The organism is Arthrobacter sp. B055-34 (assembly GCF_059090425.1).
The window spans coordinates 115344-172045 of record NZ_JBNHFQ010000005.1; the positions used below are offsets into that span (position 1 = coordinate 115344).

55 protein-coding genes (2 of these 55 cut by a window edge) are annotated in these 56702 nt (G+C 64.6%); 22 read left to right on the plus strand and 33 right to left on the minus strand.

The window, feature by feature from the left end; translation table 11 throughout:
* The 5 genes from AC5RWO_RS11400 to AC5RWO_RS11420 form a co-directional block, all read right to left on the minus strand.
* Positions 1-1324, minus strand: the 5' portion of a protein-coding gene (locus AC5RWO_RS11400; RefSeq protein WP_498731486.1) for a DUF4389 domain-containing protein. It extends 254 nt beyond the left edge of the window; 1324 of the gene's 1578 nt are visible here — the first part of the coding sequence; it begins with the start codon at positions 1322-1324; the stop codon falls past the left edge of the window.
* A 57-nt stretch (positions 1325-1381) separates the two neighbouring features.
* Positions 1382-1921 (minus strand): flavodoxin domain-containing protein, encoded by a 540-nt coding sequence (locus tag AC5RWO_RS11405; RefSeq protein WP_498731487.1) that lies wholly within the window; start codon positions 1919-1921, stop codon positions 1382-1384.
* Positions 1922-2069: 148 nt separating this feature from the next.
* Positions 2070-3047, minus strand: coding sequence for a magnesium transporter (locus tag AC5RWO_RS11410; protein WP_498731488.1), 978 nt, complete (start codon positions 3045-3047; stop codon positions 2070-2072).
* An 11-nt stretch (positions 3048-3058) separates the two neighbouring features.
* On the minus strand, positions 3059-3514 hold the full coding sequence (locus AC5RWO_RS11415; RefSeq protein ID WP_498731489.1) for a hypothetical protein: 456 nt from the start codon (positions 3512-3514) through the stop codon (positions 3059-3061).
* Positions 3511-3954 carry a hypothetical protein gene (locus AC5RWO_RS11420; RefSeq protein WP_498731490.1) on the minus strand — a complete coding sequence of 148 codons (444 nt, stop codon included), beginning with the start codon at positions 3952-3954 and terminating at the stop codon, positions 3511-3513. Before AC5RWO_RS11420 ends, AC5RWO_RS11415 begins: the two co-directional genes overlap by 4 nt.
* 213 nt (positions 3955-4167) lie before the next feature.
* On the opposite strand from AC5RWO_RS11420, the gene AC5RWO_RS11425 reads away from it, so the two are divergent.
* From AC5RWO_RS11425 to AC5RWO_RS11445, 5 genes are all read left to right on the plus strand, one after another.
* Positions 4168-4704 carry a flavodoxin family protein gene (locus tag AC5RWO_RS11425; RefSeq protein ID WP_498731491.1) on the plus strand — a complete coding sequence of 179 codons (537 nt, stop codon included), beginning with the start codon at positions 4168-4170 and terminating at the stop codon, positions 4702-4704.
* A gap of 120 nt (positions 4705-4824) precedes the next feature.
* On the plus strand, positions 4825-5310 hold the full coding sequence (locus tag AC5RWO_RS11430; RefSeq protein ID WP_498731492.1) for a hypothetical protein: 486 nt from the start codon (positions 4825-4827) through the stop codon (positions 5308-5310).
* A gap of 132 nt (positions 5311-5442) precedes the next feature.
* Positions 5443-6996 (plus strand): alpha/beta fold hydrolase, encoded by a 1554-nt coding sequence (locus AC5RWO_RS11435; protein WP_498731493.1) that lies wholly within the window; start codon positions 5443-5445, stop codon positions 6994-6996.
* Positions 6997-7031: 35 nt separating this feature from the next.
* The gene (locus tag AC5RWO_RS11440) at positions 7032-7316 is read left to right on the plus strand and encodes a hypothetical protein (protein ID WP_498731494.1); all 285 of its coding nucleotides are present in this window, start codon (positions 7032-7034) and stop codon (positions 7314-7316) included.
* 180 nt (positions 7317-7496) lie between these two features.
* On the plus strand, positions 7497-8105 hold the full coding sequence (locus AC5RWO_RS11445) for a hypothetical protein (RefSeq protein ID WP_498731678.1): 609 nt from the start codon (positions 7497-7499) through the stop codon (positions 8103-8105).
* Positions 8106-8188: 83 nt separating this feature from the next.
* Here AC5RWO_RS11445 and AC5RWO_RS11450 read toward each other — a convergent pair whose 3' ends face one another.
* Entirely contained in the window at positions 8189-8491 is a 303-nt protein-coding gene (locus AC5RWO_RS11450; RefSeq protein WP_498731495.1) for a CPBP family glutamic-type intramembrane protease, read from the minus strand.
* A 20-nt stretch (positions 8492-8511) separates the two neighbouring features.
* Positions 8512-8949 carry a CPBP family glutamic-type intramembrane protease gene (locus AC5RWO_RS11455; RefSeq protein ID WP_498731496.1) on the minus strand — a complete coding sequence of 146 codons (438 nt, stop codon included), beginning with the start codon at positions 8947-8949 and terminating at the stop codon, positions 8512-8514.
* A gap of 370 nt (positions 8950-9319) precedes the next feature.
* Here AC5RWO_RS11455 and AC5RWO_RS11460 point away from each other — a divergent pair, with 370 nt between their 5' ends.
* Together AC5RWO_RS11460 and AC5RWO_RS11465 are read left to right on the plus strand one after the other, a co-directional pair.
* Positions 9320-9568 (plus strand): SHOCT domain-containing protein, encoded by a 249-nt coding sequence (locus tag AC5RWO_RS11460; protein WP_498731497.1) that lies wholly within the window; start codon positions 9320-9322, stop codon positions 9566-9568.
* Positions 9565-11016 (plus strand): multicopper oxidase family protein, encoded by a 1452-nt coding sequence (locus AC5RWO_RS11465; protein ID WP_498731498.1) that lies wholly within the window; start codon positions 9565-9567, stop codon positions 11014-11016. The genes AC5RWO_RS11460 and AC5RWO_RS11465 overlap by 4 nt, the downstream gene beginning before the upstream one ends.
* A 608-nt stretch (positions 11017-11624) precedes the next feature.
* Here AC5RWO_RS11465 and AC5RWO_RS11470 read toward each other — a convergent pair.
* The 5 genes from AC5RWO_RS11470 to AC5RWO_RS11490 all read right to left on the minus strand — a co-directional run bounded on the left by AC5RWO_RS11470 (position 11625) and on the right by AC5RWO_RS11490 (position 17551).
* Entirely contained in the window at positions 11625-12149 is a 525-nt protein-coding gene (locus AC5RWO_RS11470) for a pyridoxamine 5'-phosphate oxidase family protein (protein WP_498731499.1), read from the minus strand.
* Positions 12150-12468: 319 nt separating this feature from the next.
* Positions 12469-13824, minus strand: a complete 1356-nt coding sequence (locus AC5RWO_RS11475) for a wax ester/triacylglycerol synthase domain-containing protein (RefSeq protein WP_498731500.1) — start codon at positions 13822-13824, stop codon at positions 12469-12471.
* Between the two features lie 352 nt (positions 13825-14176).
* Positions 14177-14635 carry a universal stress protein gene (locus tag AC5RWO_RS11480; protein ID WP_498731501.1) on the minus strand — a complete coding sequence of 153 codons (459 nt, stop codon included), beginning with the start codon at positions 14633-14635 and terminating at the stop codon, positions 14177-14179.
* Positions 14632-17022 carry a phosphoenolpyruvate synthase gene (ppsA, locus tag AC5RWO_RS11485; protein ID WP_498731502.1) on the minus strand — a complete coding sequence of 797 codons (2391 nt, stop codon included), beginning with the start codon at positions 17020-17022 and terminating at the stop codon, positions 14632-14634. Before ppsA ends, AC5RWO_RS11480 begins: the two co-directional genes overlap by 4 nt.
* Before the next feature lie 94 nt (positions 17023-17116).
* Positions 17117-17551 (minus strand): four-helix bundle copper-binding protein, encoded by a 435-nt coding sequence (locus tag AC5RWO_RS11490; RefSeq protein WP_498731503.1) that lies wholly within the window; start codon positions 17549-17551, stop codon positions 17117-17119.
* 215 nt (positions 17552-17766) lie between these two features.
* On the opposite strand from AC5RWO_RS11490, the gene AC5RWO_RS11495 reads away from it, so the two are divergent.
* Both AC5RWO_RS11495 and AC5RWO_RS11500 read left to right on the plus strand, forming a co-directional pair.
* Entirely contained in the window at positions 17767-18801 is a 1035-nt protein-coding gene (locus tag AC5RWO_RS11495) for a zinc-dependent alcohol dehydrogenase family protein (RefSeq protein ID WP_498731504.1), read from the plus strand.
* A 46-nt stretch (positions 18802-18847) separates the two neighbouring features.
* Complete coding sequence (locus tag AC5RWO_RS11500) at positions 18848-22042, plus strand: HAD-IA family hydrolase (RefSeq protein ID WP_498731505.1); 3195 nt, start codon at positions 18848-18850, stop codon at positions 22040-22042.
* Here the strand turns inward: AC5RWO_RS11500 and AC5RWO_RS11505 are convergent.
* Together AC5RWO_RS11505 and AC5RWO_RS11510 are read right to left on the minus strand one after the other, a co-directional pair.
* Positions 22039-24630 carry a cation-translocating P-type ATPase gene (locus AC5RWO_RS11505; RefSeq protein WP_498731506.1) on the minus strand — a complete coding sequence of 864 codons (2592 nt, stop codon included), beginning with the start codon at positions 24628-24630 and terminating at the stop codon, positions 22039-22041. The two genes, AC5RWO_RS11500 and AC5RWO_RS11505, sit on opposite strands and share 4 nt — an antisense overlap.
* Before the next feature lie 4 nt (positions 24631-24634).
* Positions 24635-26491: a heavy metal translocating P-type ATPase gene (locus tag AC5RWO_RS11510; RefSeq protein WP_498731680.1), complete on the minus strand. Its 1857-nt coding sequence runs from the start codon at positions 26489-26491 to the stop codon at positions 24635-24637.
* A 517-nt stretch (positions 26492-27008) separates the two neighbouring features.
* Here AC5RWO_RS11510 and AC5RWO_RS11515 point away from each other — a divergent pair.
* Positions 27009-27461, plus strand: a complete 453-nt coding sequence (locus tag AC5RWO_RS11515) for a universal stress protein (RefSeq protein ID WP_498731507.1) — start codon at positions 27009-27011, stop codon at positions 27459-27461.
* 391 nt (positions 27462-27852) lie between these two features.
* Positions 27853-28494 carry an NADPH-dependent F420 reductase gene (locus AC5RWO_RS11520; protein ID WP_498731508.1) on the plus strand — a complete coding sequence of 214 codons (642 nt, stop codon included), beginning with the start codon at positions 27853-27855 and terminating at the stop codon, positions 28492-28494.
* Positions 28495-28773: 279 nt separating this feature from the next.
* On the opposite strand, the gene AC5RWO_RS11525 is transcribed toward AC5RWO_RS11520, so the two are convergent.
* Together AC5RWO_RS11525 and AC5RWO_RS11530 are read right to left on the minus strand one after the other, a co-directional pair.
* The gene (locus AC5RWO_RS11525; protein WP_498731509.1) at positions 28774-29058 is read right to left on the minus strand and encodes a metallothionein; all 285 of its coding nucleotides are present in this window, start codon (positions 29056-29058) and stop codon (positions 28774-28776) included.
* A gap of 753 nt (positions 29059-29811) precedes the next feature.
* On the minus strand, positions 29812-29988 hold the full coding sequence (locus AC5RWO_RS11530) for a DUF8730 family Cys-rich protein (RefSeq protein ID WP_498731682.1): 177 nt from the start codon (positions 29986-29988) through the stop codon (positions 29812-29814).
* 185 nt (positions 29989-30173) lie between these two features.
* On the opposite strand from AC5RWO_RS11530, the gene AC5RWO_RS11535 reads away from it, so the two are divergent.
* A complete protein-coding gene (locus AC5RWO_RS11535) occupies positions 30174-31583 on the plus strand; it encodes an MBL fold metallo-hydrolase (protein ID WP_498731510.1) in 1410 nt (469 codons plus the stop codon).
* Between the two features lie 83 nt (positions 31584-31666).
* Positions 31667-32941: an MFS transporter gene (locus AC5RWO_RS11540; protein ID WP_498731511.1), complete on the plus strand. Its 1275-nt coding sequence runs from the start codon at positions 31667-31669 to the stop codon at positions 32939-32941.
* A 99-nt stretch (positions 32942-33040) separates the two neighbouring features.
* Here AC5RWO_RS11540 and AC5RWO_RS11545 read toward each other — a convergent pair whose 3' ends face one another.
* Entirely contained in the window at positions 33041-33298 is a 258-nt protein-coding gene (locus tag AC5RWO_RS11545; RefSeq protein ID WP_498731512.1) for a metal-sensitive transcriptional regulator, read from the minus strand.
* Between the two features lie 184 nt (positions 33299-33482).
* Here AC5RWO_RS11545 and AC5RWO_RS11550 point away from each other — a divergent pair, with 184 nt between their 5' ends.
* The 5 genes from AC5RWO_RS11550 to AC5RWO_RS11570 all read left to right on the plus strand — a co-directional run bounded on the left by AC5RWO_RS11550 (position 33483) and on the right by AC5RWO_RS11570 (position 37332).
* Complete coding sequence (locus AC5RWO_RS11550) at positions 33483-34019, plus strand: rhodanese-like domain-containing protein (RefSeq protein ID WP_498731684.1); 537 nt, start codon at positions 33483-33485, stop codon at positions 34017-34019.
* Between the two features lie 84 nt (positions 34020-34103).
* Positions 34104-34400: a rhodanese-like domain-containing protein gene (locus AC5RWO_RS11555; RefSeq protein WP_498731513.1), complete on the plus strand. Its 297-nt coding sequence runs from the start codon at positions 34104-34106 to the stop codon at positions 34398-34400.
* Between the two features lie 31 nt (positions 34401-34431).
* Positions 34432-35304, plus strand: coding sequence for a sulfite exporter TauE/SafE family protein (locus AC5RWO_RS11560; protein WP_498731514.1), 873 nt, complete (start codon positions 34432-34434; stop codon positions 35302-35304).
* A gap of 240 nt (positions 35305-35544) precedes the next feature.
* Entirely contained in the window at positions 35545-36903 is a 1359-nt protein-coding gene (locus AC5RWO_RS11565; protein WP_498731515.1) for an MBL fold metallo-hydrolase, read from the plus strand.
* A 21-nt stretch (positions 36904-36924) separates the two neighbouring features.
* Positions 36925-37332, plus strand: a complete 408-nt coding sequence (locus AC5RWO_RS11570; protein WP_498731516.1) for a DUF302 domain-containing protein — start codon at positions 36925-36927, stop codon at positions 37330-37332.
* 48 nt (positions 37333-37380) lie between these two features.
* On the opposite strand, the gene AC5RWO_RS11575 is transcribed toward AC5RWO_RS11570, so the two are convergent.
* From AC5RWO_RS11575 to AC5RWO_RS11590, 4 genes are all read right to left on the minus strand, one after another.
* Positions 37381-37980, minus strand: coding sequence for a DUF305 domain-containing protein (locus tag AC5RWO_RS11575; protein WP_498731517.1), 600 nt, complete (start codon positions 37978-37980; stop codon positions 37381-37383).
* A gap of 140 nt (positions 37981-38120) precedes the next feature.
* Positions 38121-38528 carry a four-helix bundle copper-binding protein gene (locus tag AC5RWO_RS11580; RefSeq protein WP_498731518.1) on the minus strand — a complete coding sequence of 136 codons (408 nt, stop codon included), beginning with the start codon at positions 38526-38528 and terminating at the stop codon, positions 38121-38123.
* A 245-nt stretch (positions 38529-38773) separates the two neighbouring features.
* Positions 38774-39232, minus strand: coding sequence for a hypothetical protein (locus tag AC5RWO_RS11585; protein WP_498731519.1), 459 nt, complete (start codon positions 39230-39232; stop codon positions 38774-38776).
* Between the two features lie 817 nt (positions 39233-40049).
* The gene (locus AC5RWO_RS11590) at positions 40050-41447 is read right to left on the minus strand and encodes an MGDG synthase family glycosyltransferase (RefSeq protein WP_498731520.1); all 1398 of its coding nucleotides are present in this window, start codon (positions 41445-41447) and stop codon (positions 40050-40052) included.
* Between the two features lie 152 nt (positions 41448-41599).
* On the opposite strand from AC5RWO_RS11590, the gene AC5RWO_RS11595 reads away from it, so the two are divergent.
* Positions 41600-41770, plus strand: coding sequence for an Hsp20/alpha crystallin family protein (locus AC5RWO_RS11595; RefSeq protein ID WP_498731521.1), 171 nt, complete (start codon positions 41600-41602; stop codon positions 41768-41770).
* On the opposite strand, the gene AC5RWO_RS11600 is transcribed toward AC5RWO_RS11595, so the two are convergent.
* From AC5RWO_RS11600 to AC5RWO_RS11625, 6 genes are all read right to left on the minus strand, one after another.
* Positions 41761-42420, minus strand: a complete 660-nt coding sequence (locus AC5RWO_RS11600) for a hypothetical protein (RefSeq protein ID WP_498731522.1) — start codon at positions 42418-42420, stop codon at positions 41761-41763. The genes AC5RWO_RS11595 and AC5RWO_RS11600 overlap by 10 nt on opposite strands.
* A 598-nt stretch (positions 42421-43018) precedes the next feature.
* Entirely contained in the window at positions 43019-43141 is a 123-nt protein-coding gene (locus AC5RWO_RS11605; protein ID WP_498731523.1) for a hypothetical protein, read from the minus strand.
* 200 nt (positions 43142-43341) lie between these two features.
* Positions 43342-45081 carry a zinc-ribbon domain-containing protein gene (locus AC5RWO_RS11610; RefSeq protein ID WP_498731685.1) on the minus strand — a complete coding sequence of 580 codons (1740 nt, stop codon included), beginning with the start codon at positions 45079-45081 and terminating at the stop codon, positions 43342-43344.
* A 250-nt stretch (positions 45082-45331) separates the two neighbouring features.
* Positions 45332-46318, minus strand: a complete 987-nt coding sequence (locus AC5RWO_RS11615) for an ATP-binding protein (RefSeq protein WP_498731524.1) — start codon at positions 46316-46318, stop codon at positions 45332-45334.
* 124 nt (positions 46319-46442) lie between these two features.
* A complete protein-coding gene (locus AC5RWO_RS11620; protein WP_498731525.1) occupies positions 46443-48494 on the minus strand; it encodes a transposase in 2052 nt (683 codons plus the stop codon).
* Positions 48491-49240 carry a TnsA-like heteromeric transposase endonuclease subunit gene (locus AC5RWO_RS11625; protein WP_498731526.1) on the minus strand — a complete coding sequence of 250 codons (750 nt, stop codon included), beginning with the start codon at positions 49238-49240 and terminating at the stop codon, positions 48491-48493. The genes AC5RWO_RS11620 and AC5RWO_RS11625 overlap by 4 nt, the downstream gene beginning before the upstream one ends.
* Positions 49241-49408: 168 nt before the next feature.
* On the opposite strand from AC5RWO_RS11625, the gene AC5RWO_RS11630 reads away from it, so the two are divergent.
* Complete coding sequence (locus AC5RWO_RS11630; RefSeq protein ID WP_498731527.1) at positions 49409-49759, plus strand: helix-turn-helix domain-containing protein; 351 nt, start codon at positions 49409-49411, stop codon at positions 49757-49759.
* Positions 49760-50406: 647 nt separating this feature from the next.
* On the plus strand, positions 50407-52089 hold the full coding sequence (locus AC5RWO_RS11635) for a hypothetical protein (RefSeq protein WP_498731528.1): 1683 nt from the start codon (positions 50407-50409) through the stop codon (positions 52087-52089).
* A 340-nt stretch (positions 52090-52429) separates the two neighbouring features.
* On the opposite strand, the gene AC5RWO_RS11640 is transcribed toward AC5RWO_RS11635, so the two are convergent.
* From AC5RWO_RS11640 to AC5RWO_RS11655, 4 genes are read right to left on the minus strand one after another with little or no spacing between them, the layout of a single operon-like run.
* Positions 52430-53230, minus strand: coding sequence for a metallophosphoesterase family protein (locus AC5RWO_RS11640; RefSeq protein WP_498731529.1), 801 nt, complete (start codon positions 53228-53230; stop codon positions 52430-52432).
* Between the two features lie 45 nt (positions 53231-53275).
* Complete coding sequence (locus tag AC5RWO_RS11645; protein ID WP_498731530.1) at positions 53276-53728, minus strand: hypothetical protein; 453 nt, start codon at positions 53726-53728, stop codon at positions 53276-53278.
* On the minus strand, positions 53725-54045 hold the full coding sequence (locus AC5RWO_RS11650) for a hypothetical protein (protein ID WP_498731531.1): 321 nt from the start codon (positions 54043-54045) through the stop codon (positions 53725-53727). Before AC5RWO_RS11650 ends, AC5RWO_RS11645 begins: the two co-directional genes overlap by 4 nt.
* A 7-nt stretch (positions 54046-54052) precedes the next feature.
* The gene (locus tag AC5RWO_RS11655; RefSeq protein ID WP_498731532.1) at positions 54053-54667 is read right to left on the minus strand and encodes a hypothetical protein; all 615 of its coding nucleotides are present in this window, start codon (positions 54665-54667) and stop codon (positions 54053-54055) included.
* A 300-nt stretch (positions 54668-54967) separates the two neighbouring features.
* Here AC5RWO_RS11655 and AC5RWO_RS11660 point away from each other — a divergent pair, with 300 nt between their 5' ends.
* Entirely contained in the window at positions 54968-55279 is a 312-nt protein-coding gene (locus AC5RWO_RS11660) for a helix-turn-helix domain-containing protein (RefSeq protein ID WP_498731533.1), read from the plus strand.
* A gap of 87 nt (positions 55280-55366) precedes the next feature.
* Here the strand turns inward: AC5RWO_RS11660 and AC5RWO_RS11665 are convergent, their stop codons facing one another.
* Positions 55367-55498: a hypothetical protein gene (locus AC5RWO_RS11665; protein ID WP_498731534.1), complete on the minus strand. Its 132-nt coding sequence runs from the start codon at positions 55496-55498 to the stop codon at positions 55367-55369.
* Between the two features lie 448 nt (positions 55499-55946).
* A protein-coding gene (locus tag AC5RWO_RS11670; RefSeq protein WP_498731535.1) for a ThiF family adenylyltransferase crosses the window boundary here: on the minus strand, positions 55947-56702 show its final stretch. The gene runs 993 nt beyond the window's last position; only the last 756 of its 1749 coding nucleotides appear in the window; the start codon falls outside the window, past its right edge; the stop codon is at positions 55947-55949.

The following is a 56702-nucleotide window of genomic DNA, read 5'->3' on the forward strand; positions in this document are numbered from 1 at the left end:
GCCCCCAGCCGGCGTCCGTGCTGCCGGTGCCCGTGGCGTCGTTGCCGTTCCACAGCGTTCCTGCACCTCCGGTCAGGATTCCGATGACGATCAGGTGGGGTATCGCCAGCAGCCACCATTTGACCAGTACCAGTCCCCGGGAGACCCGCTGGGGGTAGGCGATGTCCAGGTCCGCCGGGTAACCGGCCGCCGGTGCCAGAGAGAAGGGCGGGTACCGGTCCGTCCCGAGCGCCGAGTAGGAGTAGAAACCGACCCGCCAGTTCCAGCGCAGCACTCCGACACAGAAGGCGAACCAGGAACGGGGGTAACGGCCGGTGAACAGGATTATGATGCCAGCCGCGACCGTAGTGACCAGGAGGGCGAACCACAGCAACGCCAGGATAATGAAATGCGGGATGGCCAGCAGCCATTTCACCAGCCACAGGCCCCGGGACAGTCGTGGATCCAGGAATCCGCTGAACCGGACCGGGTAGCCGGAATACCCGCGCACGGTCGGCTCGGCTGCCGGTCCAGTGGCGGGTTCAGGGGCTGCACCGCGTCGGCGGGCGGTGGGGTCGATGTCCCGGCCCAGCCGGGCCGCGCCGAACAGCAGCAGCGGCACTCCGAGAACGATGCCGATGATCCCGGCGGTCAATATTGTCTGGCCGGCCGGGCCGAGCAGCTGGGATCGGGCGCCGGCCTGGATGTCTGCCCATACCGGGCGGCTGGCATCGGCGTTCATTACCACCAGGGACCAGCGGCCCGGCTGCAGGTTCCAAGTGATTTCCTCCGCTCCGGTGCCCGATGCGGAGGCGGCCCAGAAATCCTGGGCTTCCGGAGCTGCCGGTGCCCGGTCCCCTGCCGGGGGCTCCGTTTCGCCTGGTGTCCATGAAAAAGTGCGGGGCCGTTCCCCGTCTGTGGACCAGGAAAAGCCGCCCAGCGAAGTGTGGGGCACCCCGTCAAGGTATGTCGAGACCGCGGAGGCCTCTCCGATGCCAACGAAGATGTCCTGGCCGGGGACCGCTGAGGAGACCTGCACCCGGATGCTGGCGAGCTCGCTGAGTGGCGGTGCCCCGGGCAGCCCCGCCTGTCCGGGGTCGATCACCAGCGATGGGGCGGTCAACGCGTAGCCGGTGCTCTGGTAGCGTTCCGCCGGTCCGCTCAGGTACCGCCCGTCCCGCTGTGCCGCGTCCGCGCCTGACAGGGCGGCCCCGCCGATGGTCAGCCCGATCCCCAGCATGGCCAGCAGCACGCCGATGACCAGCAGGATCCAGTTGACGGGTTTGGTCCGCGGCTGTGGCGCTCCGGGGGCCGGTTGCGGGTTTGCCGGAAAAACCTGGCTCATGGCGGTTCCCTTCGATGTGCCGGACCCCCTTTGCTCGGCGGGCACCGGGGCTGCGGTTTAGTGTCCGGGCGTGTTCACTGGTCCGGTGCTGTGTTTGATGTCCTGTGCGATGTCACGGGCCCAGGATTCGATGGCCGGCCAGTCCCGGTAATCGCCGAAGCGGCCTCCCGCGACACGGAACAGGATGCTGCCCGCGCGGGGCAGCTGACCGGACCGGCAAACCCCGGAGAAGAGGCGGTGGCCCCGGGGCTGGACATCGGCGCGCAGGGACTGCGCGATGCGTTTTTCCTGACCGGAACGGGCCATCGCGCGGATCGGCTTGGGCAGGCCATCCGACATGCCCACGCTGAACAGCCACACCGGTCTGCCGGCGAGCACCTGGGCGTGGGCGTGCAGGAACCCGGCGGCTTCCGGCAGCCACGCCTGGTTGTGGAGGGCACTGCCCAACACGGCAGCATCGTAGTCCCCGGGACGGTCGATCTCCCGCACCGGGCGTACGTCCACGGTGTTTCCCGAGCCCCGCAGGATTTCCGCTATCCGCTCCGCGATCTGCGCGGTGGATCCCTGGCTGCTGGCATAACCGACAACGACACGCATCCGGTACCTCCTTGAGGTTTCCAGACTAAGAGGTTCACGGCGCCGGGGAAAGGACCGTTGTTACCCCATTTTGCATACCCGTGTTCAGGCCGGCCCGCCTGCCCGGCACCGGTGCTCGTCTCGCACACGGGTGCCGGATGGGTGGACCTTACGCCACGAGGGCGGAGGCGGTAGCGAGGTAGATCGTCACAGTCAACAGGTCCTGTATCACCGTGGCGAGAGGCCCGGAGCCGAAGGCCGGGTCCCTGCCCAGCTTGCTGATCACCCAGGGCAGGACCAGGGCAATGACGGTAGCGATCGATGCGGCGGCCAGCAGTGAGAGAGCGACGGCCAACGCGACATTCCAGTCCCGCCAGATCGTTCCCACAATAAGCAGTGAGACTCCTCCGAGGAGCAGTCCCAGAAGCACGCCGGTCGCGATCTCGCGGCCGACGATCCGCCGCACGCCGACACCGAGCGAAAGGCCTCGGATGACGAGCGCTTCCGTCTGGGTTCCGATCGCGTCGGCGAGATAGACCACGCCCGGGACGAAGAAAGCGATGAGGACATTCGCCGCCAGGTCGGCCTCGAAGTTTCCCACGATCCCGGCAGCCAACAGCGCACCAATGAGTCCGACACCGAGCCAGGGAAGGCGGTGCCAAAGACGCCGGTGCACCGGCTCAACGGTTGTCGTCTGTGCAGGGGATGCAGAGCGCAGGAACCCGCCCAGACGCACCATGTCCTCGTCATGCTCGGCCAGCAACACCTCGAGCAGGGCGGTGGCGGGCACCAGACCCGTAAACCGTCCGTCATCAACGACGGCAAGGGTGGGCTCGTTGTGATGGACGGCTTTCCAGGCCGCCTGCTCCTGAACGGTTGAGGACGCGACAACCGGGGGCCGGGCATCCATCAGCTCGCCAACCGGTGCGGCGGGCGGGGCCGCGAGCAACCGTTCAATGGTGGCCAGGCCGAGCAGCCGGTCACCGTCGAGGACCGCGACCGCTGCCGCGCTGTCGTAGTCCCGGCCGCGCATCGAGTCCAGGATGTGGCCTGCCTGCTCGTCGGGGTGCGCGGTGGGAACGCGGCGCGAAGCATGCTGCGCCGCCGTGCGCAGCTGGCCGGTCATGGCAGGGTCGAGAACCGTCATCGGGACTTCCTTCAACTGGGATCCGGCTGTCTCTCTGCACGCTGGCGGTGCCTCCACCATCTGGCTGCGGAGGGGTAGGCGGCGATGCCTGCAACGTCGAGCCCCCAGAGCTGGCCCTCGGTTAGGTTGTAGGCCTTGACCATTTTTTGCCAGGAATCCCCGTTATAGCGGCCGAGCCCGAATTCGAAGACGACCGTTGCCGCTGCCCACATGAGCCCGATCTTCACGGCCCCGCGCGCCGTGGACACCGGATGGCGGCTTTCCGTCCACCGCACCCACGGGGCCAGAAGAACCAGCAGCACGAAGCAGGAGAGCTGTTGGGCGCGCTTTTCCCCGATCAGCGGCCCGTAGGCCCGGCGGAGGCCGGCGTTGAGGAACGCGATGGCAAGGGCTCCCGTCCACGCCCGTGCCCACGCACCGTGCGGTTCTTGGGCGCGGGTTCCGGTTTCCCTCCGGTGCCGGCTCACCGGTGGGCCCCCGGTTTCGTGCCGGTGCTCTTCGGGGAGCCGACAAGCGGGGCCGCTATGCCCAGCAGGGCATAGACGAGAACCAGTTCCAGGATGCCGAGGCTGAAGTAGAGGGACTGCAGCCAGGAGTACTCGGCCATCAGCACCAGTTCGACGAAGATCCAGATGACCATCCCGAAACCGGCGACGGCCGCCAGTAGCAGTGCGCTTGCCTTTTTCGCGATCAACAACACTGCTGCCGCCAGCTGGGTTCCGCCGACCACGAGGATGAGGATGAGCCCCGGGATCAGAAGCGACGGGAACGGTGTCCTGGCCAGGTATTCGGCGCCGACCCCGAAACCGGCAATGCCGATACCGCCGGCCAGGGCCGAGACCGCGCCGAAGAGCAGCAGCGTGACCAGTGCCCGCACCGGAACTGTTCCGGATGCCGTTCCGTTCATGTGTCCTCCCGGATGCGCGTATGAGGTCCCGGCCCGTGGTGCGCCCATTGTTTCAGGCGGCCGCGGCCACGCGCTAGGGCACATGGTTTCCAGGGGGCACGGAACCAGGGACGTTATCTGCCGGGAAAGCCGGCGCCCTGTTCAGGGCCTCGGGCCCTGTTCCTGAACGGGGAAAGGCCGCACAATGTAACCCATACGACGGGGAGGACCAGGATGAAGGCAGCGGTAATCTACGAATCGATGTACGGCAATACGCATGCCATCGCCCGGGCCATTGCGCAGGGGATGGAACCGGCCGCTGTGCCCGAGGTGCTCTCGGTCGAAGAAGCCGGTCAGAAAGACCTCCGGAACATCGACCTGCTGGTCGTTGGCGGCCCGACCCATATCCATGGCCTGAGCCGGAAAGCGATGCGTGAAGCGGCAGTTCAGGACGCTGCCGAGCACCCCGGGAAGGGTCTGGTCCCTGATCCTTCGGCCCCCGGTCCGGGACTGCGCGAGTGGTTCGATGCCCTGGAAAAAGGCTCGGGAAAAGCTGCGGCCTTCGATACCCGGGCGGAAGGCCCGGAACTGCTGACCGGCCGCGCGTCCAAGACCATCGCCCGGAAGCTCAGCCAGCACGGCTTCGAACTGCTTGCCGAGCCGGCGAGCTTCCTGGTCAGCAAGGACAACCGCCTGCTGCCCGGCGAACAGGAACGCGCCGTCGAGTGGGGCCGGGAACTGGCCGCGGCACTCTCACCACGACCGCACTAACCATGTCCGCCCGGACGGCAGTGACACCCAGCGGCCGGTGCCGGCTTTCAGCGCTTCCAGCGGATCAAACACGGCCGTGCGCCGGCAGGCCGGCGCACCCGGGATCAGGAGCCGAATCGAATGGAACAACTTATCCCGTGGCTGGTCTTCTGCCTTGCCGTCCTGGCCTTCTGCCTTCTTCGGCCCAACGCTGCGCGGATCTTTATCGGTATCTTCTTCATCATCATGGCCGTAGCCGTCAACGCGCTGCTGAGCGTTCTCGCCCCGGAACAGTTTGTCAGGCTCGGCGCGGACGCCCCGTTGATCCCCTTCTACGCCTGGTTCTTCGAACACGTTGTTGCCCTGGCACCTCAGGTCGTCGGGATCCTCGCCGCGGCCGGGGAAACCGCCGTCGGACTGTTGATTCTCGCCGGCGGCCGATACGTGAAACTGGGTCTGGGCGCCGCCATCATCTTCCTGATCGTCATCACCCCGTTAGGGGTCTGGACCCTGCCGAATCCAATCTTCGCCGCCGGCCTGGCCTGGCTGCTGAGGAAGGACTACCCGCGCAGCCTGTGGCAGCTGCTCCGTGCGCGGCGGCACCCGGCGGGCCCCGGCATGGCCTAGGAGGCGCAAGCCCGCCATGCCCCGTTCCCGTGGCCGCGGCGCCTGGATGCTTGCCAGCCATCGGGACACATCCCATCATGGGCAGGAAGAGAGAGCGGCTGCTCCCGGCCTTCCCTGTTGCGAGGTCAAGCCATGGTCAGGATTGACGGAAACGAGCAAACCTGTGGCACCGGCCGCCGGACCCCCGGCTTGCTCCGCCGGGTCTGGGCGGAGAAGCGGATCGCGGTGGCTCTTGTCGTCGCCGCTGCAACCGCATGCGGACTCGCGGCCGCCTGGTGGACGCCCCGGGGCCCGCTCACGACCACCCAATCACTGGCGACGATGGCCGTTGGCCTCATCGCGGGCACGGTTGCGGGCCTGCTGCTTCGTTCGCGGTGGGCGATGCTGGCCGCTCCCGCAATATCCGTCGTTGTGTTTGAAACCGCCCGGCTCGGAACGGACGGCCCGACCGTGGACGGCATCCACACCAGCACCTACGGGATCCTCGCTTTCCTTGTCGGCCGCGGCTTCCACGCGCTCATCGGCCTGGCCCCGATGGTCCTGGGTGCCGCCATCGGCGCCGGCACGGCACGGCGGCTCTCACCACCGTCCTTCCGTCCCCGCCGTGCCACAGCGGGGACCTACATCCGCCGCGGGGTGGCTGCGGTGACCGCCATGGCGCTCATCGCGCTGGCCGCGCTCATCGCCCGCCCGGCGGCCACCGCCCCGATCCCCGGCGCCGACGGCAGCACGGTCCCGGGCAGCATCGCGGAACTGACCACGGTGGAGACCGGAGGCAAGGACCTGGGGCTGATGCTGCGCGGCGTGAGCACCAGGAACCCGGTCATATTGTTCCTGGCCGGAGGACCCGGCGGATCCGAACTCGGCGCCATGCGCAACCATCTCTCCGGCCTGGAGGAAACGTTTGTCGTGGCCACCCTGGACCAGCGCGGCACCGGCACCTCTTACCCCGAGCTGGACCCCGCTAACACGCTGACCCTCGAAAGTTACGTCGCCGATACCATCGCGGTCACCAACTACCTGCGCGACCGCTTCGGCCAGGACCGGATCTACCTGCTCGCACAGTCCGGGGGCACCCTCCACGGAATCCTCGCCGTGCAGCAAGCACCCGGCCTCTACGAGGCGTTCATCGGCACCGGGCAAATGGTCAACCCGCGCGAAACAGACCGGATCTTCTACCACGACACCCTGGCCTGGGCCGGCAGAACCGGTAACAGGGAACTGGCGGACAGGCTCGAACGCATCGGCCCGCCGCCGTACGCGAACATGCTCGATTACGAAACAGCGCTCTCCCATGAACACCAGGTCTACCCGTACGACCGCACCGGCAACTCGGAGGGCGAAGGCGGGTTCTCCGAGAACTTCCTCGTCCCCGAATACACCTTCACCGACCAGGTCCACCTGCTGGGCGCGTTCATGGACACCTTCGCGGTCCTCTACCCCCAACTGCAGGACATCGATTTCCGCGACACCGCCACCAGCCTTGACGTGCCCGTCTACTTTGTCCAGGGCGCGCACGAAGCACGCGGCCGGGCCGAACCCTTCCGGGAATGGTTCCGGATGCTGGAGGCACCCGGCAAGCACCTGACCGAACTTCCCACCTCGGGACACCGGCCGCTGTTCGAACAACCCGATGAATTCATCGAGTACATGAACCACACCGTACTGCCCCGGACCGGATCATGACGGCCCCGGAACAGTCCCCAAGGAGGAGGAAAACCGTGGCGGAAACAGTATTCAACGTGACAATATTCTTCGTCGCGGCCATCCTCTGGGCGGCCTTCGGGGCACTCCTGCTCTGGCGCCAGGGCGATCTGAGCGACCTGTGGAACGCTTTCCGCGGACAGCACTGGCTGCTGCAGGGAATCGAGTTCGTCCTCCTGTTGCCCTGGGTCATCGCACTGTGGATATGGAACACAAGCTGGTGGTTCTGGGTGCGCGTCGTACTCGTCCTGGGACTTGCCTGGGTCAACCTGAACATGTTCTGGCCCTGGCGCGGGCGATGACCACCAGACCCCGTTGCCCTCGCTGCCGCATGCGGCGCCCCCGGCCGATCCCCTCTGCCTCGGACCTCCCTGCGCAACGGGGTTGTGGGACGGTGCGGGCCCGGGCGACTATGGGATCCAACGATAGGCGGGCCGGTGTTGCCCGGCCATGGCGGAAACGGCCGAAGGGATGGCGCGGTGATGACGAGGCAGCGGATCTTCGTGGGTTCGCTCGGCGTCGCCGCCGCGGCCGTGTATGGGGCGGTCTGGCGTCCCTGGCAACTGACATGGGGAGCCACCCCCGATGAGGTGGCACGGTCACTGCCCGGCGATGACCTCGTTCCGTTCCCGACCTTCAATGCCACGCGGGCCATCTCGATCGGGGCGCCGCCCGAGCAGGTCTGGCCCTGGCTGGTTCAAGTCGGAGTCGGGCGGGCCGGATGGTACAGCTACGACCTGCTCGACAACCTCGGACGCAACAGTGCACGGCGCATCCTTCCCGAATGGCAACGGCTGTCCCCCGGCGACGTGGTGCCGATGAGCCCCGACGGCAAGCACGGCATCGAGGTCCACGCAATGAACCGCCCCCATACGATGATCTGGGGCACCCCCGGTGACACCACCTGGGTCTGGCAGCTCGATGAACAAAGCGACAGCACGACGAGGGTCCTCACCCGGATACGGTCCCGGATCCGATGGACGCCCATGTCCATCGCGTTCGCCGGGCTGCTGGAACTCGCAGATTTCTGGATGATCCGCAAAATGCTGCTCGGCTTGCGCGAGCGGGCCCAAAACGCCCGAAACCCCTAGCCAACGGGCACACCTGTACCCAAGGACATGGCAGGAAGAGCGCACGCGCTCTCCGCTTCACTGTTCCAGCCGGTTGCGCTTTGCTACCGGATGGCCGGCTCTTGCTGGAGGGCGTTCAGCCCGCCCGCCCGTTGCCGGCGGAGAGCTCCCATCAGATATACGCCATACCCGATGCAGATGATCGTGGTGGCGCCGAGCATCACGGCCTCGGCCCCGGAGTCAGTAGGCGTGAGGTTCCCGCTGATATTGAGCAGGAAATGGAAAATGATCAGCGGCCAGATGGTGCCGGTAACGGCGAACAGCAGGGCCAGGACGATGCCCAGCACGATACCGAAGCCGATCTGGATAACCTGCTCAACGGCCGTGAAGCCCCGGGCCAGGTTCACGGCGTGACCAATCCCGAAGGTCACCCGGAAACGAGCACCGCCCGGATCAGTGTCCCCCTCTTCAGGATTCCCCTGAACAGGAAACCGCGGAACAGAAGTTCTTCCAGGAAACCGACGCACGCCATCAATGCGATGATCAGCACCACCGTCGTGACGTCCAGGTCGTTCCGCAAACCCTTGGCATACTGCATCAAGGCGATGAGCAGCAGCGGAAGATAGAGCAGCGTACCCTTGAAGCCCGTGCCCCGCAGCCGGCGAAGGCCGTAATAGCCGGTCCAGCCGTTCCGCTTCACATACAGGAACAGCCCGACGGACAGTACAACGAAGAGCAGCGTGGTCACCAGGTTGGGCACACCGGCCAGGGCCGACAGCCAGTCCCCGACACCGGCTAACACTACGTACACAGCGATCCAGACTATTGCGTGCCAGATCGGGCTCGTCTCATGGAGTCTCTTCATCACGACCTCAGTTCCAGGAATTTTGCATCGCTTGCACCGCCTCCAGTGTGGAGGAGATTCACAGACTCTCCATGCCTACTCCCATTTCCAGTGCCGGCTTCGCCCTCCGCAAGGGAAATCAGGGAGGGCAGAAGCCTCTCCCGGCCGCCGTTGCCCCTTGCCGTCCCAGCCCTGCGTCCGGAATCCGGTCATGCTTCGGCCCGGATGCGGCCGGGCTCTTCGTCCCTGCCGATCACGGTCGGTTCAGATCCGGCAGCCGTTCTTCACCCGGTGCTTGCTGTTGGGAAAGTTGGCTTCACCGGAGGGGTGTCCCAGGACGGATTCGGGCCTATCATCAAAGCAGATGTGCCGGTGGAAGGAATTGAGACCGATGATGAATTTCAACGGCGGATTCGGAATGGGTTTGATGTGGATCTTCTGGGTCCTGCTGATTGTTGGCTTGGTCCTGCTCATCATCCTGCTGGTCAGGTTTTTGGTCGGCGGCATGGAAAGCCAGGGCCGCCGCTCTCCCGGACGCGGCGAGGCACGGAATATTCTCGCCGAGCGCTTGGCGCGCGGAGAGCTGACTCCCGACGAGTACCGTGAACGGCTCCGGGCCCTCGATGAGGGCGGGACGTGAAACCCCTCAGCCGCCGCAATGCCCTTGCCCTCGGCGTCACCGGCACGGCCGCCGTGGCTGCCGGCGCCGCAGGGCTCCAGTGGTCGCGCACCGCCGGTCTTAGCACCGGGGGCGGTGCGGCCTTGAAAGAACCGGTGACACTGGGCAGCCGGCAAGGCCGCCTGGCGGTCCGTTTGAAGGCGGCACCGGCCCGTATCGGTATCGGAGGCAGAACGGCGTCCGTGGCCGCCTTTAACGGCTCCTTGCCCGGGCCCACCCTTCGTCTTGACCCGGGTGACCGGCTCAACATCACGCTGGTGAACGCGCTGACTGAACCGACGAATCTCCACGTGCACGGCCTGCATGTTTCCCCGGCCGGCAACGGTGATAATCCGTTCATCAGCGTGGCACCCGGGCAGTCGTACGAGTATGAGTTCGTCCTTCCGCCCGACCACCCGCCGGGAACGTTCTGGTACCACCCGCACCATCACGGGATGGCGGCCGACCAGGTCGCCGCGGGCTTGTACGGGGCCATCATTGTGCAGGATCCGGCGCCGATACCCGTCTCCCGGGAACGGGTGCTGATCGTCTCCGATATCAGCCTGGACGGCGACGGGCAGATCGAACCGGTTTCTTTTCCCGAGCGGATGATGGGCCGTGAAGGCAGGACTGTACTCGTTAACGGGCAGGTCCGGCCGGCACTTCAGGCCGCGCCGGGAGAGCGCGAGCGTTGGCGTCTCATCAACGCCTGCCCCGCGCGTTACCTGAACCTGCAGCTGGAAGGGCCCCGGTATCAATTGCTCGCCCTCGATGGCCGCCTGCTTGCCGCGGTCTCCGATACCGGACAGCTCCTGCTGGCCCCGGGAAACCGTGCCGATGTTCTCGTCACACCGGGCGAGGGGCGGTGGACGCTGCGCGCTGATCGGTACGATCGCGGCGGCATGGCAGGGATGATGATGGGCGGAGGAACGTCCGCAGGCACTCCCTCCGGTCTCCTGTCGTTTGATGCCCGCGGTGATCCGGTTCCGGAACCGGGTCCGGTTCCCCGGCTGCCGGTACTGCGGGACCTTCGGGAAGAACCTGTCACCGGCCGCCGCCGGCTCGACTTCTCGATGGGCACGGGCCAGGGAATGGGCCCTGCAGCCATGGGATTCACGATCAACGGAAAGGAATTCGACGCCGGCCGCGTTGATGAAACAGTCAGCGTGGGAAGCGTGGAAGAGTGGACGCTGTCCAACAGCAGCCCCATGGATCATCCCGTACATCTGCATGTCTGGCCCATGCAGATCATTCAGGACGGCGCCCGTGGCCCCGCCGCGCCACAATGGCAGGATGTAGTGAATATCCCGGCAAACAGTGAAGTGAAAGTACTCGTCGCTTTCGACAGCTTTCCCGGCCGCACCGTCTTCCACTGCCACATTCTGGACCATGAAGATCTGGGCATGATGGGTGTTGTTGAAGCCCGTTAGCGGTGAAAGTGAAAGCAGTAGCCTCGGCGGTCCGGGGCGTGGAACTATGTCTTGGAGACTCCGTGGAGCCGGAGCATCATACTGGCGGTCACACGCGGCCGGCGAATCTTCTCTAGCCATAACCGGTGAGAAGGAGCCTCCGACCGGTGAGCGTCGCCCAAACGTCTAGAGCCGGATCGCCAGCTCTTACGGGACCAGGTCAGGGTTCCCCGGAACAGGAACCCACGGAACAATGGTTCCTCGAGGAAACCGATGCATATCATCAGCGCGATGATGAGTGCCACCGACGTGACCTCCAGGCCGCTCCTCAGACCCTGAGCGTACTGCATCAGTGAGATGAGCAGCGGCAGGTAGAGAAGTGTTCCCTTGAAGGTGCGCCAGACCCCGCCGGTCCAGCCGTTGCGCTTCACGTACAGGAATAACCGACCGAGAGTGCAAAGAAGAACAGTGCGAGTACCACGTAATCTTTTCCATGGCCACTCCTCCCGCAGAGCGATGACGGGCGTTGGTCCTTCGTCACGGATCTGCCAAGCAGTCAACCCTCTGCAGTAGAAAGCGTTCATCCTTCCAGCCCGGTAACGGGAGAAGCCGCGTGGCCGGACCGGGTGTTATTCGATGTCCAACCTCCGCCGTCCGTCGCTGAGGCCCGGCCCCCGGCGCGTTGCCGGGGTAATCCGGAACCGTCTGCCGCTTATCTCGACGGGAATGACCCGGATGAAGTTATCCTTTTCCCCACCCTGCCAGGGAAACAACGGCAGCATCGCCGAGGAAATGACATCGTCGATGCTGACCAGACGCTCAACCGGCCCCTTGGCCACCACACTCCAAGCCACCTTGGTCGAGGGATTGTAACCATCGGTCTCCATAGCGACACTCCCGCTGGCCAGGGCCGCATCGAGCTTGGTACCTGGCGCTGTCCGGAACACGAGGCACCCATGGTCCACGACATAGTTGATCGGGAAGATTTCGGGATGGCCGGCGGCTATCACGGCCAGTCTGCCTAGGTCAGTGCTGCGGAACCGTTCCCAGCACTGGTTGGCGGAAAGATTTTCAATACCTTCTGGCATCTCGGAGGCTGTCATGGTCACAGTGTATGGATCGCGGCGGCGGGCCGATAGGGCCAGGCGCCGCATCGACCGACCCTATCGGCCAGGGTTGGAGGTCCTAACGGAGTGAGGGGGCAGGACAAGGTTTATTCAGGTTCCATACCCGATGCTTGCACTGGCGGAGCGCTTTTCGCGTGGCCCGCCGTCCGCGGCTGTAGTCGAATTCCAAAGTCACAACTCGGGATGGTTTCCGGTCCTGGGTCTGATGCATCCGACCTGGCTTGTAATCGATACTCGGAACGCGGATAGGCACGGATCCGGACAGGATGGCAGGAGGTTTCCGTCCCAAGGACGAAAGACAGCTGAATCCCTGGATGGTCGCCGGCTGCATGGGTGGCGTATCCGTTCACGATTCCGCGGCCTGTCCGCCCGGGTCCGGGCGATGCCCGGTCATGGCCTGGAGCTCGTTCTCCAACCCGTCCCGAAGTTCCCCCAGATCAGGGCAGGTGTCCGGGTCTGCGATGAGGGAAACCACCAGGGTGCCCGCATAGGAAAGCACGGCGAAGGCAACGGTTATGTTTCCGGTGACTGCGCCTAGGGGAATCATCCCGGTGACCGGCCAGCCGCAGAGTGTCAGTGGACGTTCGGGGCCGCGGACGTTCGTGACGAATGTGTGAACCATCCGTTGGTGGTCGATGAACGTCCGGTACGCTCCGACGCGTGCGAGCAGGCGGAACAAGGGGCCAAGGAGTGCAGTCGAGGCACCGGGTGGGTTTTTCTTGGCCGCGGTGGTTGTCGTGGCCACCGCCGCCAGACGACTGACGCGGTCACCGACCGCAGGAACCGCCACCGGGATTACTCCGCTCCGGTTTCCCAGCTCGCCGGCGTTCGCGTGCCGCCGGGAGGAAAAGGGCATGGAGATCACAAACTGTTCTACGGTTTCGCCGCGTCCTTGCAGCAGCCGGTGCAGGGACGCGGCGGCTGCGGTGAGGACGGCATCGTTGACCGTCGCCCCCTGCACGCGGGCGGCGTCCCTGATGCCTTCGAGATCAGCCCGTACCACGGCAACCTGTCGTCGTGGTCCCGTCGGGCGGTTAAGCGAGGACGGGGCCAGCCGGACCCCGCCGGAGGGCCGCAGTTCCGAACGGGCCGCTGCGAGCCGGCGCACCGCTGCCGGCAAACGTTTCAGACCCCTGAGGCGCTCCCCCGCCGCATCGAGGGCCAGCGGCAATGGGGATGGCAGAGGGTGGGCCTCTCCCCTCCCGTCCTGCTGAGAGGCTTTTGCGGCCGCCAAGGCGGCAAGGATCGCCAGGCCGCCCATCCCGTCGGTCAGGACATGATGAAAAACGAACACGAGCGCTGCCCGGTTCGGGGCTGTGTTCGTGACCAGTTTGGCCGTCCAGAGAGGCCTGTCATAGGGAAGGGGCGTGGTGAGCATCTCAGCCGCTATCTGCAGCACTGCTTCCTGCCCGCCGGGGGCCGGGCAAGGTGCGGCGGACAGATGGCGGGCCGGATCGAAACCGGAATCATTGACCCAGACGGGGCGGCCGCAACCGAGTGGAACCTTCAGGAGCCGCTGGCGAAGCCGGGGGACAGCGTGCAGCCGACGCGCGAGGGCATCGAGCAACGCGCGCGCATCAGGATCAGACCCCGTTCGGAGCGTCAGGACGGCTCCGACCTGCATAGGTGCCGAACCGGTATCCCCGACCAGTGACATCAAGTCTTCACTACTGATCCGGTCAAACGGTGCCCTTCGCGTCATCTCAAGGCGCCTTCCGGATAGTTCCCTGGCAGAACGGCGGCGGAACCGGCCCGGCCACTGGCTGTAAGGGTAGGCTGCAGCGCCCCGCCCACCGGGTCTCCTGCACACTTCAGCAGGACCATCACAATGATGACCGTGCTGATCCGCAGGTTCATACTTGGCCATGTGAAAGAACAACATCGTTAGCAGCAGCCAGGCACCGGCATCGGCACCGGCCAATGAGGCAACCGCAGCCCGGCTGCTTCAAGGATCGCACCTGTGCCGGCAATGTGGAAGAGTACGGCTGCCGCCGCTGTAAAGGGGCGACAGTGTCAGGCTATTCGTGACGAGGTCACAGCACAGCGGAAATGCGTTACCCGCTGTGCTCCTCGTGCCGATGCTCGTCCATGTGGGTGACGAGGACGGAGCAGTGTGCGTGTGCGGTGACGGCGGAGCTGACTGAGCCCAGGAGCAGTCCGGCGAATCCTCCTTTGCCGCGGCAGCCGACCACGAGCAGTTCGGCCCCGCGGCTGGCTTCCAGAAGGGCATGGGCGGGCTGGCCCCGGGTCACGGTTTTCTCGATGTCGGCGTGGGTGTCCTGCCCGAAGGCCGTGGCCAGGGCGTTGTCGAGGATTTCGGCGGCGTCCCGGCCGGGGTTCCATTCCATGACGGGATAGGCGCTGAGCATCAGCGGATATTGCCAGGCCGTGAGAGCGTGGATCCGGGCGCCGAGCAGCTCCGCGTAGCGCTGTGCTTGCTGTAGGGCGTGGATGGAATGTTCGGATCCGTCGACGCCCACCACAATCCGGCCTCCCTGGTCCGTGTGGTTCATGGTGTTGCCTTTCGGTGTTCTGCGGCTGCGATGACGGGGATGGTCTTCAGGACGGTGTCGGGGTTCAGCGAGATGGAGTCGATTCCTTCGCGGACCAGGAAGGCGGCGAAGTCCGGGTGGTTGCTGGGGCCCTGGCCGCAGATGCCGATCTTGATGCCGCCGGTGTGGGCTTTGGTGATGACTTCGCTGATCATCCGTGTCACGGCTGCGTCGCGTTCGTCGAACAGTGGCGCCAGCAGGGCGGAGTCCCGGTCGACCCCGAGCACCAGCTGGGTCAGGTCGTTGGAGCCGATGGAGAACCCGTCGAAGCGGGCAGCGAACTCTTCGGCGAGGACCACGTTGGACGGGATCTCGCACATCATGTAGACCTGCAGTCCGTTCTCCCCGCGCACCAGGCCGTTCCCGGCCATGGCTTCGAGTACCCGGTCGGCCTCGGCGGGTGTGCGGCAGAAGGGGACCATGATGATGACGTTGGTGAAGCCGATGTGCTCACGCACCCGTTTGAGCGCGCGGCATTCGAGTGCGAAGCCTTCGCGGTAGCGGTCGTGGTAGTACCGTGAGGCTCCCCGGAACCCGAGCATGGGATTCTCTTCCGGTTCTTCGAAGGCCTCACCGCCGATCAGGTGGGCGTATTCGTTGGTTTTGAAGTCACTGAGCCGGACGATCACCGGATGCGGAAAGTAGGGGGCGCTGAGTTTGGCCAGCCCCGCCGCGAGCGTGTGCACGAAGTACTCGCCCGGGTCGCGGAAGCCCTGGGTGAGTTCGCGGATCTGTTGGGCTTGCTTCCGGTCGGTGACCCGCTCGGGATGGACGAGCGCCATCGGGTGGACCCGGATCAGGTCGTTGATGATGAACTCCATGCGGGCCAGGCCCACGCCGCTGACCGGCAGCCGCCACCACTTGAACGCGGCGGCGGGGCTCGCCACGTTGACCAGGATACTGGTCCCGGTCGCGGGCAGGGACTGAAGGTCGATGTCCTCGGTCTCGTATTCCAAGGCCCCTTCGTAGACGTGGCCTTCATCGCCTTCGGCGCAGGAGAGCGTGAGCATTTGTCCGTCGGTGATGGTTTCCGTGGCGTTGCCCGTGCCGACGATGGCCGGGACGCCCAGTTCGCGGCTGATGATGGCCGCGTGGCTGGTGGTTCCGCCGTGTTCGGTGATGATCCCGGCGGCCCGCTGCATCACAGGAACCCAGTCCGGGTCGGTCATCTCGGTCACGAGGATGGACCCGTCCCGGAACCGGTCGATGTCCGAGACATGGCGGATCACGCAGGCGGCCCCGACAGCGATCGAGTCGCTGATCGCGGCCCCCGCGGCCAGGACAGGTCCCGGGCGCAGGAGGCGGTGCGTGGTGAACCGGGTAGCGCTTCTGCCGGCCTGGACGGTTTCGGGGCGGGCCTGGACGATGAACAGTTCACCGCTGCGCCCGTCCTTCGCCCATTCCATGTCCATCGGGCAGCCGTAGTGCTGCTCGATGGCTGCGGCCCACCGGGCCAGCTGCAGGATTTCGCCCTCCTGCAGTACCAGCGCGCGCCGTTCGCGCCTGGTGGTTTCGACCAGCCTGGTGCGGGCCGTGCCGCCTTGCCCGTAGACCAGTTTGCGTTCCTTGGCCCCCCTGGCCGCTTCGATGACCGGGAAGCATCCCGGAGTTTGCAGGAGAGGTTTGAAGACCAGATACTTATCCGGATTCACGGTTCCCTGGACGACGGTTTCACCCAGGCCCCATGCCGCACTGATGACGGCGGCGTCGGGAAATCCTGTCTCTGTGTCGAGGGAAAACATCACTCCGGAGGCACCTAGGTCGGCCCTGACCATACGCTGGACGCCGATGGACAGGGCAACGTCGAGGTCATCGAACCCCTTCACGGCCCGGTAGCTGATCGCCCTGTCCGTGAACAGCGAGGCGAAGCAGCGCCGGCAGGCGTCCAGCAATGACTGGTCGCCGGCGACGTTGAGAAAGGTTTCCTGCTGGCCGGCGAAGCTGGCATCCGGAAGATCTTCCGCCGTCGCGCTGCTGCGCACGGCCACCGGAAGATCCCGTACTCCCGTCCGGGCGCAGAGGGAATGGTAGAACCCGATAATGGTTCCGGCTACTTCTTCCGGGAATTCCCCGGCCAGAAACGCTTCGCGCACCGCATGTCCGGCCTCGCTCAGCGACATCCTGCCGGCACGGTAGCGGCCGAGCCGGTCACGGATCGTACCGGCGATGGCGTTGGCTTCGACGTAGTCGCGGTAGGCCCGGGATGTGGTGGCGAATCCCTCCGGGACCCGTATGCCCTGACCAGCCAGGGCGCCCACCATTTCCCCGAGGGAGGCGTTCTTACCGCCGACGAGCGGAACATCGCCGAGCCCGGTTTCTTCGAACCACACTGCATACTGGCGTTCCATACTGCCTCCCGCTTCGTCCGGTGGCCTGTGATGCTATGTGCCCCTGCCGGTCCCGGCCACGGCCGAAGGTCCCGGCCACGGGTCGGGGCTGAGATCAGGGCCGGGTGAGTTCCATCGTTGCCAGCAGGGCGGTACAGGCCTGCCCGCAACGGGCGCAGGCTTCGTGGCTCAGACGGCTGTGGGGGTATGAGAGGTGGGGCGCGGACTGTTCCAGACAGGCCGTGCAGGCGGCCCGGCAGGCCTGGAGCAAGGCCTCAAGGAATGCCCTGCCGCTGTCCGTTCCCGGCGAGCCCAGGCGGGGCAGGATCGACGCGGTCGCAATGCAGATGGCAGCGCAATTCTGCTGGGCGCGTTGGAGGCTGCGCTTATCGGCCTCCCCCGGTTCATCCAGCCAGGCGTCGGCGCCGGAGGTGCACGCCTGCGCACAGTCAAGACAGGCATCGATGCACTCGGCCCTGGCCACCCGGTGGCCGGGAGCTGTCTCGGGGGCCGCCGGATGCACGGCAAGCACATGCTGTGTGGTGCTCATTGGTGTTCTCCCGCCGTTGTGAGGATGCAGCGCAAACCCAGTGCCCCGGCCGGCCTTGGCGCGGCTTGACCCTGTCAGGTTACGCCTGATCCTCCCTGCCTGCACCTGCCCGGACGGCTGCAACGCCGCTAAACTGGAGGGGTCCGGAGCCTGGAATGCCGCCGATCCAGGTGGCAGCCGGCCGGTCTCCGTGCACAAACCCGAATCGAGGGAACATGCGTGCCTGGAGGGTTGACCGCCCTGCCCCGTTGGCCGGCCCGCAGGCCGGCCGGCCGCTGGTCTTTGGCCCGCGTGCGGACCCCGTGCCAGGCCGTGGGGAGCTGCTGGTCAGGGTCCGTGTCTGCGGTATCTGCCGGACGGACCTGCACCTGGCCGAAGGGGACCTCGCCCCGAAGAGACCGGGCGTGGTGCCGGGGCATGAGGTCGTGGGCGACGTCATCGCGCTCGGACCCGGCTGCGACCGCTTCGCCATCGGTGACCGGGTGGGCATCGCGTGGCTGCGCGGGACCTGCGGAGCCTGCCGCTTTTGCCTGCGCGGGGATGAAAACCTTTGCCTGTCTCCGCGCTTCACCGGGTGGGATGACGACGGCGGCTATGCCGAACTGGTCACCGTGCCCGAAGCGTTCGCGTACGCTGTGCCGGACGTGTTCTCCGATGAGGAGGCTGCTCCGCTGCTGTGTGCCGGCATCATCGGTTACCGGGCGCTGCGCCGGTCGCAGCTAAGGCCGGGCGGCAGGCTGGGCATCTACGGTTTCGGAGGCTCGGCCCACCTTGCCGCCCAGGTGGCGATGTACGAAGGTGCTGACGTCTATGTCATGACCCGGTCCCAAGTGGCGCGGCGCCTGGCTTCGGACCTGGGTGCCGCGTTCGTCGGGGACGCCGCGGACGAACCGCCCGAACCGCTGGACTCGGCCATTCTTTTCGCCCCCGCCGGGGCGCTTGTCCCTCCCGCGCTGCGGGCGCTGGACCGCGGCGGAACCCTGGCCATCGCGGGGATCTACCTTAGCGATATTCCACCGCTGAATTACGCCGCAGAACTGTTCCAGGAACGCCAGGTCCGTAGCGTGACGGCGAACACCAGGCAGGACGGGCAGGAATTTCTAAACCTGGCGGCGCGGATCCCCATCCGCCCGACCACCACGCCTTACCCGTTCACGGAGGCCGACCGGGCGCTGGCGGACCTCGCAGCGGACCGTGTCACCGGCGCCGCCGTCCTGCAAGTCGCTGCCTCCGATGCCGGCGCCGCCTGACCCTCCCGGCGGCAGCCCGCGCCCGGCACCGGACGCCAGATTGCCGGTGCCCGTCCCCCAGCGGTGGACCGGCTCCCCGACCGTGGCGGGCACGCTCTCGCCCTTCGACGCAGTGATCTTCGACCTCGACGGTGTCGTCACCGACACCGCTTCCGTGCACCGCACCGCCTGGAAAAAACTGTTCGAAACCGTCCTCACCGATGCCCGGATACCCGACCCCTCCGCAGCTGCCCCCTTCCGGGACAGCGACTACTTCAGGTTCATTGACGGGCGGCCCCGGGAACAGGGCGTTCTTGCATTCCTGGAATCGCGCGGCGTCGAATTGCCTCCGGGCTCACCGGCGGACCCACCGGGGACGTGGACCGCGTTCGGTTTGGGCGCGTCGAAGAACACACTTTTCCTTGAAGAGCTGCACCGGCACGGGGCACGCACCTTTCCCGGGACGGTGGATCTGATCAACCGGCTGCATCAAAGCCGGGTCCCGGTCGCCTTGGTCAGCTCCAGCCGCAACGCACCCGCCGTGCTGGCAGCTGCCGGCGTGGAGGGACTGTTCGACGCGGTCGTGGACGGCTCTGCCGCGGCGGACCTGCAATTGCCGGGCAAGCCCGACCCCGCCACATTCCTCGAAGCCGCACGACGGCTGAAAGTGCGCCCCAGGCGCACCGCGGTGGTGGAGGACGCGGCTGCAGGAATTGCCGCCGCCCGCCGCGGCGGGTTCGGACTCATCGTCGGGATCGACCGGTCCAGCCAGCGCGAAAACCTCGAAGAAGCCGGCGCCGACATGGTCCTGAACGACGTAAGCGAACTCGACATCGGCCTGGTCCTCACCCACCCCTGGCGCCTGGTCTATGACGGTTTCGACCCATGGCACGAAGGCCACCGCGAAGCCCTGACCACACTGGGCAATGGCCGCATGGCGACCCGCGGTGCGTCGCCGGAAACACGCGACGACACCATCCACTATCCCGGAACCTACCTCGCCGGCATCTACAACCGCCTCCCCCAGCTGGTCCACGGAGAGGAAACCGAGAGCGAGCATATGGTCAACCTGGCCAACTGGCTCCCCCTCGACCTCCGGTTCGGTACCGGAGGATGGTGGTCCGAAGGCGGGCTGACACTGCGCCGGGAACGCCGGGAACTCGACCTGAAACGGGCGGCTCTTTTCCGCCGGGTCCTGTTGGAGGACGGGCACGGCCGCCAGCTTGATGTTACCCAGCGCCGCATCGTCTCCATGGCGCAACCGCACCTGGCGCTGATGGAAACCACGCTGACGCCCCGCGGATGGGACGGACCCGTGCAGATCAGGACCGGCATCGACACGGAAGTCGTGAACGGGAACGTAGCCGAGGACGCCGCCCTGGGAAACCGCCATCTGGCGAACCTCACCACTGCCGTCCAGGCCAACATCGAAACGGCCGAAGTGCTGACCACTCAAAGCCACGTCCGCATCGCGGCCGCCGTGCGGATTTCCTTTTTCGGGCCGACCGGCGCCCCGGCCACGGTCCGCAGCCGCGAGTACCCGCCGTCCGGGGCCGGCGAGGAGAACGGTTCACCCTGGCTGCAGTACCACCAGGGTGAACTCTCCGCCGGCGTGCCCCTGGTGATCTGCAAAACCGCGGCCATCGTAAGCTCACGGGACCGGGCGATCTCCTCACCCCTCTCCGGTGCCCTCGCCGTGCTGGCCCGCACCCCGGCCGGCTTCGACCCGGCGTCCGACGCCCACGAAGCGGCCTGGCAGCGTCTCCTGGACCCGTTCACCTTCGACCTGCACGCCGACCGCGCGGCCCAGCTGGTACTGAACCTTCACGTCTTCCACCTGCTGCAGACCCTCACCCCGCACACGGCAGAACTTGACGCCGGGGTCCCGGCCCGCGGACTCCACGGTGAAGGCTACCGCGGGCATATCTTCTGGGACGACCTGTTTGTGCTGCCCCTGGTCACTTCGCGCCTGCCCTCGGTCACCCGCTCACTGCTGGATTACCGGTGGCGCCGCCTGGACGCGGCCCGGGACGCGGCCCGCGCGGCCGGACTGGAAGGGGCCATGTTCCCCTGGCGCAGCGGCAGCGACGGTACCGAGGAAACACCGCGATGGCTTTACAACCGGTTCTCCGGCCAATGGACGCCGGATCATTCCCGCCTGCAACGCCACGGCAGCCTGGCGGTGGCCTACAACGCCTGGCAATACTTCGAAGCCACCGCGGACCACGACTGGCTGCTCAGCCACGGGGCGGAAATCATCGTTGAAGTAGCCCGGCTCTTCTCGTCCATGGCCGAACACGACAAGGCCGGCGGGCGGTTCCACCTGCGCGGTCTGATGGGCCCGGACGAATACCACGACGGCTACCCGGAGCACCCGGGACAAGGCCTGGACGACAACGCGTACACCAACGTGATGGCCGCGTGGGTGTGTTCCCGGCCCGCCCGGATCATGGACGCGGTCCGGGGCCGGGACCGCAGGGACCTGCGCAAAAGACTCGGAATCAGCGGTGCCGAACTTCAGCTGTGGGACCGTCTGGTCCGGTTCCTGTACGTTCCCTTCCATGACGGGATGATCAGCCAGTTCGAAGGCTACGGCCGGCTGCAGGAACTGGATTGGGAACGCTACCGCCGGACCTACGGCAACATCGAACGCCTCGACCTGATCCTGGCCGCCGAAGGCGACAGCACCAACCAGTACAAGCTCTCCAAGCAGGCCGATGTGCTGATGCTCCTCTACCTGCTCGGCGAAGACCAGCTTGTGCGCGGCCTGCACCGGATGGGCTACGACCTGACCACGGCCCAGCTGGCGCACACCGTGGACTACTACCTGACGCGGACCGTGCACGGCTCCACGCTCAGCCGCGTCACCCATGCGTCGGTACTGGCCGCCTCTGATCCGGACCGCGCCTGGGCTACCTTCCGCGACGCCCTCGACGCCGATCTCGACGACACCCAGGGCGGAACCACGCGCACGGGCATCCATCTGGGCGCCATGGCCGGGACGATCGACGTGATCCAGCGCAGTTTCGCCGGCCTCAGGATGAGCTCGGACACGCTCATTTTCGCACCGCGCCTGCCGTCCGAGCTTGGGATGGTCTCGTTCCGGATCCGCTACCGCGGCCAGCTGCTGGACGTCACTCTGGAACATTCCACGCTGCGGGTGGAGGCCGCCGAGGGGACCGCGGCCCCTGTGCGCATCCGGGTAGGAACCGACGTGGCCCTGCTGGAGGCCGGCAGCACCGTGGAACTGGACATTGGCTAGGCAGGCCCGGCGCTCCGGCCGTGCCTGAGCCGCTTGTACAGGTAGTCCGCGCAGATGAGCGCGGGCATGGCGAGCACCGCCGCCAGCAGCCCTGCCGTGGTTGGCGGGGCGTGTCCCAGCATGGCGGCGACGGGCCCGATGAACAGGAATCCGGCCAGCGCAACCAGTTCCACGGTCACGGCCCACAGCAGCAACCGGTTGGTCCCCCAGCCCAGCCGCCATGGCGGCACGGATTCGCTGCGGCAGGCAAAAGCATTTGCCAGTTGGGCCAGGACGACGGTGGCAAACGCGGCCCCGGACGCGGCAGCCAGGACAGCGGGAACGGGAACAGCTGCGCCGGGACGCCACCCGGCCAGCCACAGTGTCAGGGTGAAAGCCGTCATTTCGCAGACCGCTTCGACCGGTCCGAGCACCGCGAAGACCCGCACCATCAGGGCCGTGTCCATCAGGTGCCGGCGTTCGGGCGGGCGCTGCAGGAGCCGCTTCCCGGGACGTTCGCTGCCCAGCGCCAGTGCCGGCAGCAGGTCCGTGCCGATGTCCAGGAAAAGGATCTGCAGCACCCCCAGAGCCAAGGGAAAACTGCCACCGGACAGCGCCCAGACAACGAAGGGTGTGAGCTCGGCAACGTTGTCGGTGAGATGGTAGGTGAGGAACCGGCGGATGTTCGCGTAGGTTGCCCGCCCCTGTTCCACAGCCGTGATGATGGTGGCGAAATCATCATCGAGCAAGACCAGGTCCGCCGCTTCGCGGGCCACATCGGTACCGCTGGCCCCCATGGCCACGCCGATGTCCGCCTCCTGCAGCGCCGGACCGTCATTGACGCCGTCGCCGGTCATCGCCAGGACGTGTCCGCGCAGCTGAAGGGCCCGGGCCACCCGGAGTTTCTGCTCCGGGGACACCCTGCTCACTACCACCCCGTCGCGGTCCAGGAGCGCACCAAGCATGTGCTCATCGCCGGGCAGGTCCCGTCCCTCAATGACGGTGCGGTCCGGTCCCAGCAGGCCGATCTCGGCGGCGATGGCAGCCGCCGTCGAGGGATGGTCGCCGGTGACCATGGCGACCTTGATGCCGGCCTCCCGCGCCGTCCGCAGCGCTTCTGCTACTGATTCCCGCGGCGGGTCATGCAGGCCCACCAGGCCCAGCAGGGTCAGCTGTTCCTCGAGGTGACCCGGTTCGGCGGGCCAGGGCGGCCCGTTCCCGGAACCGGGGCCCGGGAGGGTGCGTTCTGCCACGGCGAGAACCCGGAGTCCGCGGCCGGCCATATCTTCCAACGCCGCGGCGCAGGCGTGCCAGTCCGTAGATCCGACGCACAGCGGAAGCACGCTCTCCGGGGCACCCTTGACCAGAAGTTCGTTCCCGGCTACCACGGATTCACGTTTCCGCACGGGGTCAAAACCCCACCGGGAAACAACGTCAACTTCCGGCGGGCCTTCGGCGCCGGCGAGACGGCGGGCAAGGGCATCCAGTGCCGCCTCCATCGGATCGCCCTCGGCGGCCCACTGCCCCCGCTGCTGCACGATCCTTCCCCGCGATGCGGCCCTCGCCGCACGCCCCAGGCGCCGTGCCCGCTGCAGCGCGGTCCGGCTGCCGGTAATATCGGCTGTTGGATCATATCCCTGCCCGCGTAACCCGACGGTCCCCTCCGGTGTCCACACTTCGACGGCGCTCATGCGGTTCTGTGTCAGGGTTCCGGTCTTGTCGGTGCAGATAAATGTCGTCGACCCCAGCGTTTCCACGGCCTGCAGATGCCGCACCAGCGCGTTGCGTCCGGCCATGCGCTGGGCGCCCATCGCCAGGGACAGCGTCACCGTGGGCAGCAGCCCTTCGGGAACCAGTGCCACAGAGACACCGATGGCGAACAGGAAGGCATCGCGCCAGGAGGTCCCGGCCAGCAGGGACACGGCAAAAAACACTCCGCCCAGGGCCAGGGCCACGACGGAAATAATGCGCACCACGCGGCGCAGTTCGTTGTTCAGCGGGCTTTGGGGCGGCTGCGCAGCGGCCGTCAACGAGGCGATGGCCGCCAGCCTCGTCCGTGCCCCGGTAGCCGTGACCTGCGCCTCGGCGTTCCCGTTGACCAGAAACGTTCCGCCGAACCCGCTGTCACCAGGGCTTTTCGCCACCGGTTCGCTCTCTCCGGAAAGCATCGACTCATCAACGGTGCAGGCCTCCGCCACGGCGAAGTCCACATCAGCGGGAATCCTGTCCCCGGCGGAGAGCAGAACAACATCCCCCCGGACCAGCCGGGCCGCTTCCACCCTGACCGCCCGGCCATCGCGTTTCACCAGCACCTGCGACGGCAGCATGGCCCGAAGCTTCGACGCGGCGCGTTCGGCCCTCGCTTCCTGCACATAAGAGAAAACACCGTTGACGATGACAACAACCATCACCGCCACACCCAGTTGCGGCATCCGGGCCAGGAACGCCAACGCCGCGGCAACCCACAGCATCATCGCAAAGAAATGCGTGAATTCCGCCGCGACCCGGCGCCAGCGCGGCACCGGGCGCACCTGCGGCAGCACGTTCGGCCCGTCCGCCGCCAGCAGCCGGGCAGCTTCCTGCGCGCTGAGCCCGGCAACCGCCGTCATGGCCTCAGGTCACCGCCCGGGAAGAAACCGGTTCCGGCTCAACTCCCCCGGTCGTGGCGGCGGACCGGCGCGAAGGGGTCAAAGACCTGAGCGCATTGAGGATCGTGACCAGGTCGACCAGCTCCTGGGAGAGGGCACCGGCCACGGCCGGAATGTAGCCAAACGCCGCGGCAACCATCAGGGCAACGCTGAGGACGATCCCCACCCAGATGCTTTGCAGCGCCACCTGGACACTGCGCCGGCCGATTTCCACCGCGTCGGCCACCTTGGACAGATCATCGAGCATGATGACGACGTCCGCGGACTCGCTGGCCGCCGTCGATCCCTTGGCACCCATCGCGATGCCGATATCGGCCGCTGCCAGCACCGGTGCGTCGTTGACGCCGTCGCCGACCATCATGACCGGCCGTCGCGGCAGCGTCCTGACCGTTTCGACCTTATCCGCCGGCGAGCATTCGGCCCGTACCCGGCTGATACCGAGTTCCCGGGCGACGTGCTCGGCGGTCTCCCGGGCATCGCCGGTGAGCATCACGGTCTCGCCCGCGCCCAGCCGCCGCAGCCGCCCGAGGGTGGAACCGGCCTCCGGCCGGGCTGCATCACTCATCACGAGGGCCCCGGCATAGACACCGTCGACAGCGATGTAGACGGCCATCTGACCGCTTGACAGTTCCGTCTTTTCCACGGACACCGCGTTTCGGGACACGAAGCCGTGTTTTCCGACGCTCACTGTCCGGCCACCGAAGTCGGCCTGCACCCCCTGCGTGGCATATTCGGTTGCCTGGCCCGCCGGCAGCAGGACCATTCCCCGACGTGTTGCCGCCGCCATCACTGACGCGGCGAGGACGTGGGAGGAGTACTGTTCGGCGGAGGCAGCCAGCCGCAGCAGTTCATCGTCGCCAATGCGCGGCGGGTTGCCGGCGGGCCTGACTTCCACCAGCACCGGCTTTCCGCCGGTGAGGGTGCCGGTCTTGTCAAAAGCAGCCGACTGCACGCGGCTGAGTGTCTCCAGAGTTCCACCGTTCCTAATGATGATCCCTGATCTGGCGGCACGGCCCATACCACCGACGAACGCTACCGGCGCAGCGATCAACAGCGGGCACGGTGTGGCCACGACGAGCACCTCAGCCAACCGTCCCGGATCGCCGCTGGCCCACCAGGCACCACCGGCCAGGGCCAGCGCAAACAACGTAAACGGAACCGCGTAACGGTCCGCGAGCCGGACCACCGGCGCGCGGCTGGCAGATGCTTCCTTCACCAGGGCGATGATGCGGCTGTATTGGGAATCAGCTGCCGCGGCCGTCGCGCGCACCCGAACCGCCGACTGGCCGTTGAGCGAGCCGCTCATCACCGGATCTCCCGCCGACCTTTCAACAGGAAGGCTCTCCCCGGTCAGAGCCGATTCGTCGAAGGAGCCCGATCCTGAGGCAAGAACTCCATCCACCGGAACGACCTCCGAGGGCCGGACCAGGAGCACATCGCCCGGGCGGATATCATCGACACCGACATCCTCGAGTGATCCGGCGCCGGTCTCACGATGCGCGATCTGCGGAGCCAGATCCAGGAGTGCGGTAAGTTCCCGCCGGGCCCGGCCCTGCGCATAGTCCTCCAGCGCCCTGCCACCCGAAAGCATGAGCACAACGATCAACGACGCAACGTATTCTCCAACGGCGACGGTACTGACCACCGCGGCCAGGGCGAGCAGGTCCATTCCCCACCGGCCGCGGGCCACCGCCCGCACCATATCAACGGCCAGTCTGGCCGCGACAACCAAAGCAAAGACACTGGCCACCCACCGCGCCGGGGCATCCGCTCCAACCAGCAGCAGGACGACGACGGCAAGTATGCACAGGACCGTTGCCATCACGAGCGGATACCTGCGCGCTATTCCCATCATCCCTCCGACCCCGAGGACGTACCGTCACCAACCGCGCCGGACCGGTCCCGTCACGTACCCAGGCCTTGGCAGCCGGCCATGCAGGCCCCGTGCCCCGGCAGGAGCAGCCTTATCACACACATCGGGGTGCCCCGACCCAGCTGCCGCACAGCCCACGCAAGTCACCTCCCCGGCACAGCCGCCCGTCCCGGCAACGGACGGCCTCGGCGGGGCAACGTGGACCAAGGGTCCCCACCTCCAGGATCGACCGAACCCGCCTGTTCCAGTATCCGCCCCCGGTCCGCCTTCGGCGAGAGCCCTGCTCCCCCCTTTTCTTCAATACTCGCCTGGCGGACGGCACCTCACCGGACCTGGATCACAGCGGACGTTCCTGCCCAACTTCTGCTCCGGTGCCGCACCAATCCCAGTGTCTTCAGCCCCTAGTGCCCGGCCACCATGGCAGGTAGGTTAGGAAACCCATAACGCCTGACATCGGAGAATTTTCATGGCCCATGGACCCGGAATAACGAAAATCATTGTCGGCGTCGACGGCTCGGACGCTTCCCTCGAAGCACTGCGGCAGGCTCAGGACCTCGCAGAGCCTTTCAACGCCCACATCGAGGCAATCATGTGCTGGGAGTTCCCCCAAATGTATGACGGGTACGTACTGGTGGGCATCGAAGGGTTCCAGGAAAGCGCCGCCAAAATTCTCAACCAGTCTGTGGAACGTGCCTACGGACCCGAAACACCAAGAAACGTCAAGACCAGTCTCGTTCAAGGAAATCCGAAGTCCTCGCTGATCAAGGCCAGCGAAAATGCCGACATGCTCATCGTCGGCAGGCGGGGTCGCGGTGCTTTCAGCGGACTACACCTCGGATCAGTCAGTTCCTCCTGCATCGCCCATGCCAAGTGCCCCGTCCTGGTAGTTCACGCCCCTGAGACCGGAAAGAAAGACTGACCTCGCCGCGCAAACACGGCATTGGCACCATGAACCCGGCTCCGGGCATTTTTCAGGAATCCACTCGCGGTGCACCGGGCTGGCGACCGGATCCTGAAAATGCACAAGCTTTAAATACCCTTGTTTCCGCGCAAGACGGCCGAGACCAAGATCCCGCAGCTTCCGGGAGGGCCCGGAAGCTACCGGACACCGGCGCAACAGGTATCGGCCGGCTCATTCCGGTCCCAGCCGCCAAGAGAACGAAAGTGCCCGCCGCCCACACCGGAATTCACAAGGCACTGCTGCTTATCCACGCCTTCAGAGGACCAAAGACTCTGGAGAGTCACCTGAGGATTTGCGAACCTTAATAGCCGGGCTCAAGAGAAAATCCTCACGAAAAGGAAAGAAACCCATGTCCCAAATCGACATTATCGGCAGTGGGCACATGGCCAGAGGCATTGCTGTGCGCATGCTGCACGGCAACCACAGCGTGCGGATACTGGGCCGTAACGGAAACCAAACGAGGGAACTGGTTGAATCACTTGGACCAGGAGCCACCGGGGCCTACGCTGGGTCACCGCTTGAAAGCCCCATCGTTGTCCTCGCAATCCCCCACCGCGAAACAAAGACCGTCGTACTCGAATACGGATCCGGCCTGGACGGCAAAACCGTCGTCGATATCAGCAACCCCATCGATTACACGACCTTCGACCGTCTCACCACGGCACCCGGCGTCTCCGCGGCCGAAGAAACCGCATCCTTCCTCGAAGGACGTGCTGACGTCGTCAAAGCCTTCAACACGGTATTTCCCAAGACCCTCGAAACCGGTACGGTAGCCGGCCAACCACTGGACGTCTTTATCGCCGGCGATTCAGAAACAGCCAAACGCAAAGTCAGTGCCATCACCGCCGAATCAGGCATGAGACCCATCGACGCAGGCCCCCTGCGCAGGGCCCGCGAGCTGGAAGCTTTCATGCTCCTGATCATGGGGCTGCAGGTAAACCCGGAGCATGAACGGTTCAACTGGGACACCGCTCTGAAAATACTTCCGTAACCCCTGCCAACGAGAAAAACAGCCGGGATGGATATCCTTATTGCTCTGTCCGGAGCCCGAGCCAATGGAAGCACTTACGGACCCGTCGAAAATGCAGCAGGCAACCACTGGCTGCCGGAAAAGCTGGACCGCACGGCACCCGCGGCCAGATTCAGATCGTGGAACCGACGGCTGCATAGGGCTGGCGCCATCCGCGGCCGATACAACACAATCTGAAAATCCCGCTGACTATGGCCCAAGGCCTCCCGCCATCAGCAAAGGTTCGCTCGAGCCGGAACCTTATGGGCGCCCTGATGCCTCCCGTCCTCCCCCTTCACTGGCGCAGTGGGCGCAGCAGTAAGTGTTTGGGTGGGCTTCGATGGCGTGACCCAGGATCCGACAGCCGCAATGGGAACATGTGGGTGCCATTACATGGATGGCACATTCGAAACTGTCGAAGGCCCTCGTTTGATTATTCATTGTGATCGTGAAGAACCTGCCCGAGGTGCTGCCGCAAGCGGCGCACGTGCCGAGGGCGCGCTCCACTGGTGCTGACGGATAGCCGAAGAAGTTTTTCCTTGTCATCGTCCCTCCTGAATTTTTGATGATGTTGACCCTGTGCCCGCGTCCGGACCTCTTAACAGTCGGGGGTCGGGCCGCTGCCGTACGTCCTGGCCTGGAGGCCGGCTGCGGGTTCCGGGGTTGCTTGGTTCGTCCACGGACTGACGCGTCCCTATCTAGGTTTTTTCGAGGGATTCCCCGCGGGATTGCCTCGATTCTCCTGCATCTGTGCGCTCCCACATGGTGTTACCGATTTCACGAAGACCGTAACCGCGCCATGAGCGCCCGTTCGCTGGAGCCGGACACGGCGGCCGTTAGACCAGTCAGCAGCATGGCCGGCGGGCGACCGGACAACGTCGGATCGAGAGCTCGACCGACACAATCCGAATAGACGGCAGGTCTTGGCCCTATTTTACCGCCGCAGTTCAGAACAAATCCGCGAAGACTATCAGACCCGACAGCGTCACGGCCACGAGCCGCTGGACGGCTGCTGCGAGTGACAGACTGCTGCCGCGCAACAGGCTGCCAGTTCCCCCGGTGCCCCCTTATCCAGTCCTTGGATTCTGTGTGGGACGTATTTCGTGACTGCGTTCGGTCGCCTGCGGGATCCGCTGCATCTACGACGAGTTCACGACGGACTCCGGGCAGCTCCGCCCGCGCATGGCCTACTACGCGCCTGGCGGCAGCAACGCCGGGAAAGGGCTGCACTGCGAAACAGGCCAAGTAAGGATCAGTTCACTGGTATCCAAGCGTGTCTCCATGGCAATCATGGCCGGTTTAAAGGCCGAAAAGCTTCCCGATCCAGCCGAACCCGGTGCCCGGCTTCCGGCCGGCCCCTGCGGCACAGGTGCAGCGGCGGGACTGCGGAACGTTACGCATCACCTGCTCGACATGGTTGCCGCAGCCTGCCCACGTTGCCTTTGCGCATTTTTGGCATGTCGCCACCCGGCACATACAAGTCCCTCCATCACGTTTCGACAGGCGCCGCTTCACGGGCACCAACCTCCATCATACATACCCCGCGGGGTATAACCAGAAAGCCGATCCAGACTTGCCAAGATACCCCCATGGGTATATTGTTTTCTTGAAAGAAGGATACCCCCGGGGGTACTCCCGGGAAGCGACGACAAGGAGATTACATGCTGTTCGAGCGAATCTATGACGAGGACCTGGCCCAGGCCGGCTACTTCATCGGCTGCCAGCGCAAGGGCGAGGCCGTGGTGGTCGATGCCCGCCGCGACATCGGCGTTTACCTCGACCTCGCGAAGGCCAACGGGATGAAAATCGTGGCCGTGACCGAGAGCCACATCCACGCCGACTACCTCTCCGGGACCCGGGAACTGGCCGCGGCCACCGGCGCCGGGATCCATGTTTCCGGCGAGGGCGGGGCTGACTGGCAGTACGGCTTCGACGCCGAACGCCTGCACGACGGCGATACGATCTCGATCGGCAACATCACCGTCCAGGCCCTCCACACCCCCGGGCATACCCCGGAGCACCTCTCGTTCCTGGTCACCGACGGGGCGTTTAGCGACCGGCCCGGCTACCTGCTCTCCGGCGACTTCGTCTTTGCCGGCGACCTGGGCCGGCCGGACCTGCTGGATGAGGCCGCCGGCGGCATCGACACCCGCTTCGAGGGGGCGAAGCAGCTCTTCGCCAGCCTGCGGACCAAGTTCCTGGCGTTGCCGGACCACGTCCAGGTGCACCCGGGGCACGGTTCCGGCAGCGCCTGCGGCAAGGCCCTCGGCGCTATCCCGTCCACCACGGTCGGCTATGAACGCCTCTACGCCTGGTGGGGAAAGTACCTGGAGGCCAACGACGAGCAGGGCTTCATCGATGAACTCCTCGACGGGCAGCCCGACGCGCACGCCTACTTCGGGCGGATGAAGCGCCAGAACCGGCTCGGCCCGGCCGTTCTGGGCGAACGCGCCCCGCTGCCCGAACTGGACAACCAGGCCATCGCCGCGGACCTGGCCGACAACAAGGTGACCTTTGTCGACACCCGCCCCAACGCGCTGGTCCATGAAGGAACTGTGGCAGGCGCCCTGAACATCCCGGCCGGCAACAAGGCCGCCAGCTTCGGCGCCTGGGCCTACGACCCCGAAACCGACGACCGCCCGCTGGTCCTGCTCGCTCCGAATCAGGACGAAGCCCGCATCATGTGGGACCACCTGGTGCGGGTCGGGATCGACAACGTCGCCGGCTACACCACCAACCTGGACGGGCTGCCGATCACGGTTCCGGCCCTGATCCGGCCTGAGGAACTCGAGGGCTTCGACGCCGCCCTGGTGCTGGATGTGCGGAACAAGACCGAACACACCGCCGGGCACATCCCCGGCTCCGGGCAGCTCAGCGCCGGCCGCGTGCTCTGGAACCGGGAGAATCTTCCGGTCGAGGGCACCATCGTGACCTACTGCCAGAGCGGGGTCCGCAACTCCGTCGCCGCCAGCGCACTCCGCCGCGCCGGCTACAACGTCGTCGAACTCGACGGCAACTACGCCGGCTGGGAAAACTGGCAGAACTCGCGGGAGAGGACCCTGAGCCGCTGACCTGCACTCGATGATAGACGGGCCCGCACACAGTGCGGGCCCGTTTCGGCGTTATGATCACTCCACTCTATTGAGGCACCCCCATGACCAAACACGCCAAGAACACCTCGCCGGCCCTCGGACTGCGGGCCAACGCAGCCCAGTTCGCTTTGCTGGTGGCGGTGAACGCGCTCGTCGGCGGCATGGTCGGCCAGCAGCAGACCGTCCTGCCGCTGCTGGCCACCGAAGAATTCGGCCTGACCGGCTTTACGTTCATCTTCACGTACGTGGCCGCTTTCGGCATCACCAAGGCCATCACCAACTACTTCGCCGGCACACTCTCGGACCGCTACGGGCGCAAACCGGTGCTGCTGGGCGGCTGGCTGTTCGCGCTGCCGGTGCCGCTGATGCTGATCTTCGCCCCGGACTGGGGCTGGATCATCGCCGCCAACATACTGCTGGGCATCAACCAGGGCCTGACCTGGTCCACCACCGTCGTGATGAAGATCGACCTCGTAGGACCGCGGCAACGCGGCCTGGCCATGGGACTGAACGAAGCCGCCGGCTACGGTGCCATCGCCGCATCCTCGCTGCTGGCCGGATACCTGGCCGGGCAGTACGGCCTGCGCCCGGCCCCGTTCCTGCTGGGACTCTTCTACACGGCCCTGGCCCTGCTGCTCACCGGGGTCTTCCTGCGGGAAACCCGCGGCCATGCACGCCTGGAATCAGGCACGCACGTCCCGCGCGCCGACGGCATCCACGACCACCTCCATCAGGACCTGACCGCCCGGCAGATCCTGATCCAGGCCAGCCTGCGGGAACCGGCAATGTCCTCGGCCAGCCTGGCCGGCCTGGTCAACAACCTCAATTTCGGCCTGTCCTGGGGCCTGTTCCCGCTGCTCTTCGCCACCGCCGGCCTGCCGGCGGCACAGATCGGACTGCTCTTCGCGCTCTACCCCGGCGTCTGGGGAGCGGGCCAGCTGGTCACCGGAGCCTTGTCGGACCGGATCGGGCGCAAGCACCTGATCACCGCAGGGATGGCACTGCAGGCCGCGGCCCTCGCCGTCATCGCCGCCTCCCACAGCTTCGCCGGCTGGGCCGCCGGAACCGTGCTGCTGGGCGCCGGCACGGCGATGGTCTACCCGACCCTTCTGGCCGTGGTCGGCGACGTCGCCCACCCGGCGTGGCGCGGCCGGGCGGTCGGGATCTACCGGGTCTGGCGCGACCTCGGCTACGCCGTCGGTGCCATCCTTGGCGGCATCACCGCCGACCTCATGGGCCTGCACGCCGCCGTCTGGGCAGCGGCCGCCCTCAGCGCGGCCACCGCCGCCGTGGTGGCAGCCAGGATGTACGAGACGCTCCCGCCCCGCACCGGGTAGGCCCCGGCACACCAACACCACGGACGCCCGCGCAAACAAAGCGACCCCGCGCAGTCCATCGCGCGGGGTCGCCTTGTCCGGCCTGCCGGCCTGCCGGGGTCAGGCGAGGGAGAGGAAGAGCTTTTCCAGTTCCTTCTTGTCCATCGAGTTATCCTGCTTGGCCAGGCACTGCTCCAGGCCGGTGGAAATAATCGCGAACCCGGCCCGGTCCAGCGCCTTCGATACGGCGGCGAGCTGGGTGACGACATCCTTGCAGTCGCGGCCTTCCTCCAGCATGCGCGTAACGGCGGCCAGCTGGCCCTGGGCGCGGTTGAGCCGGTTGATGACCGGAGTCAGTTCGGTGCTGTCGAGCTGCATGGTGTTCTCCTTGGCAAGGGGGTGGAAGTCTCCCTCCATCCTATACCCCGGCGGGTGTTTTGCATACCCCCTGGGGTATGTGGCAGACTTGTAGCGACACATCCGCTTCCTTGAAAGGAACTCCCTTTTGGCTTCCGAGACTTCCACCGTGACCGCCCTCGACCCGCAGACCCTGGGCGACTGGATGGACCAGCACGAGGACCTGATCGTGATCGACGTACGTTCTGCTGCCGAGTTCGAGTCCATGCACATCCGCGGCTCCTACAACGTGCCGCTGCCACTGCTCTCCGAGCACACCGGCGAACTGGCCGAACGCCTCGGCGCCCGGGTGGTCCTGGTCTGTCAGTCCGGCGTCCGCGCCGAACAGGCCCGCCAGCGCCTGGGCACCGCCGGCATCGGCTCGGCCCGCGTGCTCACCGGCGGCGTCCCCGGCTTCGCTGCCGCCGGCGGCGACGTCGTCCGCGGCGCCCAGCGCTGGGACCTCGAACGCCAGGTCCGTATGGCAGCCGGCACCCTCGTCGTCGGCGGCCTGCTGGCCGGCAGGTTCGTCTCCCCCAAGCTGCGCCTGCTCGCCGGCGCCATCGGCACCGGCCTGACCTTCTCCGCGGCCACCAACACCTGCACCATGGGCAATGTGCTCTCCAGGATGCCGTGGAACAGGACCGCCGCCGAGCCCACCGCAGCCAGCGCCATCCGGCAACTGCCCCGCGCTTCCGCCTGACCCCTCCCCTAAGCCGGTTCCCGCCCGGGCCCCACACCGGGCGGGAACCACCCCTCCAACCGCCTGCACCCCCAGGAGCCCGCCATGGCCGAGACCACCATCCAGGACACCAACGACCGCCGCAGCCGCGACCAGATCCTCGACGTCCGCGAAGACTTCGAAACCGCCGAGGGCATGATCCCCGAAGCCCTGCACATCCCCATGGGCCAGCTTAACGCCCGTGTCGGGGAACTCGACCGGACCCGCCCCGTCATCGTCGTCTGCCGCAGCGGCAACCGCAGCGCCCAGGTCGCCGACGCGCTGAACGCCGCGGGCTACACGGCCGACACCATGACCGGCGGCATGACCGCCTGGCAGCGCGCAGGCCTGCCCGTCCGCTGACCGCCCATTCAACCAGAGAAGGACAGACCACATGAGCCTCGCCCTCACGGCCACCCTGCTGCTCTCCGTCGTCATCGGACTCTCCCTCGGCCTGCTCGGCGGCGGAGGCTCGATCCTCACCGTCCCCATCCTCACCTACGTCGCCGGCCTCGACCCCAAGGAAGCCATCGCCGCCTCCCTCTTCGTCGTCGGCGCGACCTCGGCCGTCAGCGCCATCACCCACGCCCGCAACGGACGGGTCAAATGGCGCACCGGCCTGATCTTCGGCGCCGCAGGCATGGCCGGAGCCTTCGCCGGAGGCCTGCTCGGCGGGCACATCCCCGGCACCATCCTCATGATCGCCTTCGCCCTCATGATGGTCGCCACCTCCATCGCCATGATCCGCGGCCGCAAAAACAAAACCGCTACCACCCACAACAACGAACTGCCCGTCCTCAAAGTCATCCTCGAAGGCCTCGTCGTGGGTCTGGTCACCGGGCTCGTCGGCGCCGGCGGCGGCTTCCTCGTCGTCCCCGCCCTCGCCCTGCTCGGCGGCCTTTCCATGCCCGTCGCCGTCGGCACCTCCCTGGTCGTCATCGCGATGAAGTCCTTCGCCGGGCTCGGCGGCTACCTCACCACCGTCAGCCTCGACTGGGGCCTCGTCGCCGCCGTCACCGCTGCCGCGATCGCCGGCTCCGTCATCGGCGCGCGCCTTACCGGCCGCATTCCCGAAGCGGCCCTGCGCAAAGGCTTCGGCATCTTCGTCCTGGCCATGGGCGTCTTCGTCCTCGTCCAGGAACTTCCCGCCCCGGCCAACCTCATCCTCGCCATCACCGCAGGGGTACTGGCCGCAGGCGCCCTCACCTGCCGCTACGCCATCCCCGCATGCCCCCTGCGCAAAATCCCTGCCCCCGCCATGAGATAACAAGGGACAAGGCCGACACGGCACGGATAAACAGACAGGTCCACGCCTGCAGCCCGTCGGGCGCACCCAAGGCATCAGGGGGCCTGACCCGCTTCTCTTGGCAGCTGGCGCTGTCCTGCTCCTGCGGCCGGCCTCCTACCGTCAAGGGACGCCCGCGCGGACACCCGGTGGGGTGCCGGGCGGGAGTCCGGAGCGGTAACGTGGGAGTCAGATCAACCGCCATCAAGGAGGAATCCGGCCATGGAAGTCATCACGATCGAAACTCCTCAGCTCGGCGACCGCACGTATCTGGTCCACGACGGCGAGGTCGGTGTCGTCATCGACCCCCAGCGGGACACCGACCGGGTGGACAAGGCCGTCGCGGACGCCGGTGTGAGGATCACCCACGTCGCCGAGACCCATATCCACAATGACTACGTCACCGGCGGGCTGCAGCTGGCCAAGGACCATGACGCGGTGTACCTGGTCAACGCGGCGGACAACGTTCCGTACAGCCGGCAGCCGATCTCGGACAGGGAAACGGTCCAGGTCGGGAAACTGACCCTCAAGGCGGTCGCCACCCCCGGACACACCCACCACCACCTGTCCTACATCGTCACCGACGGCGAACGGCAGGCGGTGTTCTCCGGCGGGAGCCTGCTCTACGGCTCGGTAGGTCGCACCGACCTGGTCAGCGAGGAGGACACCGTCCCGCTGACCCGGCACCAGTACGCCTCCGTACGCAGGCTCACCGAGGAAGCGGACGAGGCCGCGAACCTTTATCCGACCCACGGCTTCGGCTCGTTCTGCTCCTCCGGTCCGGCCAGCGGCGCGGACTCCTCCACCATCGGCGAGCAGCTGCGGGACAACCACGCCCTGACCGATGAGGACGAAGACCACTTCGTCCGCGAACTCATCGACAACCTCACCGCATACCCCTCCTACTACGCCCACATGGCACCGATCAACATGGCCGGACCCACCCCGCCGAACCTGGACGTGCCCGCCTCGCTGGACCCGGACGAACTGGACTCCCGGCTGCAGCAGGGCGAGTGGGTCGTGGACCTGAGGAACCGGGTCGCCTTTGCCAGCAACCACCTCAGCGGCAGCGTCAGCTTCGAGTACGGCGACGGCACAAAATTCACCGCCTTCCTCGGGTGGGTCCTGCCCTGGGACGAACAGCTGACGCTCGTGGGTGAACGCCAGGACGTCGAGAACGCCATCCGGGACCTCTCCCGCATCGGCATCGACAACCCGGACGCTGCCATCGGCGCCGCACCGGGAGAACTCGCACCCGAAGCACCCGTCTCGTCCTATGACAGCGTCGGCTGGAAGGAAGTACAGGGAAAACCGGAGAGCGACACCATCTTGGATGTCCGGCGCACCGACGAGTTCGAACAATCTCACATCGAAGGGGCGGTGAATATCCCGCTCCACGAACTGCTCCGGCGCATGGAGGAAGTACCCGCCGGACGGCTGTGGGTGCACTGCGGCTCGGGCTACCGCGCGTCCGTCGCGGCGAGCCTGTTGCAGCGCGCCGGCCGGGACGTCGTCCACATTGACGCCAAGTTCAACGACGCGGAGAAATCCGGACTCGAACTGGCAGATAACCAGAACTGAACCTCAACCGGAAGGAACAACATGGCCTACACACACTCCATCACCATCCCGCTCGCCTGGGACGACGCCGTCGCCCGCACCCGAGAAGCCCTGGCCGACCAAGGCTTCGGCATCCTCACCGAAATCGACGTCCGCGCCACCTTCACCCAGAAGCTCGGGCAGGACGCCGGCGATCAGATCGGCGACTACATCATCCTCGGCGCCTGCAATCCCCAACTTGCCCAGCGCGGCATAACCGCCGAGCCCCAGCTCGGCGCCCTGCTGCCGTGCAACGTCGTCGTCCGCCGGGCCCCCGACGCCTCAGAGACCACAGTGGAAGCCATCGACCCCCAAACCATGGTCCAGCTAGCCGGCACCCCGGCCATCCGCCAGGTGGCCGACGATGCGGACAGCCGGCTGACAGCGGCCTTGAGGGCCCTCTCCCGATAACGTTAGCCAAAGAGTTCCCCGAGAATTTGGTCGCAGGGGCGGTCCTTCTCAACCGGTGGGGCATTGGCGTTCTGCGGGCTCCTGGTAGTCGGGGACGGGTCGGGCTTCTGCCTCTTGGGCTGTCGCGGCGATTCCGTTGCGCTGGATGTCGTCGATCAGCCAGTCCATCTCGAAGATCTCCCGCCGCTGCGCTTCGCTGATCTCGACCGCCAGTTCACACACCCGCACATCGGCGAGCTCGGCGCGCTCGGACCGGGTGATGGCCAGCGAGTGGTGCGGGATCATCGAGCTCATGAACGCCGTGTCCTGCACCGTGATCTGGCTGCGGTCGAGGTAGGCTCCGCCGCCGAGGAGCAGGAGGCTGACTACGACCACGGCCACGTTGGCTTTCGTGTTCCGGTACATCTTTAGCATCCAGGCGAGCATGATCAGGCCCATGGTCCCGCCCATCGTGAGGGCCATGAATATCCGGCTCTCGCTCCAGCGTACATGGCCCCACTCGTAGGAGCCGACGAACATTGCCGCGTACATCACCACCATCGCCGTCAGGATCATCGCCGCGAAGCGCAGGTACATCTTCCCGGTGTCCTGGCCCTGGTGCCCGTCGTGATGGTGCCCGGCCTTCTTGTCGTTTCCCGTGTTCGACACAGAACCGCTCCTTCTCCCGTTCGTAGCTTCGCGCTGCTGCCTTATGTCTCTCGTTCACATATTCGTCTTGGTTCCGGCCACCCGGGTACCGGGACATTCCCCCTGGAGGCGTCCCGGTACCCGGCGGGCCTCGGGCGGGGTTAGCCCAGTGAGCTCAGCAGGTCGGCGCAGGCCTGTTCGCATTGGCGGCAGGCCTCGGCGCAAACCCGGCAGTGTTCGTGCATGGAGGCATGCTGTTCGCATTGGTCGGCGCAGGCCTTGCAGACGGTCCGGCAGGCTTCCAGTACGGCACGGGTGACGTTTGCGTCGTACCCGGTGTGGCGGGAGAGCGTGTTGCCGGTCGTGACGCAGATGTCGGCGCAGTCGAGGTTGGTGCGGATGCACTTGGTCAGTTCCGCGACCATGTCCTCTGATAGGCAGGCGTCGGCGCAGGCCGTACAGGTCTGGGCGCATTCAAAGCAGGCCCGGATGCATTCAACGAGTTTCTCCTTGTCAATGCCTCCCAAATCCTTGGGGTACGTGTCGAGCATGGTCTGTACGTGTGTCATTGTTCTTCTCCGTTAGATTCATTGATGCCGGCGGAGGGGCCACCCTCCGCTGTTCCTGTCAGCGCACCGTCACAAATCCGGCCCATCGTCCCGTTCCGGACCTGTGCCGAGGCAGCCGTTGCAGCCGCCGCCTCGTGTTCCGCGTATGAAAGACCGGGAAGGCACCCGGACGTTAGCGCGCGGACGTGCTTGATTGCTTGGGCCACTCGATCGGACGCGGCCCAGAGGCAGGTGCGCGGAGCGGTTTAGGTGCGGCTGATCGACAGTTGGATGAGGGATGGGGCCGGCGGAGCCGGGCCGGAATTTACCGGCGAACGCAAAGGCCCGATCATGGGCGGATCGGCCGTCACAGGTGAGGGCAGGGCCGGAGGCTGGTGCTCTTCGGGACGCTGCGCGGCTGCTTCGGTGGCTGGCGGAACATGGTGTGCACAACAATCATGGCGGTGGTCTCCGCCATCAGATGCCGGGTCCGCCGTGCCCAGTGAGGGTTCGATACCCAAGCCCACGGCAAGCTTTTCGTGATGGTCATGCCCGGCTGCTGCTGCCGGCTCCGCAGAAACCCGGCGGCCGGCATCCGGGTGCCCGGTGACGCACAGGGACACCACACCCGCAACGAGGAGCGTGATAGCGAAACCGGCAAGGATGCTTCGCCAGGTCCCCGCCCGGTGAAGCATCGCCGCAGGACGTCTCGTAAGCCGGATCATGATCCTTCCGTAGCGAACGAACATGTGCGGACCACCCTACCGATGCACCGCAGGTCCGGCTACCCCACAAGCGACATAGTCTTCGCCGTCGGCTTCGAGCTCTTTTGTTTCGTTGGGGTAGATGATGCCCTTTACTTTCACCACCGCCTTATCCCACGACCTGCGCGGGGTCCTTTCAGCCGAGGACGGCGTGACCGAGTACAACTTGAATTCGACTACGCCGGTGATCATTCAGCCCAAGGACTGCGCGACCTGGCCAGTAAAATTGCCCGGATGACTCGGAAACCGCAGGCCATGGCAGATCTGATGGACGGCGGCTTTTTACAGGGAACGGAAGGGGAAGTAGGCGGATGATCCACGAGCACCAGGAGCACGCCGCTTAACTACTGTCTCGGATCCGTATAGCCAGCATTATGAGATGTCCACGATTGGGGTCAATCCGGGTTATCCACGGCTGAAGATTCGGGGAGCCGTTGGGGTAGCTCCCCGGCAGCCGTAGCGGTGGATAACCTATGAGGATTGTCCCCGGTTGTGGGCATCGGAACTTTGCTACCCACAGTGCTTCATCAGATACGCGGTCGGCGCTTGGGAGAAGTGCCCGGGAAGGCGTGGTTTCGGCCTCACTGATGCGCACGGTTGGGGCGTCCCTCACCGTTGAACTGAGCGAGGACGTACCGTACTGCAGGCCAGCAACCCTGATTCTTGCCTATTCAGGGTCATGAAGAGGGCAACGGGGCGATCGATGAAGAAGGCGCCTCGGATGGTCGGCCGGCGTGAGGTCGATGCGGGGTCGCGTACCGGTCACCCGGGGAGGGTGCTAAAGCGGTGCCGGGGGCCCCTCGACGCGGACGGGCAGCACGTCGTCGCCCCGGAGCATGGCACGCAGTAACCGCCGCTCCTCCCACCGGAGCGACACGGGCGCCTTGTCGCGCCGCAGGACCAGGCCCCCGTTCCCAGTCGCATACCGCTTCTGCAGATCACCCAGCTCCTCTGCCCGCAGCAGAGCGACCGTACTGCCCGCAGCCTGGTCGACCAGGCGGACCAGCGAGGACGGTCCCGTCAGATCGGTCGCGACGACGCGGCGCTCGCTCGCGGCGAGGATCGTCTTCTGCGCCGCACGGGTCACGACCAGGGGACGGGACGGCCCGTCCAGCAGGCCGGTCAGCACGTCCGCCGCTGCGTCAGGACGACCGGTTCGCTGCGCCGCCGCCTGCATCCGCCGCAGGCGGCCCGGCTCGCGCAGCACCTCGTCGATCTTCCAGCCGATCGTGGCGGCACTGTTGCAGCGCACGGCCGCCCCCTGCTCCATCAGGTAGTCACCGTTGCGAACCTCCTGCCCCGGGATAGGGTTCACCAGCACCATGGGCAGCCCCGCGGCCATGCACTCCGACGCCGACAACCCGCCCGGTTTACCCACGAACAGATCGGCGCGACGCAGCAGCTGCGGCATGTCCGCTGTGAAGCCGAGCACGCGGTAGCGGTCGCCGGCGGGCGCCACCAGCTGGTCGATGCGCTGCCGCAGCGCGTCGTTGTGTCCACATACGACCGTGGCTGTGAATGCGGAGCGCATGTGCAGCGTCTGCCGCACAACTGCGACGGCGTAGTCGCCTCCTTTTGCGCCTGCGGAGATCAGCAGCATCGGGGGCCCGTTGGCGTCGCGCCCGGGCGCGGCGTCCGGGTTTGCCGCGATCGGGATTCCCGTGGCCTCGACGCGGTCGGGCGGCAGACCGAGCGCCGTGAGCTCGACCCTTCCCTCCTCCCTGGCGACGAAGAGTTTGTGGAATGCGCTCGTGAGCCACAGGCCCTGGAAGTCGTAGTCCGTCGTGACGACAGCAGTCCTGGCATCGATCACGCCGCGAAGGAGCAGGGTCGCCAGCAGCTGGGCCGGCAGGAAGTGCGTGCACACGATCGCGGTCGGTCGGAACCGCTTGATCGCTTGGATGACCGGAAGGGCGTTCATCCGTGTCCAGGGGTCGATCGGGCCGCGGCGCCGGAACGGCGGGTTGCTGGCGTCATAGCCCCACTCGACCAGCCATGGCAGGTCCTCGACCAGGACGAAGTAACCCTTCCCCAGCACGTCGCGGTAGAGCGCGCTACTGACCTGCAGCACGTCCAGCACCTGCGCCTCGACGATATCGGCGCGCGCGGAACACGCCTGCTCTACCGCAGCGGCGGCGCTGTTGTGCCCCGATCCCACCCCTGCGGACAGGATCATTACGCGCTCACCTTCAACGGTGTTGGAGCCCCGTGCCGACGTCCTACGCATGAACAAAGGGTAGCGGACCACATCAGCACCCACCGATCCTGCAGCGCCGGTACAGGCAGGACGGCAGGAGTCTCATATGCCGATAACGGCGCATATGACCGATGATTGCCCAAAGAGCGCGAGGGCGTTCCTTCCGGCGCCAGCTCACGCTGGGCCAGGACATCGACATGGACAGCATTGCCGCGCACTATAACAACGGCGTGCGCAGTTTTGCTGCCTGCCCGGCAGCGCGGGCAGCCGGCTGGATGCCGTCGCGCGCCGTTTATCCCTGATCGTCAAAGGTCAGCTCTGGATCCATGGCCGCATTACCGCCCGGGGTCCCGGCGCGCCGGGTCCCGGGCTTCATCCCCGCGGCCAGATGGGAAGCCTGGGATTTGACGTCGGCAGTCATTCCGGAAGCCGCGGTCCTGAGCTGAACGGTCAGCTGGGAGACCTGGGACCGCAGATCATCGGCGGCGTGCCGGAGACCGGCGGCGGCCCTGTCCATGTCCCGGGAAACCTGCTCCTGCTCAGTCCCCGCTGCCGCAGCATCGGCCGCCCGGAGGGCACGCCATGCGGTGAATCCACCGGCTGCGGCGGCGGCAAGCAGGCCGGCAAATAACCAGATTTTCCGGGAAGTCCCACCCATCCGGTTCAGGTTGCCGGCGGAGGCTGCACCGCCGGCAAGAGGGGCAGCTTTAGGTGCGACCCGTTCCAGGCCCTCATGAAGCCGGGGAGTCATTCTTTCCACCCCGCCGGCCAGGTCATCGGCAATCCGGCGCAGGCCCTCCTGGATCCTCGGGGATGCAGCCTCAAGGCCGGTGTCCATTCCGGTCACAGCCCAGCGCAAAGCCGCTGTGACTCCGGGCGTGGCCCAGTCCTTCGGGCTGACCCGTGGGGCAGGGGTCTCCTGTGGATGGCGGGCGTGAATGATATGGGCCATACGTTACGATGCGTGCACAGTTGCCTCCCGGGGCCGGTGGATTCCTCTGCAAGAGCCTACGCCCGCCGCCCCGGCGGAACAGCCCCTATTTGGATCACAGCCAGAGCAACCTGCGACCCGGACAGCCGGCTGAGGATCTGCTTTCCATCATTCCCTCGCGGGAGCATGCGGGGTGCCTCCGTAGGCTGGTGGCGCTGGCCCGCCCGCAGATCTTCCCCCTGATCGCCACCCGGCGCCTCAGGCCCCGTGGATCCGCCCGCCGCTGCGAAGCCTGCGCTAGATGGATGCTTTTCTCGGGGCTCGGTGTTCTGTTAGGTGGGCACGGACAGAGAATCCGGCCCGGGCCCGCCTGAGAACGGTTGCCGAGGGCAGATCACGCCCTTGAGCCTCACAAGCCCGGAGGGTATTTCGGGCACCCGGGGTACGTCATCACCCTTGGAGGGCGGAGGGCTCCGGGGTTCGATCCGCTGACCCTGAAGAAGCAGGCGTTAATGCTCAGTCCTGTTCCCTTTGCAGCAACAGAACGACGCCTGCGGCCACGAGAATGGAAGTTGCCGGACCCACACGCCGGCTCTAGGAAGCGAGAGTCGATGCGCTCCTACTCGTCCCTGACCTGATTCAGCATGTCTTCGACCATCCAAGCAGGTGTAAACACCTCGCCGTGATCCGCGACTCGCTGCTTCGACTTCACGAGCTTCGCGCGCTCATGCATGTTCAACATCTTCCCCCCCTCCTGGCCGAAGACCACGCATTCCAGTCTATAGTGATCCCACCACTCACTTACTTGCGGCTAGTCCCTTCAGCGTCATTCATCGTTTCCTCCTATATCCACTTCGCCCGTGCAGACACTTGTCGCCCGCAACGGTTCGAGTTCCGTTAGGGGATAAATGAGGTCACTTCCGGAGTATCCAGAGAAGAACCCTAGATGGATTGACGGCGCTTATCCCAGCCTTGCCGTCCTCGACGGAAACTGCGCAAGGGCGTTCCAACGCGCCTCTCAGGAGGGCAAACCGAACATCCACCTGAGCGGATGCGATTCCCGACTTGCACGTGCTGCGTATGGCCGCGCTCACAGGTCCACCAACGTTTCGTGGTCCCGGGGACTATCTGGTCTGGACGTACATCGTTAAGTTCGTGGTTCCAGTCGGCTACAAGGTCTGGGTGCTTCGCTGCCAAGTCGTTAACCCCGGGCAGCAGGAGTCGACCGGTGTCGACAGGGCACTGCTGTTTCTTCTGGTTAGTACGGTATGCGATTGTTTGCTCAAACTCGTGCCCGTCCGGGCACAGCCACCACACTCGTTTCTCGGAGCCCGCTCTAAGGTCGGTCGGTTTCAGCGTGTCGTTCTTTGATGGATGCCACCAGGAAGCGACATCGGGATGCGTGGTAGCGAGGTCGGTCTCCCCCACCACCACTGTGCGACCATCACAGATCGGGCAGAACGGACGCTGGACCAACTTGGCCGGTGTGCGGATGAAACGGTGATTTGCCGCGCATCGCAGATGGATTTTCGCTCTCGTGTTGCCTGCGGAGACTTGGTGGGCTGGCTTCTGTTCTACGTCGAAATCCCAAAGCGCGGCCAAAGCTGGATGGGTAGTCGCGAGATCATTGAATCCAGGTAGAACTGCCTTCGCGCCGCAGTAAGGGCATCCGGACCCTTTGAGGGCTCGGTTGGCCACGGTCGACTGCCAAACGTGCCCTTCAACGCAGCGCCACCACACCTTCTTGCCGGAGCCGCGAAGAACCAAAGCCGCGGTCAAGCGCCCGTTTCTCTCCTTGTCCCACTGCTCCGCTAGGAAAGGGTCTGTATCCGCTAACGAAGTAAGGCCTTCGACCAGGCGGGACCCGGCGCAAATAGTGCAGTGGAAGTCCCTGCCTGGATAACGGGTTACTCTGGATGGTTCTGAATGAAGGCAATGACCGGACGGGCACAGCAGTATCCAGGCACTGGTACCTTCGACAAATCCTGGCATCCGTACCACGAAACGGTCGATCCACCAGGCCGCATCGGCGCGGGCGGTCTTTATCTGCGCAAACCACTCTGCTGGAGCAGGGCCGCATGCTGTACGGGTCAAAGCCGGGTCCAAAGGAACGACCGGATCAATGACATCAATTGCAATGTCTTGGCCGGTAGCCACACGGGCTGCGACAACTGTTGGACGGATGAGCAACCAGGCTTGGTCCACCAATTCGGCAAACTGCTGTTTCCCGTCTAGGGAGAGGCTCGCTGTCGCAGCAACACCCATGACGTGATGTTGTAGGTTCTCATATGCAACACGGGTGTCAGCAGCGGCAGCCAACTCCTCGAGAGTTAGAGGATTCATCACTGCGAGTAGCAACACGGATGCCACAGGCAGATCTTGGGGCTCAGGGTCCCGCCTTCCGCTGTGAGAACGCAACGATACGGCACGGCGTACACACTCGTTCACGAGGATCGAATGCGTATGGCCGCTTCCCACCAAACGAGCAGCGGCGTCCATGACATTCGCCGGTACGCGGCTTCCGTGCAGAGGACCTGGCGGCGAGGGTTCTGAGCGGTCATGGGGTGTCACCGCGACAGGTCCTGTCCACAGGCCATGTTCCTGGCAGACCCAGCGCGAGCGACGGGAGTCAAGCTCGACGACAGGGCCGCACTGTGGGCAGGAGCACCAGACCTGGTTCATTGTCCACAGCCCGGGCTCGAAGTGGTCATCGGCCAGTCCGCAACGTTCCCGGAGAAGATCCGCCAGCTGGTCGTATTCCTGCTTTACCGTTTGTTCCCCTATTCCAAGGCTCCGCAGTTCGGATGAGGCCTTCCCCAGGTAGGTGCCATGACGGGCACCGAGCCGGTCCTCCAGCCGCCGGGCGAAGCTGGCCGGAGTCTCTCCTGGCACGGGCTCGGGGACCAGTAAGGGTGCGAGCCGTGGCCTCCTTTCACTCACTTGTGCTCGTGTTCCGGGCGAGAAGAGCACGCCGTTTAGAAAGACTTGTTGTAGGTATCACCGCGCCATTGACGACTTGGATGAGCCGACGTTCCGCTTGCAGCGTGAGCGTCACATTTTCCAGGTCGGCAGCCTCTACGTACTCATTCTCGAGAATGCCTTCCGAGATCTTCCGGCGGGCTACCTGTGTCAGTACGGAGTTAAGCATTCCAACCGAGCCGTGTGTGATCTCGAACAGGAGCCTGGAGAGCTTCGCTACCTCCTTTGGATCGTTGGCGTGGAGGGGCAGGGCCGCGGCCATGCCGCCTACAAGACTTAGCCAATGTCTCTTCCAGTCGACCTGGGAGTTGTCGGTGTAATCGTAGACAGATGCTCGGCGGTAGCGGTTCGCGATCTGTGCACCCCTGCGGCCGGTAGTGATCGAGGTGTGTTCAAGGTCGATGCCCGCGAGGATGATCGTGGCGTCAACATCGTCCCCCAGTCTGCGGAGCGCATCGGCAACAGGTCCGGCACTTGCGGCGTTGTCGAGATTCTGAACCTCGTCGATTGCCAGCAGCTCCATTCGCGCCAAGTTAACCCCGTTCCGGACCATGGTGGACAGCTCGGCCTCTGTGACTCCAATGGTGTAGTCAATTCCGAGATAGTCGGCGAGAACCTGATAAATGGACCTCGGCGTGCCCAGAGCTGGGATGCACACATAGCCTATGGGCACATCTCCCCGCTGAAGTAGTCCCGGGTCGTTCTCCTGCAAATCCGCCAGTACAGCCCCGAGAACGAGATGCAGAGCGGTCGTCTTGCCGGCGCCGGAGGGAGCAGAGAGAAAGATCCCGTGCCCGCCTCCACGCTTGGCGAAGTTTGCATCCATCTGCTCCATGACAGTCGCATCGAGGTCGTGGACGGTCCTCGTTGCCACTGTTATGCCACGGGAAAGGTAGGCTTGACGCGCCTCGTTGTAGTCTCGCCGCTTGAGAGAGCTCATTGCAGCAACCGTCGCGGTAGGAGGCATGCGCACGTTCTCGCGCTGGGACTGTGCCCACGTCAGGTACCCGAGATAGTGGGATAGATTACCGCCGTTGCGCAAACGCTTGCGGTATTTCGTCACCTCATACCTCCTTCTCGATGCCCAAAGCTTCGTCCGGCTCCCAGTCCTCGAGATCCCATTCGTTGGTGTCTTTACCCTCAACCTTTGCCACAGGCCTCCCCGGTGCCAGATTGTCGTCTAGTACCTCCGAACCGCCACGACCCTCGTGAGCGGTGCGGCCCTGGACTGTGTTGAGATACTCTGCCATCTCAGCCCTCTCGGCTTTCGCGACCTCCTGCTTCCACTGCTGGTGTGCCCGTTGGATCAGCGACATGGTTTCAGTCAGGCTGTGGTCGGCGTCGAGAGGTTGGAAGGTGCTTCGCATCTGGCCAGCCAGATCCCACATTCGGCGGGAGTGAGGCGTGTCGACGCGGCGGTCACGCCAGTCGCAAGGAATGTGGGCGTCGAGCTCGTCGACGTAAACCCAGATGCGGCTGGGATCAGTGGGCCGGTAACGGATCTCGTACTTCTTCTGCCCCGGCGAGCGTGAAGAACGCAGACGGTATGGTGCAAGCGCGGGTGAGTCATATGTACGTCGGCCAAACTCCACACCATCCTTTTGAATCGTGCGGTAATCGACCGGCAATAGAGCTATATAGTCGCGTTCACTGAGGGGCATCGGTACGTAGGCGACGAAAGGGAACATTGCTGCATACATCGCGTTCGGGCTTAGCGGCGGCGCCATCGGATGGCGTGGGTCTCGCAGTCCCTCCGTTGCAGTGTTCTGCCACACCTGACCGATCCAGGCATCGAAGAGCCAAATCAATTCCTCCACGTCGAGGAGGTCTTCCCTTTCGGGGTGAGCACCGCGGGCTTCGACGGCGCCGCCTGTCTGGCCGGGCAGGAGCATCACGAACCTAGTTTTGATGGTATGAAAGGCCCGCTCCACGATCGCTTTGTCTGTCGGTGTTCGCACCGCCGAACGAGTGAGTGTTATCCCCAGCTGCACGCATGCGGCCTCCACCACTTGAGAACGGTAGTCCCTACCGTTGTCTGTCACCAAGCGGCTAATAGCCATCGCCGGCCGTGACGTATCCAGCCGGGTGCTTTGGTCCGACCCGAGGTTCTTTGCCCACGGAAACTCCATTTGGGTGAGACGCCAAGTGTCGATGGCGGGCACGCCGGTCGGGCGCAGTAGCGGAGGAGTTAAGGCGTCGGCGAGCATCGAGGCGACGTCGATCCCGGTGTTATTCCTTTGAACGCTGGTGGCGATGATCGACCGCGTGGCTTTATCCATCATTATGGTGAGCACAACTTTGCCGGGCTTTCCATCGGGCATCCGAACGATGACGTCGAAGGGGCTTGAATCGACCTGCACCTCGCCTCCGGGCAGCAAACCAGGACGCGGACTGAATAGCCGATTGGGTGAATTCGCCGCCGTTTGCCTGTTCTTGGCTGAACCAGTTGGGTCGAGGTCGCGCGAGAGTTCTTGAAGCACCTGAATGAGCTTTTTCTTCCTCGGCAACAGAATCTGCTTATCTGGCCACTCGGCCAGAAAGCGCTTACGTGTCTCCGCGGCGAGGATGGTCCACGTGGTTGACGAGCTTCGGACACGTTCGCGAATCAGGTGATCACAAATGGCAATGACTTCATCGGCAACGCCGTCCAAGGGCAAATAGGTTCGTGTTGACCGCCGGTCTAGCAGCGCGGCGGGCCCAAACCTCCTGTACTCGGTGATGTATCGGCGCAAGGTGCTATCGCCGACCGGGAATCCTAGGTCTTTCAGCTCCTGCAACTTGCGTGCGTTGCGCTGCCCTTGGGGAACGCTCGGATGATACTCCGGGCGGGTCTGCCCGCCGTCCGGGGCCGTGCCATCGACTAATTCACGCACGTGCCGGGCCAATAGAAGCGTGGACTCGTCGGCATTGTGCAGCGGGCCTAGCCCAGACATTGAGGGGTCGAACACGTCGGGGCGTCCGGTCGCTAGGACAAGCTCGGTCAGAGTCGTCGAGATAAACTCTCCCGTAGAAGCATCGCGAAGACCGAAAGCAGTTCCAGCGATTGTGGCAATCGTCCACTCTCGGTCATCGAAGATGACATTGTCGCCCAGACGAAACCCGGTGACATGGTTCATGGTGCCACCTGTGCAGCAATGATCAACATTTCTTCACAAAATGGCCCGTCCGAAATCGTGACCACTTCACGTCTCCACATCAGGTGGTACAGATTAGCCTTGGCCACCTCGGGTGCCCGGGAGTCGATCAGCTTGGCCGCTTCAATGAAAGATATGGGTTGCGTTATGTGCGACATAAGCTGCTCTCTTACGGGGGCTGGCAGGGTGAACCGTGGGTTCCGGAACGCTGACAACCACTCGAGGTTCATGGCCGCCCAGTCGGTCAAACCATGCATAACTTCGTATTCCCAGCCGACACTGCGGCAGAGAGCAGCAGTCAGGCCATATCGTGCACGAGTGGGTTCATCCATCCGTTCGCGGGCACGAACATCGACGACGACGCCTGTCTGATCCGAGCTACGGCGGTAGAAAAAATCCGGATAATGCCGGAATCGGTTTGGCCCAACGAAACACATCGGCTGGGTCGAGATGCCAGCTAAGTCTCCCGCGTGCTCCAGCTGCATCAGGCACTGCAGTTCAAGCATCGACTCGTACCAGACCGACTGACGGGTCTCGATCACCGGGTAGATTCCCTCGTAATGACGCCTATGCGGGTAGCTACGCCCTATCCGGACCCGTTCCGTATCCTCAAATCCGATCGAGACAATGTCCGGGCCAACATGCTTCTGCTTTGTCTCCCCGTTTTCCTGCCAAAGCAGCAGGTACCGATCTTGTGACAGCACGTGCCGGTATGGATCGTGGTGCATCGCGTTCCTCCTTGCTCCACCCGGTGGGCAAAGGCCGGGCTGGGAGACGGCACAAGCATGGACAGCTGATAGTCATCATATTACTATTAGTAGTCAGCAGGTGACTAAAAGGAATTATTGTGGCGACTCGACTTGCCATAACAAGCTTGCAGAACTAGTTTCACGATCATGACTGACCGATCGAGCCCGTTCCGCCCGAAGGACTGGCTCGCTAACCCCTTTTCCTTCGGCCGGTCTGCCAGCGCCACCCTCGAGCAGTCGGTTGGGAACGACTTTGCGTCAGCCCGCACCGCCTGGCTACAGCATTGCCTCTGCCTTCGCATCCGCCGACAGTTGCAAGACCAGGGGATGACCCTCAAGCAGCTTTCGGTTGACACCGGGATCGAGTATCAGTACCTCACCAAGCTCCTGCGCGGCGACCTGACCATGCAACTCCACCATCTCGCGGCCATCGACTCAGCCCTCCCCGGCGCGGTCTTCGACCAGATTCCCTCGCTTAAGCAAGATGTGAATCCCTGACCCGAACATCCCGCTGAGAATCAAGCCTTACCTAGACCGAAGTGATCGCACCTGAGCGCGAACGGGCCGACGACCACAGCTTGGAGGATGGACTCGCGCGCCTGGCGCCTGTCTGCAAACTTCAACTGTGCGCCGCACTTCCACAAAACTGGGCGAGAATCGAGTTGGGACGGGAAGCACGCCCGCCACTATCCTCGCCTTCACTTTAGACACAGAAAAGGACAGCCGAGATGACTAACGCCCCTCTCCCCTCATCCAACGATGAGTCGCCGGCTACTAGCGGGCGGCCGACGGTTGTCCCTCTTCCGTGGGCTTCCAGAATTTCGGGGATGCCGTACATGCCCGGCGGCGGCAAGAACCAGGTCCAGACCTTGGAAACATTGTTGTCCGCGGTCGATTCTCATGATGGGCTCGTCACCGCCACCGTCGACTTGGGTGATGGAGTCCAACGCGCGCTTCGTGACGCCGTGAAGCAGATCGCCCCGGCAGGATTTATCAACCACTTGGATCGGGAGCATCTCGCTGTATCTGAGGAAGCCCAACTTTGGATGTCTTCCCGCCATGCCGGTGACCTGCTCGCGATCCTTCACCGTCACGTGCGATTCGTTGGTGAGCTCCTCCACGTGCTTACAGATGGACCCAAGTCAGTGCGTGAGCTGATGGATGTGGCCGCGGCCGAGTTCCAGTTGCAGTGGACCACCTTGGATCAGGTCCGAAGGCGCGTCACCTGGATGTCAGCCATGGGGTTAGCGGAGTACAAGACGAACACACTCATCGGGTTGACGGATGCCGGGCGCGAAGCCGTAGCCAGCCTCCAGTTAGGGGGCCCTGAGCGGACTCCCCGGGCCGTGACGTCGGCTGTTACCGTCCCTGAGTTGCCTCAAGCGATCGCAGCCCTCCTTGGGGAATTGTCGTCCGAGGTCCTGGCCAGCAGAAACCCTGCGCTCGGCTACATACCCCGGGGAAACGGTGAAACCGACCTAGTCGAGTCGCTGTACCTGCTGGTCAACGCGGCGTCCCCAAGCATCTCAAGAGCCGACCTGCTCACCTTCGCCCAGAAGACCTTCGGGGTATCAGAAAGCTCCTTCAGCGCCGTCATGACGACACTGAACAAGTCCGGTCTCCTCGAACAGACCGGATTCAACATCTACTCCCCGTCCAATCCCGCCTCCGCATGGCTCGAAACCCAGAGCACCCTCGAACTCGTGCTCCTCCTGCACCGCCGGTTCCTGTTCATGCTCGAAATCCTTCCAATGCTGGCAGAATTCGACAAGGCCCCCGACCTTGCCCGGGCGGCATACGAGCACTATGGGATGGCAAGGGTCGATGTTGGAGGAGTAAGAACCCGACTGCAGCTGCTCAAGGCGGCCGGGCTCATCGCGGAGCGCGCCAACTGGAGGTATCAGGCTACGGCACTGGGCGAACGGATCGCCCTCGAAATCCCGCTGCAAACTGTCTTGGATGAGGATGACGACCGACCCACCGACGCGGATGATCTTTCGAGAGAGCCCGGCCCATCCATGGCAAAAAGATTAAGCCTCGAGCTTGAGACTGCTGCCATAGCCGGAGAGACCCCGATCCGTTTGGAAAAGGCTGTTGCCGACGCCTTTTCCTACCTGGGATTCGAGGCACGCCACATAGGAGGAGGAGGCAAGACGGATGTGCTCGCCACGGTCGAGGATCCGCACGGAAAACCGGTGCGCGTAATTCTCGATGCCAAGGCTGCCCGCAGCGGGACGGTCAATGAAGGAGCGGTCTCCTTCGACACCCTCGCGGAGCATAAGGAAAAGCACAACGCTGACTTCGTTGCCTTGGTCGGCCCTGGTTTCGACGGCGGGCGTGTCCGTGCACGAGCCGAGCAGAACGGCGTGGCGCTCATCACCGTAGAGGACCTTAGCCAGGCGCTCCGCCGGCACGAAATTACGCCGAGGTCCGCGGCCACCTTCCTGAACCTCGTTGACCCCCGCTCCTCGGCCCGAAAGGACCTTGAAAGCGGGTGGTCGCAGGCCGAACGCCGGATCATGCTGCTCTCCCAGGTCGTTGCGGTACTCGCGCAGGAAGCCCGCGAAGCAGATGAAGTGACTCACGGTGCCCTATCCGCAGAACAGATCTACCTTATCGTCAGGGACGAGATCGACCCGCGGCCCTCCACAAAGGACATCGAAGAGGTACTGCAGCTGCTCGAACACCCCTTGGTCGCCTCTGTAAGCCGCACAACCGGAGGTCCGAGCCGGTCCATCACCTACCGTCTGACCGACGCACCGGGACTAGTCGCTGCGAAGGTCGAGGCGCTGGGGAGGAGCCTGGCCCGCGTCGATTCAGAAGGCTAATTATCTCTCGATAGCCGGCTGTTCCATGGCCCCGCATGTACAGCCACCGAAGTGGCTTGTTCGCCAGCTCCCGCATCCAAGATGTGGTCTCCAAAGCGAGTTTCCGGTCCAGCGTGACTCGAAGTCGGGCGGCCCGGATCCTGATGTGTTTCTGCTGGCGGGCCTGAAAAGCTCCTTGCAGTTTTTATTTCGACTTACGCCACGCCAGTTGGCGGACGCGCCTATCGCCCCTTTCCGAGCCTGTTGACCTGCAGTCGTAAAAGACAGGCGGCAACGAGTTGTACATATGCCCTCACACGCCAGGAATGCAAGAGCCTCTCCACTCAACGCAAAGGCACCCTCATAGCGGTTGACCCTCTTCACGGCGTGGGCTACCGATTGGTAGCGGCTCCACTCGCAGTGGAAAGCTACCAGGCCAGACGAGGACAGCGTTCCCATCGCGGCTCAGGTTCATGTTCAAGACATCAACCCTAGTTTCCTTCCCGCCGGGATGAAGGATCGTGCCAATGACCCGCTGGTGCCAGTGGCCTGCGAACACGGAGGCGGGTGCGAGAGCGTCAACGGCGCGACGGAGTCGTGTTCTGGTTGCTTGTGACGCTTCTCGAATCTTTGGAGGCAGGTCGAGGTCACTTTTGACTCTTACACCGTATGGGACGTCGTGCATTATGAGGACATCTGCCGGACCGCCTGCGATTAGCCGGTCTACGTCATCATCGGTTACATCCTCTTCGGGCCACCAGTCTTTGCCGGCTGTACGCCATTCCTGGTCAATTGAATATGCACCGCCCAAGCCAGCAATAGTCAATCCCGCGTACTTGAAGCGTGCTCCACGAGGCAGATACCTGATGTGAGGGCGGAGGGGTGCGAGCCCGTCATCGTCGAGTGGCAGCAAACGCAGTTCATGATGGTTGTCGTGGTTGCCATCCACGAAAACAAATTTCATGTCCCGCAGCTCCAGACGCTGCTGAAGCCTGCGGTCGAATTTTCCCTTGTCCCGGCCTGGCCACAAGACAGCTAAATCGCCTACGTGCAGAATAAGTTCAGCTCCAGCAGCTGCGGCGGCGTCGACCACGGCGCGCATCCAAGGAACGTCACCATGCCAATCACCGGCGACAGCGATAGGCGTCGCAGTTTCAGACATCCACAGGCCTCACGTCTTCGCACCCTAGAGCGCACAGCACAACATTCATGGCCGATCCGGTTTCTCCTGAGCCAGTTCGATTACCCATTGCGGGGTCTCGCGACCCAGATGCTTATCGAGCTCGCAGCGCAGTTTTGCTGCCTCAATCTTTACCCTCCGCTCGGCTGCGGCTTGCTGAGCGGGAGTCCGCCGGCGTCGATGCCGAGAATCGTGTTCAGATCGGTCCGAACGGTCAGAACCCGTTGACCGGTGGACAGTCAGGATGAATTCGTCATGATCTGGTTGTGGGAGCTCGGAGCCGGACAGCACCGCGATCAGGTCACTGTCCTCAAATACGTAGCCGTCGTCAACGCCGAGTCTGTGCTGCAGATTAGCGACGTACTGGAAGAATCGCTGGTCGGATCCACTTCGTTTCCAGTCCGCTGCGATGAGCCCGAGGAGCAGGTCAATACGGTCGCGCGGCCGTGCTGGTAATCCAGCAAAGGGATTTTCTGTCATGTGTATTCCCTTCTGATTTCCAGCCGATCACGGACTTCACGCTCAAACTGCTCTGGGGCATAAGGGGCAACCTGCCACGCCTCATTCCATCTGCTCTTGACCGGCAAGTGGGGCCGGTACATATGCCAGGACTCGCCATCAACTTTCAGCGCAACAAGAAAGGGCTCCGGTAAGAGGCCGTGGTGATGCTCGTAGCCGGCAGCCAAGGCGTCAACAATGTCATTCAGTCTGCGCGTACGAGCAAACAGACCCGGGAGGTCGGGCACGTCCGCAATCCACCAGTCGCCGGATTTCTTTACCCATGCCGTGAGTTCCATCGGGCCTCTACTTCTCCTCGATTCGGGAAATGGATACTACGGGTGTCGTGCCGCGGAAGGTTGGAATTCCGTCTTCTCGCACGTCGACGAGTAGAGCACCAGGTTGGCCGAGTTGGAGTCGATATATTGTTAGCAGCCTCAAAGCTTCCCCATCTCTCCTCAAACCAGCGGTGGGAATTCGAATGAAATCTTTGTATGGGTCTTCATGGCTAGGCAAGCGAACCATGGTCCGATTGCCATGAGTGAGGTCGAAGACATAGAGCGTTCCAGAGGCAGTGCCTACCCGCCAGCGGCCCTCCTCTCGGTCAGTCAGTTGATCCGTTAGTTCAACCATGGTCAGCAGGGCTTGGCGGTGCACCACATCACCCGCCCCATCCAGGTCTTCGACGCTGTCCACACGGATCCTGGAACCCGGAAGGATTCGCTCCACTGTGGACCGCAACAGCTGCCGCGGTCCTTCACCGACTATCCTTGCCGAGTTCTCCTGCACGAGCAGATGCACATCGATGAACTCCTCAACTCGCCCAGCAGACGAGCTTGGAACGACCCAAACCCTGTCGACACCCATTGACCTTGCCGCGCGGAGAACAGCTCTCAGGTGCTCCCAGCCCTCCTCAATCATCGTTCAGCTCCCACAATCGACGCGACTACTCAATAGGGTCATGTCGGGACAAAGGAATGTTCAGCCCCAGGTACCGCACGGCGGATCTGCCCGGTTCTGCCCAGCGGAGATCCATATCAAGATCAACATTTTCTGGCACACATTGAAGGAAGTATTTGAGGTCTCGGACAGTCACCGAGTGGGCGAGGTCGACAGAGACGTGAATGGTCAAGATAAACTCCGGAACGAGTGAGCTATGAGCTTCACTACATGTACTACTAGTTGGGCAGACAAACAAGTCTAATTCTAATGGCATGAAGTGTGCCTATCCGACCAGAGCAAACCCCTAAGCCGCAGCAGTACCGATGGGCTCGAATAAGGGCGCAAGTAGGAGGGCGCATCAGGGAGCTTCGACTGGCCAATGGCCTGACACAAGAAGCTTTCGCCCTCGAAGTCGGAATGAGCCGCAATATGCTTATCCATCTTGAATGGGGGAAGAGAAGCATCGCTTACGAACGCCTTTGGGATATTGCCGAGGTTCTGGATGTCAGCGTCGAGGAGTTGTTAAAACCTCCGGCACACACTCCAAAGAGGGAGCCCTATCGAGGAGGCAGTGGACCCAGGCGAGGGTAATGCCATGCCTGGATGTAGCCTTGAATCTGGAGCCGTCCCTAGGCGATCCTGCTTTCAAAATTCACGTTTTATCGGACATCGCCGGAACTATGTGGGCATGGTGTCGACCGGGTATTCGCTGTCTTCGGGCTTGTCGAGTTTCCAGACGGCCCAGTGCAGCCCCTCGTCGATCAGATAGCGGCGGGTATTCGCTTCGTGATAGTCATGCTGGTCCGGCATTCCGCTATTGGCCGTCTTGGCACGGCCACTTGCCGGCGCAGCTCCTCGAACTCGGCCTCCAGGTCCTGCTGCTGTGACTGGGCTTTCGGTCGCGTTCGGCAATTCCTCGGATACCTTGGCCACCTCGTCGGCGGTCTTCGACTTCTCTGGGCGGGTACCCCGCCTTCGGGGCTGGGCTCAGTGAGGCAACATCGAACTCCAGCCCCGATGTCGGCAGGTTTTCCTTGTGACGGGTATAGCAGTGGGCCAGCCAGACAACTACGTGGAAAACCTCGCGCAACACCACCTCTGAACCCTGGACGCTGACCGGCGCGCCGGGACCTGCAGAAGGACCAAAAGACTCGATGCCTGCGACAGTTCCTCGCCGAAACGTTGGCGATCCTCTCGATGGTCACGCCCATGGGGTTGCAGCGCCATTCTATGACGTCGTTCTCCGGAGCCGAGCCTGTCAGTCCGCTGGACTGAAGTGGTGGGGAGGACCACCATCAGCGTGAGGCACTGCCATCAGATGGGTACCTGAGACTGGGGCTGTCATTTGCATTCCCAAAAAGGTAACGAGGCCCGCCGAAACGGCTGCGAGATCAGCCGACGATCCATGAAACGTCGGGGCCGAACAGCCTCGAGTTGGGATCAGTTCGTGACCAGGCAACGGATCGCGCCATAGTGCGTGGTAGAGCTCTAGCTGCGGGTCGGCCAGTATTGCTTCGCCCCGCTGCCTGTCGATAGCAGCCGGGCCGCGAGCATCCCCCGGCGCAGATAAGGTCAGTATTCCTCGAGTGCCCGAACGTGAATCCGTGGCCACTTGAGCAAGTACGGCGCGCCGATCTGCTATCCCTGCGAGCCCATCAAGAAGCTGACCTACGGCGATACTCACGGTGGCGTCAATAATTACGTCCGCAGCGGCGAGTACCCTCATGAGATCGTCAGGGAGATGTCCCGGTGCGACCTCAACATGCAGGTCATCCCCAAGGGCGCGAAGGCGCTTGGCCAAGGCCTCGGCTTTCGGATGCCCAATATCCGCTTCAGTGTAATTCTGCCGGACTAGCAGCCCCCCTGTGATGGTACTGGGATCGCACACGGTGATGTGCGCTGCGCCGGCCCGCGCTATGAACTCAGCAACCCATGAGCCGATACCACCGCAGCCCCACAGATGGACGTTTTTGCCCCGGAAGCTACTGACCGGACGATCAGTGTCTCTACGGGT

Coding starts and splice junctions, on each gene's coding strand:
- AC5RWO_RS11595 (WP_498731521.1), top strand. CDS start 41,600: ATGATTGCCCAAAGAGCGCGAGGGCGTTCCTTCCGGCGCCAGCTCACG.
- AC5RWO_RS11515 (WP_498731507.1), top strand. CDS start 27,009: ATGGCCCATGGACCCGGAATAACGAAAATCATTGTCGGCGTCGACGGC.
- AC5RWO_RS11530 (WP_498731682.1), bottom strand. CDS start 29,988: ATGTGCCGGGTGGCGACATGCCAAAAATGCGCAAAGGCAACGTGGGCA.
- AC5RWO_RS11490 (WP_498731503.1), bottom strand. CDS start 17,551: ATGAGCACCACACAGCATGTGCTTGCCGTGCATCCGGCGGCCCCCGAG.
- AC5RWO_RS11425 (WP_498731491.1), top strand. CDS start 4,168: ATGAAGGCAGCGGTAATCTACGAATCGATGTACGGCAATACGCATGCC.
- AC5RWO_RS11600 (WP_498731522.1), bottom strand. CDS start 42,420: ATGGCCCATATCATTCACGCCCGCCATCCACAGGAGACCCCTGCCCCA.
- AC5RWO_RS11495 (WP_498731504.1), top strand. CDS start 17,767: ATGCGTGCCTGGAGGGTTGACCGCCCTGCCCCGTTGGCCGGCCCGCAG.
- AC5RWO_RS11520 (WP_498731508.1), top strand. CDS start 27,853: ATGTCCCAAATCGACATTATCGGCAGTGGGCACATGGCCAGAGGCATT.
- AC5RWO_RS11555 (WP_498731513.1), top strand. CDS start 34,104: ATGGCCGAGACCACCATCCAGGACACCAACGACCGCCGCAGCCGCGAC.
- AC5RWO_RS11585 (WP_498731519.1), bottom strand. CDS start 39,232: ATGATCCGGCTTACGAGACGTCCTGCGGCGATGCTTCACCGGGCGGGG.
- AC5RWO_RS11665 (WP_498731534.1), bottom strand. CDS start 55,498: ATGCCGGACCAGCATGACTATCACGAAGCGAATACCCGCCGCTATCTG.
- AC5RWO_RS11655 (WP_498731532.1), bottom strand. CDS start 54,667: ATGATTGAGGAGGGCTGGGAGCACCTGAGAGCTGTTCTCCGCGCGGCA.
- AC5RWO_RS11445 (WP_498731678.1), top strand. CDS start 7,497: ATGACGAGGCAGCGGATCTTCGTGGGTTCGCTCGGCGTCGCCGCCGCG.
- AC5RWO_RS11550 (WP_498731684.1), top strand. CDS start 33,483: ATGGACCAGCACGAGGACCTGATCGTGATCGACGTACGTTCTGCTGCC.
- AC5RWO_RS11470 (WP_498731499.1), bottom strand. CDS start 12,149: ATGCGGCGCCTGGCCCTATCGGCCCGCCGCCGCGATCCATACACTGTG.
- AC5RWO_RS11540 (WP_498731511.1), top strand. CDS start 31,667: ATGACCAAACACGCCAAGAACACCTCGCCGGCCCTCGGACTGCGGGCC.
- AC5RWO_RS11420 (WP_498731490.1), bottom strand. CDS start 3,954: ATGAACGGAACGGCATCCGGAACAGTTCCGGTGCGGGCACTGGTCACG.
- AC5RWO_RS11480 (WP_498731501.1), bottom strand. CDS start 14,635: ATGAACCACACGGACCAGGGAGGCCGGATTGTGGTGGGCGTCGACGGA.
- AC5RWO_RS11570 (WP_498731516.1), top strand. CDS start 36,925: ATGGCCTACACACACTCCATCACCATCCCGCTCGCCTGGGACGACGCC.
- AC5RWO_RS11410 (WP_498731488.1), bottom strand. CDS start 3,047: ATGACGGTTCTCGACCCTGCCATGACCGGCCAGCTGCGCACGGCGGCG.
- AC5RWO_RS11560 (WP_498731514.1), top strand. CDS start 34,432: ATGAGCCTCGCCCTCACGGCCACCCTGCTGCTCTCCGTCGTCATCGGA.
- AC5RWO_RS11620 (WP_498731525.1), bottom strand. CDS start 48,494: ATGAACCATGTCACCGGGTTTCGTCTGGGCGACAATGTCATCTTCGAT.
- AC5RWO_RS11645 (WP_498731530.1), bottom strand. CDS start 53,728: ATGACAGAAAATCCCTTTGCTGGATTACCAGCACGGCCGCGCGACCGT.
- AC5RWO_RS11525 (WP_498731509.1), bottom strand. CDS start 29,058: ATGACAAGGAAAAACTTCTTCGGCTATCCGTCAGCACCAGTGGAGCGC.
- AC5RWO_RS11510 (WP_498731680.1), bottom strand. CDS start 26,491: ATGGCAACGGTCCTGTGCATACTTGCCGTCGTCGTCCTGCTGCTGGTT.
- AC5RWO_RS11650 (WP_498731531.1), bottom strand. CDS start 54,045: ATGGAACTCACGGCATGGGTAAAGAAATCCGGCGACTGGTGGATTGCG.
- AC5RWO_RS11565 (WP_498731515.1), top strand. CDS start 35,545: ATGGAAGTCATCACGATCGAAACTCCTCAGCTCGGCGACCGCACGTAT.
- AC5RWO_RS11405 (WP_498731487.1), bottom strand. CDS start 1,921: ATGCGTGTCGTTGTCGGTTATGCCAGCAGCCAGGGATCCACCGCGCAG.
- AC5RWO_RS11460 (WP_498731497.1), top strand. CDS start 9,320: ATGATGAATTTCAACGGCGGATTCGGAATGGGTTTGATGTGGATCTTC.
- AC5RWO_RS11590 (WP_498731520.1), bottom strand. CDS start 41,447: ATGATCCTGTCCGCAGGGGTGGGATCGGGGCACAACAGCGCCGCCGCT.
- AC5RWO_RS11430 (WP_498731492.1), top strand. CDS start 4,825: ATGGAACAACTTATCCCGTGGCTGGTCTTCTGCCTTGCCGTCCTGGCC.
- AC5RWO_RS11455 (WP_498731496.1), bottom strand. CDS start 8,949: ATGAAGAGACTCCATGAGACGAGCCCGATCTGGCACGCAATAGTCTGG.
- AC5RWO_RS11640 (WP_498731529.1), bottom strand. CDS start 53,230: ATGTCTGAAACTGCGACGCCTATCGCTGTCGCCGGTGATTGGCATGGT.
- ppsA (WP_498731502.1), bottom strand. CDS start 17,022: ATGGAACGCCAGTATGCAGTGTGGTTCGAAGAAACCGGGCTCGGCGAT.
- AC5RWO_RS11475 (WP_498731500.1), bottom strand. CDS start 13,824: ATGACGCGAAGGGCACCGTTTGACCGGATCAGTAGTGAAGACTTGATG.
- AC5RWO_RS11610 (WP_498731685.1), bottom strand. CDS start 45,081: ATGAACCAGGTCTGGTGCTCCTGCCCACAGTGCGGCCCTGTCGTCGAG.
- AC5RWO_RS11630 (WP_498731527.1), top strand. CDS start 49,409: ATGACTGACCGATCGAGCCCGTTCCGCCCGAAGGACTGGCTCGCTAAC.
- AC5RWO_RS11615 (WP_498731524.1), bottom strand. CDS start 46,318: ATGAGCTCTCTCAAGCGGCGAGACTACAACGAGGCGCGTCAAGCCTAC.
- AC5RWO_RS11580 (WP_498731518.1), bottom strand. CDS start 38,528: ATGACACACGTACAGACCATGCTCGACACGTACCCCAAGGATTTGGGA.
- AC5RWO_RS11505 (WP_498731506.1), bottom strand. CDS start 24,630: ATGACGGCGGTTGCCGGGCTCAGCGCGCAGGAAGCTGCCCGGCTGCTG.
- AC5RWO_RS11625 (WP_498731526.1), bottom strand. CDS start 49,240: ATGCACCACGATCCATACCGGCACGTGCTGTCACAAGATCGGTACCTG.
- AC5RWO_RS11535 (WP_498731510.1), top strand. CDS start 30,174: ATGCTGTTCGAGCGAATCTATGACGAGGACCTGGCCCAGGCCGGCTAC.
- AC5RWO_RS11605 (WP_498731523.1), bottom strand. CDS start 43,141: ATGTTGAACATGCATGAGCGCGCGAAGCTCGTGAAGTCGAAGCAGCGA.
- AC5RWO_RS11545 (WP_498731512.1), bottom strand. CDS start 33,298: ATGCAGCTCGACAGCACCGAACTGACTCCGGTCATCAACCGGCTCAAC.
- AC5RWO_RS11435 (WP_498731493.1), top strand. CDS start 5,443: ATGGTCAGGATTGACGGAAACGAGCAAACCTGTGGCACCGGCCGCCGG.